Below are 55,242 nucleotides of genomic sequence, written 5' to 3' on the forward strand. Positions count from 1 at the left end.
CCGGGCCAACCCGGTGGCGAGGACCCCGAGGCGTTCCGTGTCCGCCGTCGCCGGCCCCCCGCCGTCGTGCCGTGTTGCCTGGGTGCCCATGTTCTCCCCCGCCTCCGCGTCCCGGCGGCTCGTGCGCAGGGTTCGTTGCGCCCATCCTATGCAGCGCGGCGACCGCGCGAATCATCCCCGGGGAGGATGCCGGGGGCGCATTATGACCGCTCGCGGTCACGCGACCGGCGCACCGCGCCGCGGCGTCGTTACACTGGTTATGCATGTGCCCAGCCGGGTTGGCGGTGGGCCGTCCTGTCCTCAACCCAGTGGAGTGTGCAAAACGCATGAGCCTGATTGTCCAGAAGTTCGGCGGTTCGTCGGTTTCCGATGCCGAAGGCATCAAACGCGTCGCGGCCCGGATCCTCGCCACCAAGGCGGCCGGGAACGACGTCGTCGCCGTGGTTTCGGCCATGGGCGACACCACCGATGAGCTGCTCGATCTCGCGGGGCAGCTCACCGACGCGCCCCCAGCCCGTGAAATGGACATGTTGTTGTCCGCGGGCGAACGCATTTCCATGGCCCTGCTGGCCATGTCCATCGATTCCAGCGGCGGCCAAGCCGTCTCGTTCACCGGCTCCCAGGCCGGCATGATCACCGACGCGGTGCACGGCAAGGCCCGCATCATCGACGTTTCCCCCCACCGGGTGCGCCAGGCGATCGACCGCGGCTACATCTCGATCGTCGCCGGTTTCCAGGGCATGAGCCGCGAATCGAACAACATCACCACGATGGGCCGCGGCGGATCCGACACCACCGCGGTGGCCCTCGCCGCCGCCCTCAACGCCGACGTGTGCGAGATCTACACGGACGTCGACGGCATCTACACCGCCGACCCGCGGATCGTGCACACGGCCCAGAAGATCGACACCATCTCCAGTGAGGAGATGCTGGAAATGGCCGCCTCGGGCGCCAAGATCCTGCACCTGCGCTGCGTCGAGTACGCCCGCCGCTTCGGTGTGCCGCTGCATGTGCGCTCGTCCTTCACCGACCATGAGGGGACCTGGGTGTTGCCCAGCCCCGACGACAACATCAAGATCCAAGAGGGAGAACCCATGGAACAGCCCATCATCTCCGGCGTTGCCCACGACCGTTCCGAAGCAAAGGTCACCGTGGTCGGTGTCCCCGACGTCCCGGGCTCGGCCGCTCAGATCTTCGGCGTCATCGCCGGCGCCAACGTGAACATCGACATGATCGTGCAGAACATCTCGAAGGCCGAGACCGGCAAAACCGATATCTCCTTCACCCTGCCGATCCTCGAGGGCAAGGACGCGATGACCGCCCTGGAGGCAGCGCAGGCGGAGATCGGCTTCGAGAGCATCTCCTATAACGACAAGATCGGCAAGCTCTCGCTCATCGGTGCCGGGATGCGCTCGAACCCGGGCGTCTCCTTCCGGTTCTTCGAGGCGCTGCAGCAGGCAGGGGTGAACGTCAACATGATCTCCACCTCGGAGATCCGCATCTCGATCGTCACCGACGCCGACCTGCTGGACACCGCGGTGCGCGCGGTCCACGGTGCATTCGAGCTCGACGGCGACACCGAGGCCGAGGTCCACGGCGGCACCGGCCGCTAGGCTCCGCTTCCCTGTGGAGGCCCCGTCCGGTTCCGACCGGGCGGGGCCTTCGCCGTGCGTGGGGAGAGCAGGCGGGAGGGATCCTGTGCCCCGGCATCTGGACAGCGTCGGGTTCGTGGAACACAGTGGGGAGGGTTACCGATCGCCGGCACGAGCGTTGGACAAGGAGCCCCGGATGCGCGCCAACGACCGTTCCGAAAGGGCCTGGGCCAAGGCCGCCCAACTCGCGGAAGGCGTCGAGGACCACGGCGTGGGGGCAGCCGTGCGCCGCTACTTCACCATGTGGTTGCCTGCCCTAGCGCTCGCCTCATTCGGTGTGGGCTTCATCGGCATCCGCCTGCTGAATGACGGGTCTTCCGGTCCCCTACAGGGCCTTCAGGCAGGATTCCTGTTGGTGGCGGTGGTCAGCATGATCGGCGGCTATGCCTATTGGTGGCGGCAGATCCGCCCACTCGTCCAACCGCAACGGCTACCGGTCACCCTGTGGCTGGACAAGCCGGACGCGAAGTGGGTCGTCGACCAGATTCTCGGCCGGATACCCGTGACGCCGGAACACTTGCCGGTTCTCCGGGGTGCCGCGGCTCAATTCAGGGCCAGCGGTTCGCTGACGTTGTCCACCACCGTCGGCTCCCTGTTCATGGCCGCCGCTTTCGCGATCAGCTTCCCCGGCCCGGTGATGTGGATCATGTGGTCCCTCGTCTTCCTGGTAAGTGTGGGTGTATTCGCCTATACCATCCGGACATTCCGCAGTGCCGGCCGTTTTCTCGACGCCAATGCCCTGAAGCGAAACCGCGGGGATGCTACCGCGCCGGATGCCTGATGGATCCCGACGGTATCCGGCTGTCTTCGCGCTCTCATCAGCACGCGCAAACACGGATGGACTGACCGCATTCGAGGAAGACAGCGACGTTTTCCTAGTTCCCATTCGTCCACGTCAACCGCCAGCGGGCGGGACCCGCTGCGAAGGGAGGCCCGAACATGAGGCGGTACCTGATCTCGTTCAACGACGTGGACATGAGATTCCCGACAGAGGAACTACCCGCCGTCGACGGCGCCGCGCATGCCGTGGTCGGGCCGGCCCAGGCCGCCGGTGTGTGGATCATTGGTGGCGGGATCGATAGCCACGAGGTCGGCATCGTGGGCACCGATGGGTCGGTGGACAACACACAACGCACCGGGCACACCGGCGGATTCTCGGTCATCGAGGTCGAATCCCATGCAGAAGCACTGGAGTGGGCTGCCAGGATTGCCGTTGCCTGCCGCTGCGCTCAGGAGGTCCGAGAGACCATGGACGACCCCGACGCCTAAGTGAATGCCCTGCGCGGATTGCGGGACCTGGGTTCCTCCAAGGTGCAGCACATATTTGCCACACGCATGGGCGATCGAAAGCCTGCGATGCAGTCCGTAGAGAGTGTGGAAAGCCCCTATGAGGGCATGGTTTTGCGTCTGCTTGGCACCTGCCGTGGGCCCTCCCTTTTGGTCTCCAAAGTAGAATGGTCGCTGTGATGCTTACAGGAAGGACCGGTCCGCGCCCGCAGGCTTTCCTCCTCATGCTGTGCCTGGGAGCCGTCCTGACGGGCATCATTGGCATGCATCTGTGGATGGGCGGGCATGGGGAGCACTCGGAGACCCACGGAGCCCAGACCGCGTCGGCCTCGAAGTCGCCGGCAGGGTCGGACATGGCCGGCGTTCCGAAATTCCCCGGCCTCTCGGCGGAACACCACCCCCCGGGTGATGGTTTCCCGATGCTGGGCTGCGTCGGGACCTGCGACGCCGGTGACATGGCGGTCGGCATCTGCGTGTTGTCGTTGATCGTCTTGGCGACGTTCGGCTTCCTGCTCCCCCCACGGCAGGTGCTGCGGCATTCATTGCGGCGTCGCGGCCCACCACTTCACTGGCGGGGAATCAGGTTCGTGCCCACGCCTTCGTTAACCCAACTCTGCATCAGCCGTACCTAGAACCGGTATGCGGATCAGTCGCGCCTTTCTGGCCACTGGTCGGACTTCCCCGGCTACCCGTGGGTGGCCGAGTGACCTGCAGACATCTTGGACAACGAAGGACGAAACACCATGACACGCAAGCTTTTCCTGCCCGCCATCGGCGTGGCCGCAGCAATCTCCCTGGTCGGTTGTGCCGGCAACCAGGAACCCGGGGACTCGGCTTCCAGCTCGGCATCATCGCGACAGTCCACATCGCCGACCTCGGTCAGTGAGGTGGCGGCCGAGCACAATGACGCGGACACGATGTTCGCGCAGATGATGATCCCCCACCACCAGCAGGCCGTCCAGATGAGCGGGATCATGCTGGCCAAGGACGGGATCGAACCCGAGATCACCGATCTGGCCACCGAGATCAAAGACGCCCAGGGGCCGGAGATCCAAACTATGACCGGCTGGCTCACGGCGTGGGGCGAATCCACGGAAATGGGCATGGCCGGACACGGCATGGAGGGAATGATGACCGATGAGCAACTCAATGAGCTCCGGTCGGCGCAGGGCGCCGACGCAGCGCGGATGTTCCTGCAAGCGATGATCGAGCACCACCAGGGTGCCGTCGGCATGGCCGAGGACGAGATCGCCGATGGCCAGAACCCCCAGGCCATCGCCTTGGCCCAGCAGATCATCAAGACGCAGCAGGCCGAGATCAAGGAAATGCAGGACCTGCTCTCCGGCCTTTAGGCCACCACAGCCCTGCGTCCCAGTCGGTGTGGGGCCGGTACCGTCCGGTCCCACATCGGCCCATTCCCGCGCACCCGAGAACTCCCGAAGGAACCGGCATGTCCCCTCATTTTCCCCAGCCCCTCCTGCCCCGCCGCCGAACCTCAGCCGCTGCCGTCCTGGCAGCGGGCGCATTGCTTCTCTCTGCCTGTTCTCCCGCGTCCACCCTGGACGATCCTGTGCCTGCGGCAGCCGCCGCCGACTACCCCTCCAGCCACATCCACGGCATGGACGTCAACGCTGAAACGGGCAGGATCCTACTTGCCACCCACGACGGCCTGTATGACGTCTCCAAGAAGCCCGCCACCAAGATCGGTCCGAACATCGACCTCATGGGCTTCACCGCCGGCGCCAACGGGACCCTCTACGCCTCGGGCCACCCCGGCCCCGGGGTGGACCTACCCAACCCCGTGGGCCTAATCGAACCCACCAATGAGGGCAAGACGTGGACGCCGCTATCGCGCACCGGCCAGTCGGACTTCCATGCCCTGGCAGCCACCCACGAGGCCATCATCGGGTTCGATGGACAACTGCTCGTCAACGAAGGTGGCAGCTCATGGACCCCGGCCGAGGACCAGATACCGGCCTACCACCTCTCGGCCACCACGGACGGCCACGTTGCCCTGGCCACGACCGAGGACGGTTTGAGGCGCTCGGTCGACCACGGCAAGTCCTGGAACCCCGTGCCCGGAGCACCACTGTTGATGCTGACCGCCGTATCCGGCTCCAATGCGGCGGGAATCGCCCCCGACGGAACCGTGTATTCCAGCATGGACGCCGGCTTCACCTGGCGGAAGCAGGGCCACACCACCGGAGAGGCGGCCGCCATCGACGTGACCACCAGCGAAAGCGAGCCCCAGGTCTGGATCGCCTCTCCCACCGGTGTCCAGGTTTCCCGCGACATGGGCCGGTCGTTCACCGCCATCAAGGCCCAGACGGGCAAGGAGTGACAAATCGACCGGTCAAGTCCGCGCCACCACACGGGCGTGCACGGCTCGGGACGGACGCAGCCAAATGGCCTTGTTTTGTCCGAGGATCAGCCGGGCGAGCCTCGGAGGGGTCTTCACCGAGACGGTGAAATCCGCGGCCCTGCCCGGCGCTCAAGCGGCCGAGGGATCTACCAAGGGGCTCGAACCGGGCATCACGCTGGCTACGCATCGACCTCCACCGTGACCCAAGGGAAACCGTTTCGTAACCAATTCGTGACTTTTACACTTATTTCTTGTAAATTCGTATGCGTGCCGGGCTTCCGATGGGCCCGGTACACCCGCGTGGATTGCCGAGCACTGCCACCACTGCGGGTTCCGTTCACGCAAAGTCTGGCAGTGGCGGGGGAACCAATATCGGGTCCGCAAGGATCCTTGGGGTTAAGCGCGTCGCACTGAATCATCAGCGCGGACGCCGGGTGGCTCCCACCCGAACCCGACAGCTCACCCCGCAGGCATTGGGAGAGGTATTCACTACATGACCAAGAGCCAAGCCCTGGGCCGCCACCGCGCCACGCCCGTCCGCACGAACCCGTTGGGGTCGATCTCCAAGGCCGTGTCCTCAAACTCCGGCTCCGTCGGCCGCCAGGCGGCAGTCATCGCCGCCGCGTCCGGCCTCGTGCTGACCCTCGGCCTTCCGGCCGAGGCCGCGCCTGCCGCCCGCGCCGCAGATAAGGCCCCCGTCACCGACGTGCAGCGTGCATCGGTGACCACCCCGGCAGCCGTGACCGTGCCCGCCGCGAAGCCGGAGTCGAAGGGCTCGCAGATCAAGGTCTCCGTCGCCGACATCTCCTCGACGTCCGGTGCCGCCTACCGCGAGGCACAGCGCCAGGCCGCCGCCGAGCGCGAAGCCGCCCAGCAGGCGGCCGCCGCCGAGCGCGAAGCCGCCCAGCAGGCAGCCGCCGCCGAGCGTGAAGCCGCCCAGGAGGCCTCCGCCGACCGCCAAGTCGCCGCGTCCTCGCAGAGCAGCAGCTCGCGGGATACCGCCAGCGCCAGCTCCTCCTCTTCCGACTCGAGCGTGACGACCGCTTCCGCCGGCACCGTGACCAAGAAGGCCGAACCGGCTTCCGCTCCCAGCGCAGGGCTGTCCGGCATCGCCGCAACGGCCATGCAGTACAAGGGATCGCCCTACGTTTTCGGTGGGAGCTCCCCTAGCGGCTGGGATTGCTCGGGCTTCGTGCAGTACGTCTACGGTCAGCACGGCATCAGCCTGCCCCACAACACGTCGGCCATTCGCGGCAGCGGCAAGTTCGTCAGCACCTCGAACCCCAAGCCGGGCGACCTTGTCTACCAGAATGGTGGAAGCCATGTCGGCATCTACATCGGTGGCGGCAAGATCATCGGTGCCCAAAATCCCTCGGTCGGGACCGTGATACGGCCTGCGGACAGCCCCTACGGCCCCCTCATGGGCTACTACACCTACGTAGGCTAGCCGCGACGATATGTGGGCTCCATCCGTGCCGGATGGGGCCCGCACGTCCTTAAGGATGTGGATCTGTGACGACCAAAAGATGAATTATCCTGGCCGGCTCGGAGCACCATGGCGAAATCGCGTGGCGAGTCGTTGGAGTGGGCTGCCGGGATTGCCGCCGCCTGCCTTTGCTCAGGAGTTCCGGGCACCCATGGACGACCCGGACGCCTGATCGTGCGGCTTCCCCGATGGCAGTCCACCAGCGCTACGACGACGGAGCGGTACTGACGTAACCGCGGTCCTTGTCCACCACGTTGTTCAGTGGCTCGCCGGCGATGTAGGCGTCGAGGTTGGCCAGGAACTGGTCGGCCAGCTCGTCCCGCCAGCCATGGACATCGCCGCTCATGTGGGCGGAGATGTGCACGTTCTCCATCTCCCAGAACGGGTGGTCGACGGGCATCGGCTCGACGGCAACGACGTCGAGCGAGGCGGCGGCGATCTGGCCATCCCGGAGCGCCTCGATGAGCGCCGGTTCATCGACCAGGGAACCGCGGCCGATGTTGACCAGGTGGGCGCTCGGCTTCATGGCCGCCAGCACCTGCGCGTTCAAGATCCCGCGGGTGGCCTCGGTCAGCGGCGCGGCCAGCACCACATGGTCTGCGTCTCCCACCCGGGCGGCGAGCTCGTCGCTGGGAAAGACGGTGCCGAAGTCGGGATCCGCTTCCCGCGGTGTGCGCCCGGCACCCTGGACCTGCATGCCGACGGCCCGCAGCAACCGGGCGGTGGCCCGGCCGATCCCGCCGGTCCCGACCACGATCGCGCGTGAACCGGCCGTGCGCGTCAGCTCGCGGTGCTGCCAGGTGCCCCGGCGCTGCAACGCCTCGCTGCGGTGCAGCTGCTTGTCGTGCGCGAGCACCGAGGCCAGCACGAACTCGGCGATGGGCTGGGAAAACGTCCCATGCGCGTTGGTGAGCACCACCGGGGCCTCGCGCAATCCGTCGAAGAGCATCGCATCCACACCGGCCGCGGCCACGTGCACCCACTCCAGCGCATCGGCGGCATGCCAGGCATCGCGAAGTGCCGAGGAGAAGAAGTCCCACAACAGGAGGGTGCCGGCGCCCTGCAACGCCTCGGCCAGGGTGTCGGCATGGGCGACGACGACGTCGGCGCGCTCGCGGATGGCGTCCAGGTTGTAGGGTTCGGGCACGCCGGGTGCGGTGAGCAGGGCCAGTCGCGGGCGGTTCATTTCGGTGTGTTTCACGTCATCAACGCTACAGTTCAAAAAGATTGTTGACAATCTACCGATCGGGCCACCACGATGAACACATGACGACTTTGAGCCCCCTGTTGAAGCAAGCGACCCCCGTGGTCGTCGACCACGCCCTCGGATCCTGGATCTACGGAACCGACGGAGCCGAATACCTGGATTTCACCACCGGCATCGGGGTGACCAGCACCGGCCACTGCCACCCGCGCGTCGTCGCCGCCGCGCAGGAACAGTGCGGCAAGATCATCCACGCCCAGAACACGACCGTGATGCACCAGCCGCTGCTGGAACTGACCGACAAGCTCGGTGAGAAGCTGCCGTCCGGGCTGGACTCCGTCTTCTACGCCAACTCCGGCTCCGAGGCCGTCGAGGCCTCCATCCGCCTGGCCCGCATGGCCACCGGACGACCGAACATCGTGGTCTTCCAGGGCGGCTTCCACGGCCGCACCGTCGCCGCGGCGTCCTTGACCACCGCCGGCACCCGTTTCTCCGCCGGTTTCTCCCCGCTGATGGCCGGCGTCCACATGTCCGCCTTCCCGTACGCCTACCGCTACGGCTGGGATGAGGACACCGCCATCGACTTCGCCCTGCAGGAACTGGACTACCTGCTGACCACGCGCACCGCCCCGAACGACACCGCCGCCTTCCTCATCGAACCGGCCCTGGGCGACGGCGGCTACCTGCCCACCCCGCCGCGCTTCCTCGAGGGGCTGCGCGAACGCGCCACACGGCACGACATCCTGCTGATCATCGACGAGGTCCAGGCCGGCGTCGGACGCACCGGCAAGTTCTGGGGCCACCAGCACTCCACCGCCACCCCCGACATCCTCATCACCGCCAAGGGCATCGCCTCCGGCTTCCCGATCTCCGCCATCGCCGCCTCCACCGAGCTGATGTCCAAGGGCTGGCCCGGCTCCCAGGGCGGGACCTACGGCGGCAATGCCGTCTCCGCCGCCGCCGGCGTGGCCACCCTGGCCGTCGTCGACGACGAGGGACTCGTGGAGAACTCCCGGGTGCGCGGCGACCAGCTGCAGGCCGGGCTGAAGCAGATCCAGTCCCGCTTCCCGTTCATCGGCGACGTCCGCGGCTGGGGCCTGATGCAGGGCATCGAGTTCACCACCGGCGACGGCCAGCCCGACGCCACCACCGCGGCCGCCATCCAACAGGAGACCACCGGCCACGGTCTGCTGACGCTCACCTGCGGCCCGCAGGGCAACGTCGTGCGACTGATCCCCGCGCTCGTGGTCACGGCCGACGAGATCGACCTCGGGCTCCAGCGCTTCGAGGCCGCCGTCTCCGCAGTGTCCGAACGCACCTTCGCCAAGGCCTAGAAAGCAGCACATGACCCAGACAGCGGCACCGGCCACCACCGACACCGTGGCCGGGCTCCTCGACGCGGCGGGCATTGACTTCGATGTCTCCGAGCACCGCCGGGCGGAATACTCCTACGATGCCTCCAACTACCGGGTGCGGCCGCTCGGCGTGGTGTTCCCGAACAACGCGGCGGACGTGGAAGCCACCCTGCGTGCCTGCCACGCCACCGGCACCCCGGTGACCGGACGCGGCGGCGGCACCTCCATGGGCGGCAACGCCGTCGGCCCCGGCGTGGTCCTGGACTTTTCCCGGCACATGAACGCCATCCTCACCCTCGACGAGGACGAACTCTGGGTCGACGTCGAGCCCGGCATGGTGCTGGCCACGCTCTCCCGCGAGATCGAGGCCCGCACCGCCGGTCGGCTCACGTTCGCCCCCGACCCGTCCTCGAAGACCCGCGCCACCGTCGGCGGGGCCATCGGCAACGACGCCTGCGGGAACCACTCGGTGCGCTACGGCCGCACCAGCGACCACGTCATCGAGTTCGACCTCGTCACCTCCGACGGGACCGCCCTGACGGCCACCGCCACCGGGATCCGTGCCACCGACGGGAACGACGACGGCGCGGTGCGCCGGGCCGCGGAGCTGACCACGGCGATGGAGAGGCTGGCGCAGGACAACCTGGCCGGTTTCCGCACCGACCTGGGCCGGATCCAGCGCCAGGTCTCCGGCTACCACCTGGAGCACCTGCTGCCAGAGAAGGGCTTCAACATCGCCCGGGCCCTGGTGGGGTCCGAGGGGACCTGCGCCGTCGTCGTGCGTGCCCGCATGGCACTGGTGCACAAGCCGGCGAGCGCGCTGCTGCTGTGCATCGGCTACCCGGACGTCGTGGAGGCGGCCCGGGACATCGAGACCATCCTCGGGTTCTCCCCCGCGGCCGTGGAGGGGATCGACGACGCCATCGTCGCGACCATGAGGGCCCGCCGCGGCGAGGACTCCGTCATCGGGCTGCCCGACGGCCAGGCCTGGCTGTACATCGACCTCGACGGCGACAACCCGGACGACGTCCAGGCCCAGGCCGACGAGTTGCTGGGCCGGCTGCGCTCCATCGGGCGCATGGTCGACGGGCGGGTCGTCCCCGACGCCACCGAACGCGCGTCGCTGTGGCGGGTGCGCGAGGACGGGGCGGGCCTGTCCTCCCGGCTGCACACCGGCGGGGAGTCCTGGCCCGGGTGGGAGGATTCCGCCGTCGCCCCCGAACGCCTGGCCGACTACCTCGCGGACTTCCGCGACCTGCTGGCCGAACACGGCCTGCAGGGCGTGATGTACGGACACTTCGGGGCCGGCTGCATGCACGTGCGCATCACCTACGACCTGCGCAGCGCCGCCGGACGGGCCGTATTCCGCGAGTTCACCGCCGACGCCGCCCGGCTGGTCGTCGCCCACGGCGGCTCGCTGTCCGGCGAACACGGCGACGGACGGGCCCGCTCGGAGTTCCTGCCGCTGATGTACTCGCGCGACATGCTCGCCGCCTTCGAGGCCTTCCGGGCGAACTGGGATCCGACGGGGCTGCTGAACCCCGGGGTGATAACCAGCCCGGACGCATTCGACGAGCACCTGCTGCTGAACGGGGTGCCCGAGCGCGAATGGCGCACCAGCTTCGACCTCTCCCCCGCCTCCGGTCCAGATGCCGTCCACGGCGTGGACCCGTTCGTCCACGCGGTGCAGGGCTGCATCGGGGTCGGCAAATGCCGCACCGACACCGGCGGGGTGATGTGCCCCAGCTACCGGGCCACCGGCGACGAGAAGGACTCCACCCGCGGCCGCGCCCGCGTGCTGCAGGAGATGGTCCGCACCGCGGCCACCGTCGAGGAGGGCTGGAAGTCCGAGGCCGTCCGCGAGGTGCTGGACCTCTGCCTGTCCTGCAAGGCGTGCGCCACCGACTGCCCGACCGGCGTGGACATGGCCACCTACAAGTCCGAATTCTTCTCCCACTACTACGAGGGGCGGATGCGCCCGCTCTCGCACTTCTCGCTGGGTTGGCTGCCCCGCTGGCTCAAGGTCACCGGGCGGATCACCCCGCTGGTCAACGCGGTCATGGGTTCCCCGCTGGGCAAGCTCGTCTCCGCAGTCGGCGGGCTGACGACGCGCCGCGCGCTGCCCCGGTTCGCGTCAGCCACCGCCTGGCGCCGCGAGGTCGACGCCGCCCTGGCCAACGCGCCGCGCACGCGCATCGGCCCGCCCCGGACCCTGTCCGCCGGTGCAGCGGTGCCGCGCGTCGTCGCCACCGGGCACGACGGCGGTGCCTCCGAGGGCACGCAGGCCACCACCGGTGCGGTGCTGTTCGTGGACACGTTCACGAAGGGCTTCCGCCCGGAGGTCGCCGGGGCCGCGGCCCGCGTGCTGGCCGACGCCGGGGAACCGGTGACGTGTTCGGCCGATGCCTGCTGCGGATTGACCTACATCTCCACCGGCCAGCTGGGTACGGCCCGCAAGCTGCTCGCCCACGCCGCCGAGGCGCTCGATGACGGCACGGACCGTCCGATCGTCGTGGTCGAGCCCAGCTGCGCGGCGGCCCTGGCCAAGGACCTGCCCGAACTCGTGCACACCGAGGCGGCCCGCCGAGTGGCGTCCCGGGTGCGCAGCTTCGCCGGGCACATCTCCGCCCTGGCGGCCGGCGGCTGGACCCCCAACCCGGCAGCTCCGGTGCCCGACTCCGTCGTCGTGCAGTCGCATTGCCACGAGTACTCCGTGTTCGGGGCCGCCACCCAGCGCAAGGCCCTGGCCGCGCTGGGGATCCCCGAGGTCATCGAGGCCACCGGCTGCTGCGGCGTCGCCGGGAACTTCGGCTTCGAGGCCAACCACTACGAGACCAGCATGAAGGTCGCCGAACAGGCGCTCGCCCCGGCGATGCGCGCCGGCAACGGCACCACCCCGGTGCTCGCCGACGGGTTTTCCTGCACCATGCAGGTCCAACAGCTCGACGGCGGCCGACGCGGCCTGCACCTGGCCGAACTGCTCGACCCCGGCCGCCCGGCCGCCACGAACCACCAGCTTTCCACCAGCAACCCGAAGGAGCACCCATGACCACGCAGACCTCCACCCCCCGGACCTCCGACGCGGCGCGCACCGCCGTCGAGGCGATCAGCACCGGCCTGTACATCGACGGCGCCTGGGTCGAATCCAGTTCAGGCGAGCGCTTCGACGTCGTGAACCCCGCCACCGAGGAGGTCATCGCCACGGTCGCCAACGGCAACGCCGAGGACGCCCGGCGCGCCATCGAGGCCGCCGGCGCCGCCCAGAAGGACTGGGCCCGCACCGCCCCGCGGGAACGCAGCGAGATCCTGCGCCGGGCCTACGACCTGATCATGGCCCGCCAGGAGGACCTCGCCCTGGTCATGACGTCCGAGATGGGCAAGCCGCTGGCCGAGGCCCGCGGCGAAGTCGCCTACGCCGCCGAGTTCTTCCGCTGGTTCTCCGAGGAGGCCGTGCGCATCGGCGGGGACCAGACGATCACCGGTGACGGCAAGAACCGGATCATGGTCACCAAGGAGCCGGTCGGCCCCTGCGTGCTGATCACCCCGTGGAACTTCCCGCTGGCCATGGGCACCCGGAAGATCGGACCCGCCATCGCCGCCGGCTGCACGATGGTCTTCAAGCCGGCCAACCTGACCCCGCTGTCCTCGCTGGCCCTGGTGGACATCCTCATCGAGGCCGGGCTGCCGGCCGGCGTGCTCAACGTGGTGTGCACCAAGAGCGCCTCCTCCGTGGTGACCCCGTGGATGGAATCCGGGATCGCCCGCAAGGTCAGCTTCACCGGGTCCACCGGCGTGGGCGTCCGGCTGCTCGAGCAGGCGGCACAGCACGTCATGCGCTCCTCCATGGAGCTCGGCGGCAACGCCCCGCTGATCGTGTTCGAGGACGCCGACCTGGACCGTGCTGTCGAGGGTGCCTTCGCCGCGAAGATGCGCAACATGGGCGAGGCCTGCACGGCGGCGAACCGGATCTTCGTCCAGTCGTCCGTGGCCGATGCCTTCGCGGAGAAGCTCGCCGCCCGGCTGGGTGCATTGACCGTGGGCGACGGTGCCGTCGACGGCACCGACGTCGGCCCGCTGGTCGAGGAGAAGGCGCTGGTCAAGGTTGGCGAGCTCGTTGACGATGCCGTGGCCAAGGGTGCCCGCGTGGTCATCGGCGGCTCCCGCCCGGAGGGCAAGGGCTACTTCTACTCCCCCACCGTGCTCACCGATGTGGACCCCTCGGCACACCTGATGACCGAGGAGATCTTCGGCCCCGTGGCGCCACTGATCCCGTTCGAGACCGAGGAGCAGGTCGTCGCGATGGCCAACGACACCCCGTGGGGACTGGCCGGCTACCTGTTCACCCGTGACCTGGACCGCGCCTTCCGCGTGGGCGATGCCCTGGAGGTCGGCATGGTCGGGTTGAACACCGGCATCGTCTCCAACCCGGCGGCACCGTTCGGCGGCATCAAGGCCTCGGGACTGGGCCGCGAGGGCGGCCGCGTGGGCATCGAGGAGTACCTCGAGACCAAGTACATGGCCATGCCACGCGCCTGACCTGTCGGCTCTTGTCAGTGACCTGAGGCACACCCTATGATTGTCAACAATCTACCAATCGCAATTGAAGGAGTCTGAATGGAACAAGAGGGCGTCGCACCACTGCTCTTCACCACCGAGGAGTACGCCGCACGATTGGCCGCGGCACGGGTGCGCATGCAGGAGCAGGGCCTCAGTGCGCTGATCGTCACCGATCCGGCGAACATCTACTACCTGACCGGGTACAACGCCTGGTCGTTCTACACGCCGCAGATGGTCTTCGTCCCGCTCGAGGGGGACATGATCCTGTTCACCCGCGAAATGGACGCCAACGGCGCCTTCCGCACGACCTGGTTGCCGCAGGAGAACATCGTCGGCTACCCGGAACGCTACGTGCACCGTCCGCATCTGCACCCCTTCGACTGGGTTGCCTATGCCCTGCGTGCCCGGTACCTCATCGCCCCGGCGACCAAGGGGTGCGTGGGCCTGGAGATGGACGCGCACTTCTTCTCCCCGAAGGGCTACCGGGCCCTGGTCAATGCCCTGCCGGAGTGGACGCTGGTCGACTGCTTCGAACTGGTCAACTGGGTCCGGGCCATCAAGTCCCCGGCCGAGATCCAGCTGATGCGCCGGGCCGCGGTGGTCACCAACCTGGCCATGCACGCCGCGGAGGATGCGATCAAGGTCGGTGCCCGCCAATGCGACGTCGCCGCGGCCATCAGCAACGCCCAGATCACGGGAACCCAGGAGTACGGCGGGGATTACACGGCCATCGTGCCGATGCTGCCCACCGGCCAATCTGCGGACACCCCGCACCTGACCTGGAACGACGAACCGCTGAAGGCGGACCAGGCCATGATCGTCGAGCTTGCCGGCGCCCACCACCGGTACCACGTGCCCATGGCCCGGACCTTCATGCCCGGGACCCCGACACCACAGCTGGCCCATCTGGCCCAGGCCACCGACCATGCCCTGGCCGCCGTGCTGGAAACCGTGCGGCCCGGCGCCCCGGTGCAGGAGCTCTCCCAGGTCTTCAACCGGACCCTGTTCGAGTACGGCTACGAGAAGGCATCGCGCATCGGCTACTCGATCGGCGTCGGCTACCCCCCGGACTGGGGCGAGCGCACCATCTCGCTCCGCAGCGAGGACCAGACGATCCTGACCGAGAACATGACCTTCCACCTGATGTGCGGCATGTGGATGGAAGGCTACGGCTACGAGGTCTCGGAGGCGATCCGCGTCACCGACACCGGGGTCGAGTGCTTCACCTCGTTCCCCCGGGGGCTTGTCCCCGTGGGTGCCGCGGGCAGGGCGGCCGCGGAGTCGACCACGCTGCTGGGCAATCCCGGCGAGCGCGCCATCCACGTCGCCCCCGGTGCCCCCGCCACGGCCCAACCGGTGGAAGAGCCACGCAGGGCCACGCCCCGCTTCGGGTTCACCACCCCGGATGAATCCACCATGACCGGGTCCATCACGATCGTGCCCCGCAACGCCGAAACCGCGGACAGCGACCCGGCCCGGCCGACGGTCCCGCCGGTGGAAACGGCCACCCCGAACACGAACCCCGAACCACCGAAGGAGACACCATGACCACCCTGAACCTGCCGCTCGCCGGCCGTGCCGCCAACCTCGTGGGCTCCGTCATCGACTCCAGCACCTCGCTGCTCGCCGCCCAGAAACACGACATCGTCCGCTTCGCGATGGGGGCGCCGGCCGACGAATTCGTCCCCGTGCAGGCCTTCACCGAGATCGCCTCCAGCGTGCACGATTCGTCCTCGTTCACCTATGGCGCCACCGAAGGCGAACCGGTGCTGCTGTCCGCCCTGGTCGACTACCTGGACACCACCGCGGAGCCGACCTCCGTGGAGCGGGTCAGCATCACCTCCGGTGGCATGCAGGGTCTGGACATCGCCTGCAAGCTGTTCGTCGATCCGGGGGATCTGGTCATCGTCGAATCCCCGACCTACACCAACGGCTCGGCCACCGCATTGAGCTACGGTGCTGACCTGCTCGAGGTGCCGATGGACGAGGACGGCATGGACGTCGACGAGCTCGAACGCCTCGTCGCCGAGGCCGGCCGCACACCCAAGGCGATCTACACGATCCCGAACTTCCAGAACCCCTCCGGCACCACCCTCTCGGCCGAACGCCGCGAACGGATCATCGCCCTGGCCCGCCGTTGGGGTGCGGTCATCATCGACGACGACCCGTACGGCCTGCTGCGCTTCGCCGGCGAGGATCTGCCCGGTTTCCGCCAGCTCAGCGGCAACGACCCGCTGGTGTTCTCGGTGCGGACCTTCTCCAAGATCCTGGCCCCGGGGCTGCGGGTGGGCTGGATCGACGCCGACCCGTCGCTGCGCCAGCTGATCATCAACGCCAAGCAGGCCATGGACACGTGCACCAACGTCCCGGCCCAGCACGTGGTCGCGGAGTTCCTGCGCCGCGGCATCCTGGACGAGCACCTCGCCGGGCTGCGCACCGAATACCGCAACCGCCGCGATGCGATGCTCGCCAGCCTGGACAGGCACCTGCCGGGCCGCGTGCGGACCACCCACCCCGACGGCGGGTTCTTCCTCTGGGTGACCCTGGTCGGCGAGGACGCCGCCGTGGACACCCGCCGGCTGTTCGAGATCGCCCTGGCCGAGGGCGTCGCCTTCATCCCCGGCCCCGCACTGTCCGCGGGCGGCCGGTTCGCCTCGGCCTTCCGGCTGTGCTTTGCCTCCACCGGCCCGGAACGCACCGATACCGGGGTGCAGCGCCTGGCCACGGCGCTGGATGCGGCCCTGGCCGAAACGCGGCAGAATGCCTCCACCGCAGCGGGCACCGGCCCGGCCTCGGGACGTGGCTGAATGGCGGCCACGGCCGCCGGGGCCACCATCGCCCCGATCGACCGCGACGAGCTGACGGCGCTGGCCATCGCCCTGGTCAACGCCGGCGGGGAAAACCCCGGGGGCACCGAGCAGGCAACGGCCGACGTGCTGGTCGCCGAGGCACGCCGCCGTGGCCTCGAGGCCTCCACCCGGGAGGTTGAACCCGGGCGGCCCAACGTCTTCATCACCCTGCCCGGTGGCGACGGCGAGGGCGTGCTCTTCCTGGGCCATTCCGACGTCGTGCCCGTCGGTGAGGGCTGGGACCGCGAACCGTTCGATGCGCACGTGGCCGACGGCCGGCTCTTCGGGCGCGGTGCCACCGACATGAAGGGCGGCCTGGCAGCGGTGCTCACCGCCATGGCCTCCCTGCACGACGCCGGTGCCAGGCTCTCCGGTCCCGTCACCCTGGCCTGCACGGTCGACGAGGAGGAGACCGGAGCCGGCATCCGGGCCGTGGTCGCCGACGGGCTGGAACACCGCTATTCCGCCTGCGTCGTCGCCGAACCGACGGACCTGGAGACCGTCATCGCCTGCCGGGGGGATTCCTACCTGGAGATCGAGGTGACGGGTCGGGCCGCCCATTCCGGGCGTCCCAGCGACGGCCGCAACGCGATCGACGCCGCCGTGCGCATCTGCAACCTGGTGACCGACGACCAGGAACGGCTCTCCGCCGATCCCGACCCGCTGCTGGGCCACGCCACCTGGAACACCGGGATGATCTCCGGCGGGCGGGGCACCTCAATGGTCGCCCCCGACGCGCACCTGTGGCTGGACCGGCGACTCATGCCCGGTGAGGACACGAAGCTGATCCGCGAGGACCTGATGGAACGGATCGGGGCGGCTGGCATCGTCGGCGACGGCATCACCGTCGCTGCGCGGACGACCATGGAAATGCCCGGATTCCGCACCCCGCCGGACCACCCCCTGGTCACCGCGGCCACGGCATCACTGGCCGCCGCCGGCGTCGAAACCCGGGTCACCGGATGGACGGCCTCCTGCGACGGGGGCTTCATCTCCCGCGACTTCGGCATCCCGACCATCGTGCTCGGCCCGGGGGAACTCAACGAGCAGGCACACCAGCCGAACGAATCGGTGCGCCTGTCGGAAATAGAGGCCGCAACGCGCGCCTATGCAATGCTGGTCACCACGCTATTGGGCCCCGACGGCGGCGCATCCCGCTCCGCACGCCACGATCCCCTTCCGGAAGGCGAACGCTCATGACCGAACAACCCGCCGCACCAGGCAGTACGAAAACCGTGGAGGACCCCAACGCCCCCGGTGCAGAACCACAGACCGCAGAGGCCAAGGGGAACCTGCGCAAGTCGATCCTCGGCTCCGCCCTGGGCAACGCCGTCGAGTGGTTCGACTACGGCGTCTACGGCTACCTGACCATCTACATGGCCACCAACTTCTTCGGGTCGGAAGAGGGCGACGGCGGGCTCGGTGTCACCCTGACCCTGGCCACGTTGGCGATCTCCTTCCTGGTCCGCCCCCTGGGCGGGCTCGTCCTGGGCCCGATGGGCGATAAGTTCGGACGGCAGAAGGTCATGGTGCTGACCGTGACCATGATGACCGCCGCGACCGGCGTCATCGGGTTGCTCCCCACCATCGACACCATCGGCTTCTTCGCCCCGGCGCTGCTGCTGCTCTGCCGCATGGTCCAGGGATTCTCCGCCGGCGGTGAGTACGGTGGAGCCGCCGTCTACATGGCCGAGAGCGCACCGGACCAACGGCGCGGCTTCCTGGGCTCATTCCTCGAGTTCGGAACCACCGTCGGGTTCATCCTGGCCGCCATCGTCTGCACGACGCTGATCACCATCGTTGGCGACGACGGCATGGCCGCCGGCTGGTGGCGCCTGCCGTTCCTGCTGACCATCCCGCTGGGCATGACGGCCCTGTATATCCGGACCCGTCTCGGCGAGCCGAAGGTCTTCTCCGAGGCGGCCAAGGACAATGAGACCACCAAGACGCCGATCCGCGACACCATCCGCGGCAACTGGCGCCAGATCCTGGTCGTCATGGGCTTCGTGGTCCTGCTCAACGTCGCGTTCTACCTGATCCTCGGCTACATGCCCACCTACCTCAGCGGGCAGCTCGGACACAGCACCGCCCAGGGCAACTGGATGCTGGTCGTGATCATGGCCCTCATGCTGCTGGTGATCCCGTTCATGGGGTCGCTCTCGGACCGTATCGGCCGCAAGACGCTGCTGCTCACGGCCGCCGGTGGCTACACGCTGCTGTCGGTTCCGGCGATGATTCTCCTGGGAATCGACAACCTGGTGGTGCAGTTCCTCGGCCTCGCAGTGCTCGGAATGCTGCTGGTCATCCTGGTTTCCTCGGTGTCCTCCACGCTCCCGGCCCTGTTCCCCACGGCCGTGCGCTACACCGGTTTCGCGATCGCCTACAACTTCTCGACCGCGTTTTTCGCCGGGCCGTCGCAGACCCTGACCAACAGCCTGATCGAGACCACCGGAAACGTGCTCGTTCCGGGCTGGTACATGGCCATCGCCGGGGCCATCGGGTTCGTCTCGATCCTGTGCATGCGTGAGACCTCGCAGGCGTCCTTGCGCGGCGAGATACTGCCCGGCGAACCGGCCTCCACCGGTTGGCCCGCCCCGAAGTGGGTCGCCGTCAACCGTGCCAAGGCGGAGGCCGGCAAGGCCATGTCGGCCTAGTCCGAGGACCAACTTCACGAGGGGAGCACGCTGCGCGTGCTCCCCTCTTCGCCGCCCACCCCCAGATCCACATCCTTGTAGATGTCCGGGGTTCCGCCGGAACGCCCGGGAAATGACGGCGGAAACCCGGTCGTCAATCGGCTGGGCATCCGGGAGCCGACCGCCGCCGTGGATAACCACGTCGGGAAGCCTGCTCAACGGCCACACTGGGACCATGCGCAGCGCGTCGCACTTCCCACCCCAGTCGCCGGACGACCTTTCACGTACAGCAGGCACGCTCCACCGGCTATCGGGGAAGCGTCTGCGCGCGGCGGACGTCGAACGGATGGCCCGTGGCCTGTGGGCGCAGGTTATCGATGGTCCACCAAGCGAGGCTGCAGTCGTCTCCGGCTTGAACCTGGGTTCATCCGCGCCGTCATTCGCCTGCGCCGGGTACTGGCGACCCACGAACCATGAGGTGAGATCCGGGCCCACCCGCATCATGGCCGCAAGCGCCACCGCCGGCTCTTTTGCCGGACCGAATCAGGAGGCCTCGTGTGCCGAGACGGCGGCGTCTCGAATGGGTTCGAGCAGCTGGGCGATGGCGCTGTCCATGTGGTCGGCGAGCGCCCCGTGCAGCTCGGGGACGTCCGCGTCGATGATGGCCTGGGCGATACGGCGGTGCTCCGCTACCCGGTCCTCCAGTGAGTATTCCGCCTGCTCCAGGGCGGCCAGGCACATCCGCGTTTCGGTGACCAGGGTGCGGTGCACGCGGGTGAGGCGTTGGCTATGGGCCAGCCGGACCATCGCTTCGTGGAAGGAGATGTCGACCTGGCTCAGTTCGGCCGGGTCGAATCCCGGCCCCAGGGCGGCCATTTTCTCGACGATCGCCATCAGCTCGGTGCCGGCTTCCCGATGCGTGTGGTCGACCTCGATGATCTTCAGTGCCGCGCCGCGCTCGACTGCGGTACGGGTGAGATAGATGTCGGCGATGTCAGCCGGCGTCGGGTCCGCCACGAACAGCCCGCGGTTGCGGATGCTGGTGAGCAGCCCCTCCTGGGTCAGCCGCTGCATCGCCTCCCGCAGCGGGCCCCGGCTAACGCCCAGACGACCGGCGAGATCCGCCTCCCCCAGCTGTGTGCCCGGAGGGAATTCACCGTTGCCGATCGCGGTGCGGATCTTGCGCGCGATGATCGAGGGGGTGGACTCCTGTTGAAGCGGCTCGAGACTCGAGGCGGCCATGGGATGATCCTCACTGGGTTCGACATTGTCCGGATGCAGACAATCCTACAACCTTGATGGCACCAGCGGCCGGGGAGGGCGTAACGATATTAGACTGGATGGACCGCCCGCCCGTCCGGGAAGCCGAGCGGTCCGGACGAGTTGAAGGGCGGTACCGGCCGATGGAGGCCCAGGATCCACTGGCATTGGAGGGGCAGGTCTGCTTTGCCCTGGCCGTCGCCTCCCGCTCGGTGATCGCCGCCTACCGGCCCGTCCTGGAACCCCTGCATCTGACGCATCCGCAGTACCTCGTGATGCTGGCCCTCTGGGAGCAGTCACCACTGTCGCTGAAGGAGGTCGGCCGACTACTGCGGCTGGACCCCGGCACATTATCGCCCCTGGCAAAACGCCTCGAGTCGTTGGGCTACATCGAGCGCCAACGCGATGCCCGCGACGGGCGCACCTTGTGCATCACGTTGACAGCGCGCGGACGCTCCCTCCGTGCCGAGGCCGAGAAGGTCCCCGGGAAGATGGCGGAGCGCTTGGGCCTGTCCCGCGAGGAACTGGTCGGATTGCACGCGACCATGACGAAGTTGATTGTCGCCACCGACCGGCTGCATTAGCATCTGCGGCGGAAGCTCCGACTCAGAAGTCGGCGGCGGCCAACCGAACCTGCTCCGGCGCTTCGGTCCCCCGCGTTTGATGGGCCCGCAGTACACGCAGGGCCCGTTCCCGCTTGAGCCGCTCCTTGGGATCCATGTGCGGCAGCTGATCGGCCGGTCCCATGACGAAGTAGCCCAGGAACTGCAGCCACCACGTCAACCGGTAGCCGAGGCTCAGGCCGGTCTTGTCCTTCACGATGGGCAGTGGCTTGTGGCTCATGGCCATCCGTCCTGTTTGGTTGGGGGCCCGCAGTGCAGACCCGGCTCGGGGATAGCCGGAAGCCCGGTTTTCCTCACCTCCATTCTACCTAGATATTTTGTGCCCCAACTAAAATTCGCCGCGAACTCCGTCACACCGGACAATGGAAGGATGCCTGCCGATCCGCTGCCCCTCGCCGAGGACGACTGGCTACCCCGCGCCGCGGCACACCGCGCCCGGGTGGAGCGATTCGCCGCCCCGTTCCTCGCGCGCCGCTCGACCGGCCGCAAGCACCCGGTCGAGGACTTCCTGTTCACCTACTACACCGAGAAACCGGGCCGGCTCCAACGCTGGAACCCGGGCACCGGCGTCGTACTCCTCGGGGAAGCGGCCACCGAACGGCTCGACTGGAAGCACCACCGCCGTGAAGGAGGCGGGGTTGCCTTCGACGCCACGGCGTTCATGGCCGAACGCCGGCGGACGGTGGAGTTCGCACACTCGATCCTGGCCGGGGCGTCGGCGAACCCCGCCCGGTTCTCGTGCTTCGGGCTACACGAGTGGGCGATGGCCTACAAGTCCGCGGAGAACGGGGTCCGCCACGACTACCTGCCGCTGCGCCTCGGGGCCGCCGGAACCGATGCCGTCGTCGAAGGCCACCGGATCCGCTGCACGCACATCGACGCCTTCCGCTTCTACACCCCACAGGCCGTGCCCCTGAATGAACTGCAGCCGACCCGCGATTCCCAGGCGGAGATGGACCAGCCCGGTTGCCTGCACGCGAACATGGACCTCTACAAGTGGGCCTACAAGCTTTCCGCCGCGGTGCCCGGCGAACTGCTGCTGGCGACGTTCGAGCTTGCCTGGGAGATCAGGACGATGGACATGCGGGCTTCACCGTACGATCTGGGGGACTGGGGCTATGCCCCGATCCGGATCGAAAGCGCGGAGGGAAAGGCCGAATACGTCGGCCTGCAAAAGGATTTCTCCGAGCGTGCCAACGTGCTGCGTGCCCGCTTGCTCGTGGTTGCCGAGGACCTGCTGGGAGCCGGCGCCAACCCCTGAGGCCGGGTCGAGTCCGCAGGCAACCACCCTCCGACCATGGACTCCTGCGGCCAAAAGTGGAAGATTCGCCCTAAGGGGGCTTGTCCCCACCGACTTCGACCGGGGGTGCACCCACCTGATGGAACCCATGACTCACCGCACGGCAAGGACCCTGCCCTTCATGGCCACGGTCGCCTTGGCCCTGCTCGCCCTGACCGGCTGCGCCGGCGGGGATCCCGGGCCAGGTCCAGGGTCCCCGACATCGTCGGGACCCGCGAGCTCCACGGACGGTACGCCGGCAGCCACCGATCCTGCGGCCGGCCCGGCCACCGGCGCCGATGCCGACCTGGCGATCACCATCACGTCAAACGGCACCGATGCCACCGACCATTACCGGCTCGTTTGCGTGAACGGGTCACCCGGGCAGGGATCCGACCACCCCCAGGGGGATGAGGCCTGCACCTTCCTCAGCGGCGCCGGAAAGTCGCTGCTGACCACCGCCCCGAAGAAGAACGTCCAGTGCACCCAGCAGTCCGCGGGTCCGCAGACGGCGATCGTCGAGGGGAAGCTGAACGGCACGTCGGTGCAGCGTGCGTTCTCCCTCACCGACGGCTGCAAGATCTCCGCGTGGAAGTCGGCCGAGGCGTTGCTGGGCCGGGGCACGGCCTCCGGCGCCCAATAGCCGGCCCGCGTTCCTACCCGTTCGCCGAGTAGCGGTGCTCCGGGCGGCCACGGCTGCCGTACCGCAAGTCCAGGCGCAACGACCCGGCTTGGGCCAGCTGGGCCAGATACCGCTGGGCGGTCGCCCGGGAGATCCCCACGGCCTGTGCCACCTGCATGACAGTTGTCTCCCCGGCGTCGGCGACGGCTGCCAGCACGGCGGCCTCGGTTGCCGCACCGGACGTGGCGGCGGCCGGCTCGTCGGCCACGAGCAGGGCGCGCTGGCTGCGGTCGATGCCCGCCTGGTCCAGGTACTCCCCCGCGTCGAGCTGGCGCCGGTACCGGGCATAGCCGCGCAATTTAGCGGTGAGGACCTTGGGGTCAAAGGGTTTGAGCAGGTAGGCCAGGGCACCGCGGCGGAACGCGGTCGCCACCGTCGGGGCCTCGGCGGCGGCACTGAGCACGAACGCATCGACGTCCAGGCCCTGGAGCAGGTCAAGCCCCGAGCCCTGCGGCAGGTAGATGTCGAGCAGCAGCAGATCCGGCCGGTGCTCGGCCACGGCCTTGGGCACCATCCGGGCATCATGCACTGGCGGCAGCGCGATGAAGCCGGGAACTGCGTCCACATAGCCGGCGTGCAAGGTGGCGACGTGGAAATCATCGTCCACGATGAGCACTTTCAGGTCCTTCTGTCCGTCGCTCATGGGGTTCCCTTCCCTGGTGGGGGTCCCGCCGGCAGGTGCGGGGCGTTGTCGTCCAGCACCCCGGGCAGCCGCGCGGCGAAGACCGCCCCGGCCCCGGGTTCTCCGCCGCCGGGATCGGCGATCCACAGGTCACCGCCGATGAGCCGGGCCAGCCGCCGGGCCAGGGCCAGCCCGACCCCGTGACCGTGGGCCTCGGCGTCGTCCTTGGCCCGCGTCGTGGTGCCCTCGGCGAAGACGTCGAGGCCGGGGACCACACCGGCACCGGAATCGGCGACCGCCAGGTGCAGGGCCGCGCCCTCGCTGAGGAGGTCGACCTCCACCCAGCGGGGCGCCTGCGGCGCGGTGACCGCCGCCTCGAGGGCGTTGTCCACGAGATTGCCCAGGATCGCGGTGACGTCCTGGGCCTCGGCGAGCGTTCCGAACAGGGCGGTGGCCTCCCCGACGCGCAGGGCGACACCCCGTTCGTGGGCCTGTACCCCCTTGGCTCCGATGAAGGCCCGCAGGTAGGGGTCGGTGACCGCCGCGATGTTGGCGACCGGTTCGCGGACCGGCCCGGAATCGATGATCTCCCCGACGTAGCTGCCGGCGCGTTCGACCTCCCCGTGCGCCAGCAGGCCGGAGATGGTGTGCAGGCGGTTGGCGAACTCGTGGCGTTGGGCGCGCAGCGCGCCGGCCATGGTCTCGACGGCGTTGAGCCGGCTGCCCAGCTCCTCCAAGGTCGTCAGGTCACGCAACATCACCACCTGGCCCACGCTCGACCCGTCGCGCACGACCTCGTGGACGCGGGCACGCACGACCCGCTCGGGCAGTTCGAGCCGGACCGGGGCCCCGGCACCCTCGGCGCCCCCGCGCACCGCGTCAACGGCCTCGATGAGCCGTGCGGGCAAGCCGGCGTCGGCATAGGGCAGGCCCACAATGTCGCCGGCATCGGAGCGCCGCGGCAGTTCGAGCATTTGCCGGGCCGATTTGTTGCGCACGCTGATCCGCCCATCGGAGCCGATGCCGATCACCCCGTCGTCGACGCCGTAGAGCACGGCATCCTGGTCGCGCACCAGCTGGGCCATCTCCTCCGGTTCCAGCCCCAGGGTGACCCGGCGGAGCCAGCGGACCAGGGTCGCCGCGGCGAACCCACCCAGGACCAGGGCGGCCACCCCGACCAGCAGGACCGAGACGACCGCCTGCCGCACCTGCCCGGCCACGGTGGACACGGCGACGCCGACGCTCACCTCGCCGACCACCGTCCCGGAGTCGTCGAAGACCGGGACCTTCGCCCGGACGGATTCGCCGAGGGTCCCGTGCTCGCGGGCGACGAATTCCTGCCCGCCCAACGCCTTCGGTTCGGTGCTCACCCGGCGTCCCAGCTCGGCGGGGTTGGGATGCGAGAGCCGGATCCCGCGGTCGTTGGTGACCACCACGAACAGGGCACCGCTGCGCTTCCGGGCGGCCTCGGCGTCGTGCTGGATCGGTCCGTCGGCCAGCAGCTGGGGGTCCGGGGACTGCTGACCGTCATACCCGGCCACCGCGTGACGCAGGGAGGTATCGGCGGCCAGTGTCCGCCCGATGCCCAGGGCCTGCTGTTGGGCCTGGTCGTTGACGCGTTCAACGGTCAGGAACGCGATGGCGCCCACGCTGAGCAGCACGGTCCCCGCGACGACGGCGAAGACCAGCGCCATCATCCGCGCGGTGAAGGTGCCGGCAACGGCGCGTTCTGGGCTCACCCCACCAGTGTAGGAGCGTTCTGAGCACAATGCGCGTTATTAGCCCAATGGGCAGATCCCCGGGCAATAAGCACAAACGGACGTTCCGCCCGTCACATCCGTAGCGTGGTCTGGCACACACCGTGGTGCGCCGCACCACATCCCGCAGATTTCGGAAGACCCGGAACCTCGCCGCTGAGGAGAATCCATGCTTGTCATACTCGGGTTCCTGATGGTCGCCACCTTCATGGCGCTCATCATGACCAAACGCCTGACGCCGCTGTTGGCGCTGATCATCGTCCCCACCGTCTTCGGCCTCTTCGCCGGTGCCGGCCTGGGGATCGGCGACATGGTGATGGACGCCGTGAAGGACATGTCCTCCACCGCCGCCCTGCTGATGTTCGCCATCATCTACTTCGGCCTGATGATCGACGTCGGCCTGTTCGACAAACTGGTCACCCTCATTGTGAGGGTCGCCGGGCACGATCCCGCCAAGGTCGTCGTGGGCACCATGATCCTCACCGCCCTCATCTCGCTGGACGGCGACGGTTCCACCACGTTCATCGTGGTCACCGCGGCACTGCTGCCGGTCTACCAGCGCCTGGGCCTGAGCCCGGTGGTGCTGACCTGCGTGGCCGGCCTGACCAACGGCACGCTGAACATCGTCCCGTGGGGCGGGCCGACCGCCCGCGCCGCCGCGGCCCTGCATGTGGACGCCTCGGACATCTTCCTGCCCATGCTGCCCTCGCTGGGCATCGGCCTGCTCGTCGTGTTCATCTTCGCCGTCATGCTCGGCCGCTCCGAGCGCCGTCGCCTGGCCATCGCCGACCCCGAGCGCTGGGGCCGTGGCGCCTCCGGCTCCACCCGCCGCGGCGGTTCACCGGCTGGCAGCGGCACTGCCACGAAGAACGACGGCGGAAAGCTCGCCCTGCTCGAACGCGCCGAGGCCGCTTCCTCCTCCGAAACCGTGGCCGGAGGCCTGGCCGACACCGCACTGGACCCGAACCGCCCGACCCTGCGCCCCAAGCTGTTCTGGTTCAACCTGGCCCTGACGGTGGCCATCATGGTCCTGCTCGTCGTGGACGTCGTCCCGCTGCCGTACCTGTTCATGGTCGGCGGAGCCATCGCCCTGGTCGTGAACTTCCCCAAGATCTCCGACCAGGCCAAGATGGTCGCCTCTCACTCCTCGTCGGTCATCGCCGTCGTCTCGATGGTCCTGGCCGCCGCCGTGTTGACCGGTGTCCTTTCCGGCACCGGCATGGTCGATGCCATGTCCGCCTGGCTGGTTGACGTGATCCCCGCGAGCATGGGCCCCTACATGGCCGTGATCACTGGGCTGATCAGCATCCCGGCCACGTTCTTCATGAGCAACGACGCCTTCTACTTCGGCATCCTGCCCGTGCTCACCGAGGCCGGCGCCCACTTCGGGATCCCCGCGGTGGACATGGCCCGGGCCTCCATCACCGGCCAGCCGGTGCACATGCAGTCCCCATTGGTCCCGGCCATCCTGCTGCTGGTCTCACTGGCCGGCGTGGATCTGGGTGACCACCACAAGAAGGTCCTGTGGCGGGCCCTCGTCGTCGCCCTGGTCATGCTCGCCGTCGGCGTCATCGTCGGCGCCATCACCATCGGCTAGGCACCCGGGACAACCGAGAGGAACACCATGACCGATTTCTACAGCACCACCACCCCCATCGCGCCGCGCGAGTTCGTGGTCGCCGAGTCGGCGGACGTCGACGCCGCCGGAGCCGCGATCGTCGTGGCCTGCCTACCGGGTAATTCCGGCCAGGCGGTGCTCGAGGAGGCAGTGCGCGAATCCGTCTACCGCGGTTCACGATCCACCCCGGCAGCCTTGCACGTGGTCAGCTACCACTCGGATGCCGCGGCCACCCCGGGCCAGGCCGAACGGGCCGAGGCCGACGCCATCGGCACCCAGCTGGCCGAGGCGGGCATCGAATACCGGGTCTACCGGGCCGGGACCGAACCGGTGGACCAGCTCCTGGGACTCATCGAGTCCACGGGGGCCGAGCTGGTGGCCATCTCGGTGCGCCGGCGCTCCCCGATGATGAAGTTGTTCCTGGGCTCGGTGGCCCAGCAGCTCATCCTCGACGCACCCTGCCCGGTGCTCACCGTGAAATAGCGCGCGGCGCCCAACTCCCCAGGGCACGACGACGGGGCACACCCGGTCCCGCATCCTCCTCGGCGATGGCCGGCGGCATGGCACCAGCCATGTCGCCGGCCATCGCCTTTTTGCCTACAAGGGAAAGGCCTCAAGTATGCCTATCGGCGAGAACCACGTCGTTGCACTGCGCGGACTTCCATTTCCGGTACGGCTCGGACCATGAACCGGTCAAAGTGGGGAACCGTGAATTTGGCGTACCCATGCTCCGGTGTGTACAAGAGACCCAAATTGATGAGCTCGGCACGAGTTGGGGCGACTTGCGTGGACTCCCGGCCCATGACGGCCGCGACGTCCGATGCCTTCTGCGCTGCCGGGCCCAACAGCGCCATCGCCCGCAACCGGCGGACGTCGATGCCGCCGGCGCCGAGATCCTCAAGGCCTGACTTCAGCCGTTCGGAGCTATGGCCGTCCGCCAGCAGAGCGGAATCTCGCCGGAACTACCCGGCTCAGAGCTCCAGGCACGGCCAGCGGGTGGGCCTGGTTGTCGATCCGTCTCGCCCCGCAACCCCCGCAGCGGACGTAGAGCAGTAGTCCGGCGGACGTCGGATGGCTCGACTCCACCACCCACCCGTGTTCATGCCGGTCGTTCGGCGCCACTGCTTCCTGCGATTCAACTACTGCGCGTGCTCTCATGGAACCACCATGATGTAATGCCCTTATGCATCTCAACCCTTACGGAGAGTACGCGGTTCTACTGGCGGCCTCGCTAGCCAACGACTGGCCGGCAGACCGCCAGGGCATCGACGATCGGATGCGCGCATTCGGCATGACCATGGCCTTCCCCAAGGCCCCTGCGGATCATCGGCGCACCCGACAGGTGATCGATGACTGGCTGCTGGTCGTCGACGCACCCAACGGTCAGGAGCGGGCAGTGCTACTGAACACGCAGATGGAGAGGACCTCGGCCTACCCCCGCCTGACGGATCACGACGACGAAGGATGGCACCTGCACTACCGCGATACCGGCCAGTCCCTGCCCGATGCGCTCCGTGCCGTCGTCAGTGTCGGCACCGCGTTGCATCTCACGACGCGCGGCATGCACCGCCTGGCACGCTGCGAGGCGGCCCCCTGCCTCGCCGTCGTGGTCGACACCACGCGCAACGGACGGCAACGGTACTGCTCGGTGCGTTGCGCCAATCGGGCGGCCGTCCGCCGACATCGCGCCCACCGAGCTTCCCCCTGAGCGCCAGCACGCCCCGTTCTTCGACGACGTCGCCGAGTACATCGCGTTTGGGCGGGCATCACCGCAGGTCATGAAAGAATGGGGCAGGAGGAACCCCACCCATGGAATTCATGATCCTGGTCGTCGGCCTGCTATTCGGCACCGTCATCGTTGCAGGCATCGGCGAGCGGATCCGGCTGCCCTATCCAGTTCTCATGCTGATCTTCTCCGCAGGCGTTGCCTACCTGCCCTTCATCCCGGAAATCCACATCAACCCGGAGATGATCCTTCCGCTCTTCCTGCCTCCGCTGCTCTACGCGGTGGCCCAGCGTTCCTCTTGGGCGGTGTTTCGCAACCGCTGGCGCTCGCTGGTCCTGCTGGCAGTTCTCCTGGTCGCCGTCACCGTCGGCGTCGTCGCCGGAGTCACCTGGCTCATCTTCCCCGGCATCGGGGTCCCCGCGGTGATCGCCCTCGGGGCAGTGGTCGCCCCACCGGACCCCGTGGCCGTTGAATCGGTCGCCGGAAGGGTCAAGATGCCCCGCCGGCTGACCACCGTCCTACAGACCGAGGGCCTGTTCAATGACGCGATCGCCATCGTCATCTTCCAAGCCGCCGTCGCAGCGGCCACCAGCGGCGGTGCCGTCGGCTGGGACCTCGTCCCCCGCTTCCTCCTCGGCGCCGCGGGCGCCGTCCTCCTCGGGCTGGCGATGGCCTGGGTGGTCGGCACGCTGAACCGCTTCGTCCCCAACATGGTGGCCCGCTCCGCCGCGACCCTGGTTGCGCCCTTCGCCGTCTACCTGCTGGCCGAGGAAATCCACTGTTCCGGTGTCGTCGCCGTCGTGGTCACCGCACTGGAACTCGGACGCCGCGCCCGCCCGCAGGACTCCGAGGAGCGCATCACCCGCCAGGCCTTCTGGGACGTCGTCGAACTGCTGACCACCGGCGTCGCGTTCGGGCTCGTGGGCATCGAGATGCGCTACGTCTTCGAGGACGAGGGTGCCGGCATCTTGGACTTCGTGCCGGGAATCATCGCCGTCTGCGCCGCCGTGCTCCTCGTGCGCTTCCTGTGGATGATGGGCATATACAAGATCGGCGGCACGGAACACAACAGCGTCCCGGGTTCGTTGAAGGAAGTCCTCGTGCTGACGTGGTGCGGGATGCGCGGCTTAGCGACCCTGGCCCTGGCGCTCGCACTGCCCTCGACGATGGACTCCGGCGAACCGCTGCCGGGCCGCAACTTCATCATCTCCTGCGCTTGCGCCGTCCTGCTGGTGACCTTGGTCGGCCCCGGACTGACACTGCCAGCGCTGATGCGCCACCTCAAGTTGCCGAACAACCACACTGCGGAAGAGCGCAAGGAACGCGAACTGGCACGCCGCGCCCAACGGGTGGCCCTGGAGACGATGCGCCGCTCCGCGGCCACCAAGTCATTGCCACCCGAGCGCCAGAAGGCACTGGCACGCCGCATGTCCAGCCTGCACGAGCTGTTGGAACGGGACTTCCAGGACGATCCCGAAAAGATGCTCAAGGTCAAGAAAACCCTGGCCATCATGGACGGGGTGCAGCGCGAAGCACTCGACGCCGCGCGACGCGAGGTTCTGGCCATGCGCCGCGAACCGGGCATGGACCCTGAGGCCGTGGACCGGGTGCTGCGGCGCCTGGACCTGCGCACCGTCACCCTCGACGGCTAAGGCCTACAGCGCGCCGACTTCTGGTGGGGTTCGACGCGTTCCTTCCTCTGTGAGACGAAGGGTGTTGTTGCCTCCGGCCTGTCGAGCCGGTTTTTTCAGGCACCGTGTATTCTCTCGAGCATGTGGGCACCGGCCGAATTGACACCTTCCATCTGGGACTGGATTGGACGCTTCATCCCCGGGGTTCAATCGAGTATCAAGTCCGTCGGAGGCGGCTACGGAATCGGGATCCGCGGCCGCATTGACGGCCATGACGAGAGCGCGTTTCTCAAAGCGACGCCGGTGACCGCCGGGGCCGTGGAAGACGACCGCATCGAAGCGATGGTCCTGCGGACGTTGATTCCTCAAATTGGTGCACCGACTCTCGTGGGGACTACGGAACGGGATGGTTGGCATGTGACATTGACGGAGTTCATCGACGGCAGTTCTCCTGATGAACCGTGGACCTCAGGGCCCCTAGCGATTGCTTTGAACCATGTCGCGAAGATGCACGGGCTCCTTGACCTCGCGCCCGTGCCGGAAGTACCGACCGTCGTCGATCGGATGCACGGCCGTGCGACTATTTGGTCGCGGCTTCATGCCGGTGGAAGCGCACCCTTGATGAGCCAAGAGTTGACTTACTGGGAACGGGGCCACCTTGCGCGACTAGCAGCGGCAGAACATGCCTTTCCTGAACTGGTCAAGGAGGCCCACTTGGTCCACTTTGACCTTCGGCACGACAACCTCCTCCTGTCCACGCCTGACGAAGTACGAGTTGTCGATTGGGGCAGGGCAAGCGCCGGGCCCGACTGGGTCGACGTTGTCTGCATGCTCCTCGAATCCAAGGTGGACGCCCCAGCCCTACAACCGTTGTTCGAAGCTGCCACGCGAAACTTCACACCGGACCCCAATGCCGTCGATGCGTTCCTTGCCACTCTCGCAAGCTACTGGCACCAAACCACGACCAAGCGCGTCATGGCTTCCGCCGACTTAACGCGGAGACAGCGTAGGTCCCTGTTAGCTACCGAAGGATGGCTCGCCGAGCGCCGGGGCTAACCGCCATCACCTCAGAATCTGTCGCTGGCCGCCACGCGAGATATTGCGCACCGCGTCCCCCGCCTACGAATGCCGCGTGGACATAGCAGAGTCGACCACATCCTACTTTTCCGGTTTTGTGCACTAGTATGAGAACTATGAGTGAGGCTAGTGTTCCGGAATTCTTCGAGAATCGATCCTACTTTTCTACATTTGACAGCGCCCCTGCTTTGTCATTTCTGGGCGTTGATGCGGAGACTTTGATGGACTCGGTACGCTCTGGGGTCTCGGGCGCACAGAACATAACAAATTTCCATCCCGTGACTGCACGAGGTTGGACTCAATGGTCCGAATCCGTCGCCCGGTTGCGCAATGAGCTGGATGACCGCGGTTGGACTGGCTCCAACCCGCAGAATTCTCCCCGCATCACCTCCCCGGACGGGAGAACTTCGATCATGGTTGCTGGCGGCGACGACGCCACCGGCAGATCACATGAACTGATACCTAGAACGGCCCGACGACGCGGTCCGGCAACACACGCGGCAGTTCGTAGCAACGACCAATTGGCCTTTGACATCGAGCTCAAGCTGCCGATGGATTGGCACCAACAGGAGCCGTTCGTCTGGATACTTCTCTATCACTGGTCAGAGAATGAGCCGATCCTGAGGTCAGAACTCTCCCTTCCCACCAGGCCCAATCCAGCTGGCATCATTACCGAATGGCGGACCCGCATCCTCCTTCCCGAGCAAAAGTTGGATGACTTCGAATTTCCACTACGTCCAGGTGGCCCCTCGGGCGAAGTCGACTTCCGGATTGAAGAAATCTCTTGACGTTAGAACCGAGTCGGATCACCTTGGCAAGATTGCGCGCCGGTTTGAGCAAGACAGAACTGGCTTCGCGTCTGGCTGCGACTCCGCGCACCGTCGCAAACTACGAAGCTCATGGCGCCCCGGATCGGGCGGATCAGAGTCTCGCTCGCGCCATGGGCTGCACACCCGCATACTTGCACCTGCCTGCCACCGCATTATTGGAAGAGGAGCGGGTCTTCTTCCGTGCGCGACGTCGTACAAGCGCAGCACAGAAACATGCCGCAACATCCGCGGGGCACACGGGCGTCGAGCTCTATGACGTCATCACAGAACACTTCAGGTTGCCTCCCCTGACCGTGCCGGAATTCCGGGCCATGTCACCAGCGGAGGCTGCCCAACAGTTACGGGCGGAATGGAGTCTGGGGGTCGATCAGCTCCCGAATCTCATTCACCTCGCAGAGTCTCACGGGATCAGGGTTCTGAGTCTGCCGCGCGGCACGGTTGAAGTTGACGCCTTTAGCCTGTGGGAAGGCGGTCATCCATACGTGTTTCTCTCGACCATGAAAACCGCCGAACGCTCGCGGTTCGACCTCGCACACGAGATCGGGCATCTCGTGCTTCACGGAGGCCTCAACGCATCCGCAGCAGGAGAACGGGATGCCGAAAAGGAGGCCGACACCTTCGCTTCGGCGTTGCTGCTTCCGCGGATCATGCTCCGATCGAAAGTGGGCCGTGAACCATCCGTCGACGCTCTTCTCACGATGAAGGAACGGCTGGGGGTCTCCGCCATGGCACTGGCCTATGCGCTTCATGACGCGAGCCTCATGTCGGAGTGGGCCTACCGCCAAACGTGTGTGGAACTGACCAAACGCGACTACCGCCATGACGAGCCCGGAGGCATGCAACGGGAGTTCTCGCGCGTCTTCGGAGTCGTGCTCCCGGCATTTCGCGAGAAGCATGGCTGGGAAACCGAAGACATCGCCAAGCTGCTCGGCATAACTGCCGAAGAACTGCACGGGCTGACATTTGGACAAGCCATAGCGCCAGTAGGTTCGGATTCCGGTCCTCAAAGAGCGCGTCGTCGCGGTACGGCGCACCTATCAGTTGTGAGCTGAAACCGACCCGCTGGCCGGTCACCCGTTCAGCGTCGGGCCGCCTAGCGCACGGCTAACGCCTACAGCGCGTCGACGTAGTACCAGCGCCCGCCCTCCCGAACGAAGCTGCTGCGCTCGCGCTGGACGCCGCGTTCGCGACCCTGGCGGTAGTGGGCGGCGAACTCGACGATCCCGGTGTCGTCGAACGGGCCGCCATCGACGGTGTCCACGATGTCCAGCCGCCGCCAGACCATGTCGGGGTCGAGCTCGAGCGATTCCGGTCGGGTCGAGGGGTGCCAGCTGTCCAGCAGGTAGTCGACGTCCCCGACGACGAAGGCGCTGTAGCGCGAGCGCATGTGGGCCTGTGCCGTCACAGCACCGGGACCTCCTGCGGCGCGGTCGGCGTGGACCTTCCCACAGCAGTCCCCGAAGACCTCACCGGAGAGACAGGGGCAGCTTGCACCGCCGTCGTACTCCGGAATGGATCCGGCGCTCATTCGCCGCCGGTCCGGTGGTGCCGGTGGTGGACGGCGGGCTCGGCTGCGGGCTCGGCCACGAGGGTTGCGGCGCGGTCGTCCGCGCGCTTGCGCAGCACCATCCTGACCATCCCGAACGCCATGCCGAGGCCGAGGACGAAGGGCAGGACCGACTTCGAGGCGGCCCCTGTTCCGGGGGTTTGCTTCTGCTGTGCCATGGACCCAGCGTAGGCGTGCGCAGCTGCCCGGGACAGGGCCCGGTGGGGTGCGTCACGCCGGGGCGGCACGGCGGGCAAACCCGGTAGACTGGCAGGGCAAGCTCGCGGAGCGCCTCCATCCCGGCGTGAGACGGCACCTCCGCAGGCGTTCCCATCCCCCTCGCGCACAGGAGACCCCCGGATGCCCCGCATCGTTGTTGATGTCATGCCCAAGCCAGAAATCCTCGACCCCCAGGGCAAGGCCATCGTCGGCGCATTGCCCCGCTTGGGCTTCGACGCCTTCTCCGGCGTCCGCCAGGGCAAGCGCTTCGAACTGACCGTCGACGGCGAGGTGACCGAGGAGATCCTGGCCCAGGCCCGCACCGCCGCCGAGACCCTGCTGTCCAACCCGGTGATCGAGGACGTCGTCAACGTCGAGGTCGTCGCCGAGGCATGAGCAGTAACGAGATTCCCCTGATCGGCGACTACAGCACGCCGGACACCGCACTCAGTGGCGCCCGCATCGGCGTCGTCTCCTTCCCCGGCACCCTGGACGACCGCGACGCAGCCCGCGCGGTCCGCCTGGCCGGCGCCGAGCCGGTGGCCCTGTGGCACGCCGACGACTCGCTGGGCGACGTCGACGCCGTGGTCATCCCCGGCGGGTTCTCCTACGGCGACTACCTGCGCGCCGGCGCCATAGCCCGGTTCGCCCCGATGATGTCCCGCATCGTCGACGCCGCGAACTCCGACGCCAGGCTCCCCGTGCTGGGCATCTGCAACGGCTTCCAGATCCTCACCGAGGCCCACCTGCTGCCCGGCTCGATGATCAAGAACGACCACCTGAAGTTCATCTGCCGCGACCAGGTGCTGCGCGTGGAGAACAACGAGACCGCCTGGACCAACCAGTACGGGATCGGCCAGGAAATCACCGTCGTGCTGAAGAACCAGGACGGCCAGTACGTCGCCGACGAGAAGACCCTCGACGCCCTCGAGGCCGAGGGCCAGGTGGCCCTGCGCTACGTCGGCTGGAACCCCAACGGCTCGCGCCGCGACATCGCCGGCATCACCAACGCGGCGGGCAACGTCGTCGGGCTCATGCCCCACCCCGAACACGCGGTCGAGGCCGGCTACGGCCCGACCACCGACGCCGGCACCCACACCGGAACCGACGGCCTGGGCTTCTTCGCCTCCGTCCTGAGCACCCTCGTGGGAGGCACCAAATGAGCCAGCAGTTCAACATCGACACCGTCGACAACGCCGCAGCCACCCCGGACACCGAGCTGCCCTGGGCCGAGCTGGGCCTGAAGCAGAACGAGTACGACGACGTCGTGAAGGTCCTCGGGCGCCGCCCGACCGCCGCCGAAATCGCCATGTACTCGGTCATGTGGTCCGAGCACTGCTCCTACAAGTCCTCCAAGAACCACCTGCGCCAGTTCGGCGAGAAGGTCACCGAGGAGATGAAGAAGGACATGCTGGTGGGCATCGGCGAGAACGCCGGCGTCACCAACCTCGGCGACGGCTGGGCCGTGACCTTCAAGATCGAATCGCACAACTCGCCGTCGTTCGTCGAGCCCTTCCAGGGTGCGGCCACCGGAATCGGCGGGATCGTACGGGACATCATCTCCATGGGCGCCCGCCCGGTCGCGGTGATGGACCCGCTGCGCTTCGGTGCCATCGACCACCCGGACACCGCACGCGTCATGCACGGCGCGGTCGCCGGCATCGGCGCCTACGGCAACTCGCTGGGCCTGCCGAACATCGGCGGCGAAATGGTTTTCGACTCCGTCTACCAGGGCAACCCGCTGGTCAACGCACTGGCCGTGGGCGTCATGCGCCACGAGGACATCCGCCTGGCCAGCGCCTCCGGGAAGGGCAACAAGGTGGTCCTCTTCGGTGCCCGCACCGGCGGCGACGGCATCGGCGGGGCCTCCGTGCTGGCCTCCGAGTCGTTCGACGCCACCAAGCCCTCCAAGCGCCCCGCAGTCCAGGTCGGCGACCCGTTCGCCGAGAAGGTGCTCATCGAGTGCTGCCTGGAGCTGTTCAAGGGTTCGCTGGTCGAGGGTATCCAGGACCTCGGCGCCGCCGGCATCTCCTGCGCGACGAGCGAGCTGGCGTCCAACGGCGACGGCGGCATGCAGGTGGAGCTGACGAGCGTGCTGCTGCGCGATCCGACCCTGACCCCGGGCGAGATCCTGATGTCCGAGTCGCAGGAACGCATGATGGCCGTCGTCTCCCCCGAGAACGCCGAGGCGTTCGAGGCCGTCATGGACAAGTGGGCGGTGGAGTACTCCTGGCTCGGCGAGGTCACCGACTCGGGCCGCCTGGTCATCACCTGGGACGGCGAGGTCATCGTCGACGTGGACCCGCGCACCGTCGCCCACGACGGGCCGGTCTACGACCGCCCGTACGCCCGCCCGGACTGGCAGGACGCCCTGCAGGCCGACACCTTCAAGGCCTCCCCGGCCGGCGTCAACCTGCCCTCGCTCGGCGAGGAGCTCAAGGCCGCCGTACTGGAACTGGTCGCCTCCCCGAACATGTGCGACAAGTCCTGGATCACCAACCAGTACGACCGCTACGTCGGCGGCAACACCGCCCTGGCGACCCCCGACGACGCCGGTGTCATCCGCGTCGACGAGGAGACCGGCCTCGGCGTCGCCCTGGCCACCGACGCCAACGGCCGCTACACCTATCTGGACCCGTACCACGGTGCCCAGCTGGCCCTGACCGAGGCATTCCGCAACGTCTCCACCACCGGCGCCATCCCGATGGCCGTCTCCGACTGCCTGAATTTCGGCTCCCCCGAGGATCCGGACGTGATGTGGCAGCTCGCCGAGTCCATCCGCGGGCTCTCCGACGCCTGCATGGAGCTCGGCATCCCCGTCACCGGTGGCAACGTCTCTCTCTACAATCAGACCGGCACCACCCCGATCCACCCCTCCCCGGTGGTCGCGGTGCTCGGCAAGTTCGACGACGTCGCCCGCCGCACGCCCTCGGGCTGGCACTCCAGCGCCGACGGGCAGGCCCTGTACCTGCTGGGTACGACGGCGGATGAGCTCGATGGCTCCGAGTTCGCCAACCTGCGGGGCCACCTGGGCGGGCTGCCGCCGAAGGTCGACCTGGCCGCGGAGAAGCTGCTCGGCGAACTGCTGGTCAACGCCTCGCGCGACGGCATGATCGACTCGGCCCACGACCTCTCCGAGGGTGGCCTCGCGGCCGGGCTGGTGGAGATGTCGCTGCGCTACGGCGTCGGCGCCCGGGTCGCGCTGGAGGACCTGTGCGAACGTGACGGCGTCGACGTGTTCACCGCCCTGTTCTCCGAGTCGCAGGCCCGCGCCGTCGTCGCCGTGCCACGCTCCGAGGAGGTCCGCTTCAACGACATGACCAGCGCCCGCGGCTTCCCCGTGGTCCGCCTGGGCATCGTCGACGCGGCCTCGGATTCGCTCGAGGTACAAGGCCAGTTCACCGCGAGCATCGCCGAACTGCGCGAGGCCCACGAGGGCACCCTGCCGAAGTACTTCTAACACCCACCGGCCCCACGGCCGCTGGCAGGTCGGACGGCGTCGGAACCCCCGGGTTCCGACGCCGTCGTCGTCGCTAGGATTCCCCGAAGAAGCCGCCCAGCTCCGCGGTCAACGCCTCCGGGGCGTCCTCGGCCATGTGGTGCCCGGAGTCGACGCCCTGGCCGCGGGCGCCCACAGCCCATCCCCGCCAGATCTCCAGCGGGTCCCCGTGCAGCTGCTCCAGGTCGTCGCGCAGCGACCACAACAACAGCAGCGGGACCTCGATTTTCCGTCCGGCGGCCCGGTCGGCCTCCTCGTGCCGGCGGTCGATCGTCAGCCCGGCCCGGTAGTCCTCCAGCATGGCCCGCACAACCTCCGGATTGCGGGTCGCGGCCCGCCACTCCTCGAAGTTCTCCCGTCCCATCCGATCCGGGTCGCCGTGGCACCAGGCGTCTGGGTCGGCGTTGATGATCCGCTCGGGAATGTCGGGTTGGGCGTAGAAGAACCAATGCCACCAGGCAGTGGCGAAGGCCGCGTCGGTCCGTTCGAGGTGCTCCACGATGGGCAGGCAATCCAACAGGGCCAGCCGGTTCAGCCGGCGCGGGTGGTCCATGGCCATGCGGTACGCAACATAGCTGCCCCGGTCGTGCCCGGCGACGGAGAATCGGCCGATGCCCAACGCGTCCATCACGGCCACCAGGTCGCGGCCCATGGCGCGTTTCGACGCCGGTGCATGATCCGGGGCCGGGGCTGGCCCGCGTGAGGCACCATACCCGCGCAGGTCGGGCACCACGACGCGGAACCCCAGCTCCACCAGGGCCGGGGCGACCCGGTGCCAGGTTGCCCCGGTCCGCGGGTGCCCATGCAGCAACAAGATCGCCCGGCCGCGTCCGGCATGGCGCACATGGATGACTGCCTCGCCCACGGCGAGGTCCTCGACCGCGAACCCCTCTAACATCCCCCCGTCCCCCTTCCCTGCGGTGCTGCGGTGGTGCGCCGCTGGCGGCTAGGACTCTTGCGGCTGTTTCTTGGGCTTATCGAACGCGATCAGCTTGTGCGTCCCATCGCAGAAGGGCTTGATCGCCGAACGCCCGCACCGGCACAGCGCGACGGTTCCCCGGTCGTTGTCGATTTCCGCGCCGGTGCCGTCCGTGAGGCTGAAGTCCCCCCGCACCAGCAGCGGGCCCTGCGGGCAGACTGTAATCGAGGCGCCGTCAGACTCCATGTTGGGTTCCTTCCGTGTCCAGGGGGATGCGCAGCGAGCTGCGCCCCTGTTCCCAGGCCCCGAGCTGCCACGCACCCAACAGGCCATCCACCAGGCACACGGCTGCGGCACCGAAGAAGACCTGCCCCCGTGTTGCGGGGTCTGCTTCGATGAGCCCGCCGGCCATGTCGCGTCCGGCGATCTGCTCGTGCACGGCGTCGGCTTCGACGTGTTCGTCGAAATAGCCGGCGACATCGTCGCCGAATCCAAGCCGGCGCAGGCCACGGGAGTACTTGGAACTGGGCAGCGACGAGGTCATCTCATAAATGGCCAGATGTCCCAGCACCGCACCGCGCAGCCGACGATGCAACCCGAACAGGGACATCAGGTTCACCGACGCCAGGCTGATGGCCGGTACGTGCTCGATGTGGGCACCGAAGCGGTGGTCCAGCCCCAGCCCGGCCAGCGTCCGGGCAAAAAGCTCGGAGTGCATCCGACCCGGTCGACCGTTGCCGTACTCATCCATTTGGATTTCCACCAGCGCGGACTTGGCCCGTCCTTCCAGCCGCGGGATGGCCCACGTATGCGGGTCCGCTTCCTTGAGCTGGTAGACGGATTTGTGGGCCATCACTTCGCGCACCTGGTCCGTGGTGGCGTGGCGGAGGACGAAATCGGCGACTGACGGGCCATCGCCGCCCTCGGCCATGGCGAACAGTGCGTCGGAGACCTCCTGGGCGGTCATCGCCGTCGCGTCCACCCGATCGACGGCCGCGCGCAGGCGATCCTCGAACACCCGCTCGAGTTCGGCCCGGGCACGCAGCAGCTCCGGGTCCCATTCCCAGGCGTCGTCCACCCCGTCGAAGCCGCGGTAATGCAGCTCGTAGAAGACGAAGAGCGCGAGCTGGAGGTCCTCGTCGAATAGCACGTCGGGCGTCTGCACGGCCGCCAGTGACGCAGCCTCCACCAGCCGTTGCCGGGAGGCAGCCGGGTCCGTTCCGGCGAGTAGCCCACACAGCAGGCCACTGACGGGGCCGCGCTGTTGCGGAACGGGCATCTGCCGGGCGCCCGGAGCACGGGCAGCGGTCAGGGGATCGACGTCGGCGGCGTCTTCCGCCGTGGTTACTGTCGGGGCGGACATCTGGGACCTCCATCGTTCGGCCGGGACCCGGCCCCATCGGGAGCCGTGACAATAAGCCTACGGTTGAGCGCGAAGCCGAACTAGCGTTGGTGTACCCGGCACCGCGAGGAGGTTTCAGATGCGCTTTGGTATCGAAGAGGAGTTCTTCGTCGTCGACCCCGCCACAGGTCATCCAGCGGAGTTGGCCACCGCCGACCGGGAGGACCTGCTGCGGGTCACCGGCGGTGGGAGCGTGACGTCCCCCGAATGGCTGCAGAGCCAGTTCGAAAGCGCCACCCCCATCTGCGAGACCGGCACCGAGGCGCTGGCCTCCCTGGCCGGTTACCGGTCCGCCCTGGGGGCCGCCGCCGCATCGCTCGGGCTATCCGCTGCGGCCCTGGCCACCCCTGCGGATATCCGTCCCGGGCCGGCGTCGATGAGTCCGGGGGCGCGGTACCGGGTCTTCAGCGACCTCCTCCCCGCCCTCGCCGCCGACCAGTACCTGTGCGGCCTGCACGTCCATGTGGAAATCCCCTCTCGGGAGGCAGGGGTCCAGGTCCTGAACTACCTGCGCCGCTGGCTGCCGGTGCTGACCGCGCTGGGCACCAACTCGCCGCTCTGGCGCGGCCGGGACACCGGGTTCGCCGGCTGGCGGACCATCCACTACCGCAAGTGGATCTTCCAGGGGGTGCCGCCGCATTTCGCCAACGCGGCGGACTACGAGGCCCGGCTCCAGCGCCTGCTGGCCCTGCCGGCCGTGCCCGACGCCGGCATCATCGGATGGGCCGCACGCCTGTCCGAGCACTACCCCACCGTGGAGGTCCGGGCGCTCGACTCCCAATTGCGGGCCGACGAATCGGTGCTCTTCGCGCTCCTGGTCCGCGCCCTGGCCGAGGAAGCGTTGAAGATGCCCGCCGCCCCGGACGACATCGCGCCCGAACTCGCCGACGCCGCCATCTGGCACGCCGCCAAATACGGTTCCACCGGCGACCTCGTCACCCTGCCCGGCGGGGCCACCGAACCGATCGAATCGGTGGTGCGGGACCTCCTGGATGTCACCCTGCCGCATCTGCACGTCTCCGGTGATGCCGGTTTTGTGGTCGACGGCCTGGAGATCCTGCTCGCCGAAGGCAATGGTGCCGTCCGCCAGCGTCGCGTCTTCGAGCAGGCGGGTCCGGCCGCCGTGGCCGGCCTCGCTGCCGCGGAGCTCACTGCCGGACGTCCAGCCCGTCCGGCTGCGGATGGCGCGGTCCCACCCGGCTAGGGGATCCGACCACCGCGCTGCCGCGCCGGTGGCACAAAGGGTTGTCGGGCCCCGGCCCTCTCCGATAGGTTTCGAGCGAACCCACATCGGAGGTATCGGTATGGACGCCGAGATCACTTTGCACGTCGATGGACACGAGCGGACACTCACCGTGGACACCCGGACCACCCTGCTGGACGCCCTGCGCGACCGGCTGGGGAACACCTCGCCGAAGAAGGGATGCGACCACGGCCAATGCGGTGCCTGTACCGTCCTGGTCGAAGGCCGGCGGATCAATGCCTGCCTCGCCCTGGCCGTCGCGCACGACGGCGCCACCCTGACCACCGCGGCCGGCCTCGCCGACGAAGCGGACCTGCATCCCCTGCAGCGCGCGTTCCTGGACCAGGACGGATTCCAATGCGGCTACTGCACGCCCGGGCAGATCTGCTCGGCCGTGGGCATGCTGCAGGAGGCCAACGCGGGACACCCCAGCGCCGTCAGCACCGGCGACGGCCCGACGGGCGCGCCGCTGGACGACGAGGAGATCCGCGAGCGGATGAGCGGCAACCTGTGCCGTTGCGGGGCCTACGTGAACATCGTCGCCGCGATCAACCAGGCCCAGGAAGCCGAACCCCAGATCGGGCAGGAATCATGAAGCCCTTCGAGTTCGAACGCGCCACGGACCAGGACGCAGCGGTCGCCGCGGCCACCGCCCAACCCGGTACCCGCTACCTGGCCGGCGGCACCAACCTGGTGGACCACCTGAAACTGGGCATCGAAGCCGCCGACCGGCTCATCGACATCACCCACCTGCCCCTGGACGGGATCCAGGACCTGCCCGATGGCGGTCTCCGGATCGGTGCGATGGTGCGCAACAGCGACCTCGCCGCCCACCCCGGGGTCCGCAGCCGCTACCCGGTCCTATCCCAGGCGCTGCTCTCCGGCGCCTCCGGCCAGCTGCGCAATGCGGCGACCACCGGCGGGAACCTGCTCCAGCGCACCCGCTGCGTCTACTTCCAGGACGCCACCACGCCCTGCAACAAGCGCGAACCCGGCAGCGGCTGCTCCGCCCTAGGCGGCTACACGCGCTACCACGCGATCCTCGGCGCATCGGAGAACTGCCTGGCGGTGAACCCCTCGGACATGTCGGTCGCCCTCGCGGCCCTGGACGCCCGCGTCACCGTGCTCGGGACCGACGGCGAGCGCAGCATCCCGGTCACCGGCTTCCACCGGCTCCCCGGCGACCAGCCCGACCGCGACACCGTCCTGGAACACGGCGAGCTGATCACCGCCGTCGAGCTCCCCGCCCTGCCGGCCGGCACCCGCTCGGCCTACGGCAAGGTGCGCGACCGCGCCTCCTACGCCTTCGCCCTGGTCTCCGTCGCCGCCGTCGTCGATTTCGAGGACGATGGCGGAGCGGGCACCTCCGCGGGACCGCCCACCTTCGGCACGGTGCGCCTCGCCCTCGGCGGGGTGGCGCACAAACCCTGGCGGGCCACCATCGCGGAGGACGCCCTGCACGGCGCACCGGCGACCGAGGAGAACATCCGCCAGGCGCTCGAAGCCGAGCTCGCACAGGCCGTGCCGCTGCATGACAATGCCTTCAAGATCCCCATGGCCCGCAACACGGCCACCGCGGTGTTGCTTGGACTCGCCACCGGCGGCGGCACCGAGACCCCCACACCCCAGAACGGGGAGCAGCCATGACCGCCCAGCACACCGGAACCGCCGGCCAAGACCTCGAACGCATCGCTGGCGTGGCGAAGGTCCGCGGGCTGGCGCCCTACGCGTACGAGCACGTGGTGGAGAACCCGCTCTACCTGCACCCCGTGCAGGCAACCATCTCGCGGGGACGGATCGAGACCATGGACACCACCGCGGCGCAGGCGTCCCCCGGGGTCGTCGCCGTGCTGACCCATCTGGATGCCCCTCGCCTGGCGAGCACCGACGACGCCGAACTGGCGGTCCTGCAGTCCCCGGCCGTCGGTTTCCGGGGCCAGTTCATCGGCGCGGTGCTGGCCGAGACCCCGGAGGCCGCCCGCGAGGCGGCGGCCCTGGTGGAGGTCGGGTATACGGAGGAGCCGCACGAGGCGGAACTACGTGCGGACCGGGATGACCTCTATGCCCCCGAACAGGTCAACGCCGGCTTCCCCACCGACACCCGCGAGGGCGACCCGGAGGCGGCCATCGCCGGGGCGGACGTCGTCGTGGACCAGACCTACACGACCCCCTTCGAGCACAACAACCCGATGGAGCCGCACACCACCGTGGCCCAATGGGTGGGCGACAAGCTGGTGCTGCACGACTCCACCCAGGGCGTCCACCCGGTCCGACGGACCCTGGCTCCCGTTTTCGGGATCGCCCCGGAGAAGATCAGGGTCATCGCGCCGAACGTCGGCGGTGGGTTCGGGTCCAAGGGTGTCCCGCACGCCCACGTGGTCCTGACGGCCATGGCCGCCCAGCGCAGCGACGGCCGCCCGGTCAAGTACGCCCTGACCCGCCAGCAGATGTTCTTCCTCGCCGGCTACCGCACCCCCACCATCCAGCATGTACGCCTCGGTGCCGACGCCTCCGGCCGGTTGTCCGGCATCATCCACGACGTCATCGAGCAGACCTCGCGGATCAAGGAATTCGCCGAGCAGACCGCGGTCCCCGCTCGCATGATGTATGCCGCCGAGCACCGCGCCACCAGCCACCGGGTCGCCAAGCTCGATGTCCCGGTCCCGTCCTGGATGCGCGCGCCGGGCGAGTGCCCCGGAATGTTCGGCCCCGAGGTCGCGATGGACGAACTCGCGGAAGCCTGCGGGCTCGATCCGATCGAGCTGCGCGTGCTCAATGAACCGGACATCGACCCCGAATCGGGCAAGCCCTTCGCCAGCCGGCACCTCGTCGAGTGCCTGCGCGAGGGGGCCCGCCGGTTCGGGTGGGCGGACCGGGACCCGCGGCCCGGGTCGCGGCTGCTCGATGGCTGGTACACCGGAACGGGCGTCGCCAGCGCCACCTACCCGGCACGCCGCCAGACCGGGAACACCGCCCGCATCCGCCACGTCGACGCAGGCCGGTACACCGTCCAGATCGGTGCCGTGGACATCGGCACCGGGGCCTGGACGGCCCTGACCCAGATCGCTGCGGAGGCGCTGGAGTGCAACGCGGCCGACATCGACCTGCAGATCGGCGACACGGAGTTCCCCGTCGCGACGGTCGCCGGCGGCTCCACCGGCACCACCAGCTGGGGAGCGGCGATCATCGCCGCCGCGCAGGCGTTCCGCGACCAACACGGCGACCAGCCCGCCGTCGGAGCGCAGGCCGAGGGCGAGGCCGGGGAGAACCCGGCGGCCCAGGAGTACGCACTGCATTCCTTCGGTGCCCAGTTCGCCGAAGTGCAGGTCCACGCCGATACCGGCGAAATCCGCGCCTCCCGCATGCTCGGGGTCTTCTCCGCGGGCCGGATCATCAACCCGCGGACCGCACGCTCCCAGTTCCTCGGCGGCATGACCATGGGCCTGGGCATGGCGCTGCACGAGAACAGCGTCATGGACCCCCGCTTCGGGATGATCGTCAACCACGACTTCGCGGAGTACCACATCCCCACGAACGCCGACGTCCGCGACATGGAGGCCGTCTGGCTCGACGAGGTCGACGAGCACGCCGGAAAGCTCGGCGCCCGCGGCATCGGGGAGATCGGCATCGTGGGGGCCGCGGCGGCCATCGCCAATGCCGCCTACCACGCCACCGGGATCCGAGTCCGGGACCTCCCGCTGACGGCGGACAAGTTCCTGGCCTGAGGCCCGGCACGCCAGCGGCCTCAATGGATCGGGCTGGCCACCTGGCTGAGGGGTCCTGGTGCGTCCTTGCCGTGCCGTGCGGCGATGATCTCCGCGACGATGGACACCGCGACCTCCTGCGCGGTGGAGGCACCGACGTCGAGCCCGATCGGCGAGCGCAACCGCGCGAGCTGTTCGGCCGTGACCCCGGCGTCCCGGAGCGCCGCGCGGCGTTGGCGGTCGCTGAGGCGCGAGCCCATGGCACCCACGTAGGCGACCCCCAGCGACAGGGCCGCGCGCAGGACAGGGATGTCGAACTTCGGGTCGTGGGTCAGCACGCACACCACGGTGCGCGGATCGATCGTGCCGTCGGCCTGGGCATCCTCGAGGTAGGCGTGGGGCCACTGCACGACGACCTCGTCCGCCTGCGGGTAGGCGGCTGCGTCGGCGAAGGCCTCACGGGCGTCGCACAGCGTGGTCCGGTAGCCCAACGGTTTCGCCGCCTCGATCAGCGCGGCCGCGAAGTCGTTGGCGCCGAAGACCAGCAGCTGCGGAGCCGGCAACCGGCTCTCGACGAACAATTCGGCTGGCCGCCCCTGCATCACCTGGCCGGCGGGCGCCACCCGGATCACCCCGGTATGTCCCGCGCGGATCAGGGGCTCGAGTTGGGCCACCGCACTGCGCGCCATCCCCTCGTCTCCCAGCAGCGACACCAGTTCCGACCTCAGGGAGGCAGCGGCGAAGCCGACCGGGTCCGCGACCAGCAGGGGGTTGCCCCCGGCCCGGTCGATGCGCCGCACCAGCGCCCGGCCGTCCGCGGGGTGGGCAGCTGCCTCGGTGTGGGCAAAGGTGCCCCGCTGCCGTCCTTCGACCGGGGCGCCCGGAACCGAGGGGTAGAACGGCTCGATGAGCACGTCAAGGCTCCCACCACACATCAGACCCACCGCGAACGCGTCCTCGTCGCTGTATCCGAAGTGCTCCCGCCGCGGGACGCCGGCCTCGATGGCCTCCACACACGCCTCGAAAACGGCACCCTCGACACAGCCGCCGGAAAGGCTGCCGCGCACCTCCCCGCCCGCACTGACCAGCATGGAGGTGCCCACCGGGCGGGGCACCGATCCCGAGGCGCCGACGATCGTCGCCACGGCGCACGCCTGCGGCGCCCGGGAGCTGCCCAGGTAGGCCTCAAGATCGGGCAACAGGTCGAGCATCAGCCCTCCCGCCAGTGACTGTCCGGCAGATACGATCCGGCCTGCGGACCCATCTGCAGCATCCTGCCGTCCACGGCCTTGCGCCGGCCCTCGTATCCCCTGTCCAGGAACGGCTCATTGGCCCCGGCGCCGGAGTTGTTCACGAAGACGTCGACGCTGCCGAGTCGGCTGGCGAGCGCGTCGATCACGTCGCCGCACCCCGGGAGGTCCGTGATGTCCAACTGCACGACGGCGGCCCGTTGCCCCGGTGCCTTGACCTCCTCCGCGGTGGCCTCGACGGCGGTGGCCCGCCCGATGCCCGAATCGGAACCGGTGACGATGGCTGTGCGGGGAGTGAACTCGTTCATGGTCCCAGTCTGTCGCGATGCCGGCGAGCCGTCACGCCTTCGGGGGACGGGTCCGCGCCAAGGGGTATCAGCCGCGGCCGCCCGCGGCCAGCCGTGCCGCCGCGCGGAGGTAACCCCGGGTCACGTGCTCCTGGGTGCGTCGGGTCACGGGTGAGGCCGCACGCATCAGCACGTTCGCCGGCAGGGAGTACGCGAAGACCTCGAACCAGACGGAACCGTCGGCCTCCAGCACGGCGGTGAACGATTCCTCGCCCTTCACGGGATGGCCCCGCAGGGTTCCATAGCCGAAGCCGGCACGCCGTGGGGCCACGCCCTCCGGCTCCACCGACCACAGGACCCGGCACGGCGCGGGGACCCGGACTGGTCCGACGCCCATCCCGCTGACCACCCGGATGCCGGGTGCTGCCCGGGCGGTGTCACCCGGCACCGTCAGTCCGGCGCCTCGGTGCAGGTCCCAGTCCAGAATGCCGTCGGCGACCCGCCGGAAGGCGTGCTCGCCGGACCCGACGCGGACCCGTCGCCGCACGGTCCGGTAACCGGCCGGGGCATGCCCGGGCTTCGTGAGTCCGTGCTCGGCATAGGTCAGGTCGGCGGGTTGCCCAATCCGGGCCAGCCGACGCAGGGCGGCCATCTCGCTTGGCTCGTGCTTGCCCAGCGTTTTTCCGACGACGGCCAGCGTGGCCCGGGCGCCGGTCCGCGCGGGGAGGGGCAACCGCCGTCCTCCCGGCAAGTCGATCCCGGGCTTCGCGAGCCCCAATAATTCCCGGTAGCGAGCCGGGAGGGAATCGACGACCGACGCGAAGACCAGCCGATAGCCCGGCAGCAGCAACGGGTCCAGAGGCGGATTCTTCAGGAAGGACACCACTTCGACAGCCCGGGGCCCACCCGCGAGCTGACCCGCGTCGTCGTAGGCCTGCAGTTGTGACCGCAGTTCGGCCTCGGTGCGCGGCGGGTGGGGAACGCCCATGAGCTCGCCCGCTCGCGACCATTGGCCGACGTAGGCATCAGCTCCGCCGAGGCGAGCGGGCAGGGGACCGTTCAAGGCCTCGAAGGACCGCAGGAACGCGTCGGTGAAGGCGAGGTGAACCCACGCGGCGAGATCAGGATCATTGGCTGCGTAGCGCCGCTCCTCACCGCCTCCAGCGACATAACTGCCCGTCACGGGGACATGCAGGTGCCGGACATGATCGCAAGCAGCTCGCGCCGCGGCAGTATCACCATAGGTGACGGTGAAGATCCACCGGATCGTCCCCGCAAGCCGTCCGAGCGGGTCCTCGCGGTAGTTCGAATGCTCCATCACGCCGGCCAGCGCCCCGGGATGGAGAGCCTGGACCAGCAGTGCACGGATGCCAGCGGCGATCGGCGTCATGCCGCCATGGATCTTCCACACGGGCGAATCGGGCGCGAAATATCCGGCGTCCTCGCCTTCGTCCAAGGCGTCTTCCCAGGCGGGCACGCCTTCGGTCTGTCCGGCAAAGGTCAGTCGAAGCCGGTCCCTGAGGGGCGCGATGACATCCATGACGCCGAGCCTACGCCGAACAGATGTCTCCGCTCGCTCCGCCCTGGGCACTTCCCCGTTCCAGTGGATAAGGCCATGACGCACCAAGGGCCATCGCCAGCGCGCGGCCTGTCACCCTACGCGGCTAGGGCCTCAAGAGCACATACTTCAGTTCGTGCCCCAGTGCCTGCGAAATGTAGCCGTAGTCCTTGTCGCAGCTCACGATCGTCGCCGCATGGAGGAGTGCATAGGACGCGATCAAGATGTCCATGGAACCCGCAGCTCTCACGAGCCCGTTTCCCCACAGAGCGGACTGCAGCCGCAACACATCCTCGACACCAGGATCCCGTTCCGGCTGCTTGAGCTTGGTCATGCGGGCGCGGAAGACGTCGTGTTCGACTTTGTTCTGCGCCATGAAGCAGTACTCGAGCGACGCTGGAGGACACGTCATGATGATCCCGCTGCGGGATATCCGTTCGATGTAGTTGGTTACCTCGGTGCTCGAGCCCACGTGAGACCACGCGCTGGCATCGACAATGTACAGCGGAAGGGTTGAAAAGGGCGGCTCCATCTAGCGCTGGACAGGCTCGCCATAGTCGGTGACCTGCGCCGAACGTTGTTCCTCGGTGAGCGGGTTCGCCTTCATTTCCTCGAGCACCGTCTGTTGGTGGCGAAGCGCGATGACTATTTCCAGCGACTTGTCGATGGCTTCGCGCGCCGAACTAACCGACAGGATCTGCTTCGCTTCTTCGATCTTGGACTTGTCCACGTCAACCGATGTGATGGCCACGACCCACTCCCTTCCAGATCCGCGTCTTTATATAGACCAGTATATAACGGTTCGTTCCGCGCCCGCCAGACGTGGCGTGGGAATTGATCCTGACCGCCCCAGCAGGGAGACCCGACTCGGCACATGCTCAGGCCGTACCGGAGGTCCCCGGCCGGCGGTGCAGCAAGAGGGCGACGACGATCCCCATGACGAACCAGACCAGGCCCACGATCAGCGCCAGGTGGGTGGCCGACGCCAGTACGACCACCAGCAACACCGCACCCACGGCCGGAATCACGCCATGCGGGAACCACGTCCCGCGCACGGCGGCCCTCTGCCGCACGAGGTAGTAGCCGATCACCGAGATGTGCAGCAGGATGAATGCCGTTAGCGCCCCGACGTTGACGATCGAGCCGAGGATGTCGAGCCCGTCGGCCCGCGTCGCGGCCCACACCGCAACGACGATGTTGCCGCCAGCGGTGATCAGGATACTGCGCGTGGGTACCCCGGTCCGCTCCGACACCCGTGCCAACGCATGCGGCAGGCGGCGTTCGCGGGCCATGTCCATGATGATGCGGCTGCCGGCCCCTTGGCCGACCATGGCGGCGAACGCGGCGCCGGCTGCCTTGGACAGCGCGAGCAGCCAGTGCAGCCATTCGCCGATGCTCTCCTGGACTGCGGTGTAGTAGGCCGCGCCCTCCAGCGACGGGTCGGCGGCCAGCTCGGCGGGCGTCGTCGTCGACAACAGCGCCCCCACGTAGGTCTGCGCCACGAAGAGCACACCCGCAAAGAGCAGGCAGATCAACGTGGCCCGCCCGACCAGCCGCACGGCGCCCTTGGTCTCCTCCGCGAAAGTGGCCAGCGCATCAAACCCCAGGAAGGACAGGACCGCCACCGACACGGCGGCCAGCACCGCGGCGAGGGAGAACCCGCCAACACCGGTGAACGGGCTGAGCCACGGTCGCTCCGCACCTTGCGTGGCCAGCACGTAAACCCCGCACACCAGCACGATCAGCAGAACGGCGACTTCCAGGAGCACGACGGCGGTGATCACCTTGGAGGCCACCTTCACCCCGGCCAGGTTCAGGGCCGTGGTGGCCATGACGGCGACGGTGACGAACACCCAGATCGGGATGGCCGGGAACAGTGAGTTAAGGGCGATCCCGGTGAACATGTAGGCCACCGAGGGGATGAGCAGATAGTCCAGCAGGATCATCCAGCCCGACACATATCCGGCGCGGGGCCCGATGCCCTCGCTGGCGTAGGCGAACACCGATCCGGCGCGGGGGATCTCCCGCGACATTCGCATGTAGCTGGAGGCAGTAAACGCCATAACCAGCGTGGCGACGACGTAGACCGTGGCCACCGCTCCCCCGGACTTGGCGTCCAGGGTGCCGAAGATCCCAACCGCCGCGGCCGGACCTATGAAGACCAGGCCGAAGAAGACCAGTTGGCCCAGGGAGATGCTGCGCTTCAGCGAACCATCAGTCGGGGCAGGGGTCGACGCGTTGGAGGTCATGGGGCCATTGTGTCGCAGGTGATCACACGCTTCGACGGATCCGTTGCCCGACCCGCCAGCACTTGTCCTCCGCGAGGACCCACTAGCAGGTCGATCACCGTCGGATTCGCCACCAGAACACGTCGTAGAGCCTGTGATTCAGGATGTAATTTACCTTGTGAAATACATGGGGCACGGGGAGGATGGGACTATGACCACCGCCCCGTTCGTCCCTCATACCGGCATTACCGCGTATCGGAATTCACGAACGTGGCCGATTTCGCAGGTCGTCGGTGAATTGCGCGAGATTCTTGGTGCCCGGCTCGTGGCATACCTCGGGGGCGTCAAGGAAACCCGAGCAGTACGTGAATGGGCGGATGGCGTTCGCGAACCCCAATCCGAAGGAGTGCGGCTGCGTCTGCGGGACGCATACCAGATCGCGGCCTTGCTATCGGAAAGGGAGGCCCCCGCGGTAGTGCAGACGTGGTTCATGGGGATGAATCCACAGCTCTCAGATCGTTCACCAGCTCGGTTGCTTCGGGATGGCGCATCTGAACAGTCAGCCGCAGAGGTCCTCGCGGCAGCACGCAGCTTTATCGCCTAGGAATCCATCATGGCGCTCAAGATCGTTCGACCCCCACGTGCGACGGTCTGGAGAATCGGATACCAGCCCGACCCACTAGCATGGGCCGACTGGAGTTACGCCACATATGGGCGCTTCCAGGGCCGATGGGACGACCCCGACGGGCGGTTCAGGACACTCTATTTTGGGGATACTCTCCTCAATTGCCTTGTTGAGTTGCTCGCACATGCACGCAGGGATAAGTACCTAGCTGAAGAACTCGCTGGAATAGACGAGGATCCCGAAGACGCGAAACACTATCGCACGATTGAGCCTGGAAAAGTCGACCGGGCCTGGTTACTCCCGCGATGTGCGGCCGAGGCCACCCTGACCGGCCGGCATTGCGATGTTACGGACAAGGAGACGATCGCGGCCCTCCATCCGCACTTCATCCGCAAGACCCTGGAGGCTGGCCACTACGACTTCGATGCCGCACTGCTGAAGAACGGCGAGGCTAGATCGCTGACACAAGCGGTCGCCGCCTACCTTTTCCTGCAAGACGACGTGGATGGAGTTCGATTCACGTCGCGGCATGGTGAAGACATGGGGCTTTGGTCGGTCTTTGAACAAGCCGAAACGGATTCCCCCACCAGTCCCTACGTTTTGAGAGTCGGGGTGTCGGCTCTCACCGAGGACATGCCTGAGGTCGGGCAGGCATTCGAAGTACTCGGACTTCAGTGGAACGAATAGACGGTACGCGACCGGCAGTGGATCTCCAATCGCCATTCGGGGAGTCCAGATTCAATCCGGCAGTGGCATCATGAGCACATGAGCGAAAACGAGAACCCCAGCCTGCGTTCCATCGAACTGTCCCGGACATCGACTGGCCACTACACCGCCCGAAATGCCGCCGGCGCCGAGCTCGCCTTCGGGCAGGGCGAAGGACTACTCTCCCCCGTTGAACTGCTGTTGGCCGCCATTGCCGGGTGCTCAGCCATCGACGTGGACGTCGCAACCTCGCGCAGCGCCGAACCGACGAATTTTGCGGTCACCGCCTCGGGTGACAAGGTCGTCGAGGAAAGCGGCGCGAACCGCATGGAAAATCTGAATCTTGCGTTCAACCTTGCCTTCAACGACGATGCTGACGGCCGGAAGGCCGCCAGCATGGTGGAGCGCCTCGTCGCCCTGTCGCATGACAAGTACTGCACGGTCTCACGTACCGTCGAGCACGGGACGCCCGTCACCAGCAGCGTCGCTGTCACGACTGGAGGGAAAGGCTAGGCGTCGACCTGGAGTTCGCCCATCCGGTCCCAGCCTTCGCCTTCGATCTGGCGGCTGACGATCTGCGGGGTTTCGGCGAGGGTCGGGCGCATGGCCTCCAAGCCGGCGGCGAAGTGGTCGCTGCGCACATGCGCCTCGCCTGAGCCGTCCTTGAACGCCTCGACAAGCACGAACTCGTTATCGGCCTCGACGCTGCGCGACCACTCGAACCAGAGGTTCCCCTCTTCGGCACGGGTGGCCTCGGTGAAGGGTCGGTTGACCTCGATGAACGAGTCGACGAATTCGGGCTTGACCTTGTACTTCACGACGATGAAAATCATGGATCTACCCTATCCCCGGGCCAGCCCCTTCCAGCCAAGCCGTGCGCGGTCGGCCCTGGGCAGGGCTTCGACGACCAGGTCGTAGGAGTCCTCGATGAGGTCGCGCGCCATCGCGTCGTCGACCGACCCGGAGCAGAGCACGGTATTCCAGTGCCTTTTGCTCATGTGGTAGCCCGGGGTGATCTCCGAATGGACCGAGCGCAGCTGGTCGGCCAGGTCGGGTTCGCACTTCAGGTTCGCGCGCGCCGGATCGGACCCGCCCCAGAGCAGGGCGAACATCTTGGCCGGACTGCCCGGCCGCCCAGCGACCTTGAACACGGTCGCGTCGGGGCCGAAGGGATGGTCCTCGAAGGCGCCCGCCAACTCGAGGCAGGCGGCGCGGAACGATTCGTGATCCATACCCGGCATCCTACGCGTGGCGACGCCGGCACCCGAGGGGGCACCGGCGTCGACCAGGATCCTGTGGTGTGTGCTGGCGGTTTACTTGACGGCGCCCATGGACAGGCCGCGGACCAGCTGCTTCTGCGCCAGCCAGCCGGCGAGGACAACGGGCAGTGACGCCAGGACCGAGGCTGCGGAGAGCTGGGCGAGGAACAGGCCCTCACTGGTCATCTGCGACATGAGGAACACCGGCACCGTGGCGGCCTTCGCGGCGGTGAGGTTCAGGGCGAAGAAGAACTCGTTCCAGGAGAAGATCACGCAGATCAGCGCGGTGGCCGCGATGCCCGGGGTGACCATGGGAATCAGCACCGAACGCAGCGTCTTGATCAGCCCGGCACCGTCCATGGAGGCGGCCTCGAGCACTTCGCCGGGGACCTCCTGGAAGAACGAACGCATCATCCACACCGCGATCGGCAGGTTCATCGCCGTGTAGAGGATGATCAGTGTCCAGATGCTGTCCAGTGCGCGCAGCTGGCCGGAGATGACGTAGATAGGCATGATCACGGCGACGACGGGGAGCATCTTGGTGGAAATGAAGAAGAACAGCACGTCGTTGGTCTTCTTCACCGGCCGGATGCTCAGTGCGTACGACGCCGGGATGGCCAGGACGATGACCAGCAGGGTCGAGACGCCGGTCGCGATCAGCGAGTTCAGGAAGTACGGCCCGGCATCGGAGGAGATGACCGCCTTGTACTGGTCCAGGGTCGGCTCGAAGAAGAAGGCCGGCGGGTTGGAGGCCGCGACGTTCTCCTGCTTGAAGGACGTCATGACCATCCAGGCGATCGGCGCGAAGAAGACCAGTGCAAGGATCCAGGTGACGGTGGTCAAGACGCCGCCGCTGATGACTCCCTTGCGCCGGGGCTTCACGATGTCGCCGCGCCCCGTCGTCGTCCCTTCGCGTTGGGGGTCGAGGGTCGTGGTGCTCATGCCTGCTCCTTGTCGTCGAAGCTGCGGAAGATCACGCGCAGCGCGAAGGTGGCGATGATGATGGTCGCGATGACCACGATGACGCCCATGGCGGCGGCCTGGCCGATGTCGAAGCCCAGGAACGCCCGCTGGTAGATGTAGAAGGGGAGGTTCGCGCTGGCGGTTCCGGGCCCGCCGGCGGTCATCAGGTAGATCTGGTCGAAGGTGTTCACCACGTAGATGGAACCGAGCAGTACCGCCAGTTCTATGTAGCGGCGCAGCTGGGGCAGGGTGACCAGGGTGAAGGTCTTCCACCAGCCGGCCCCGTCGAGTGAGGCGGCCTCGAGCACGTCCTTGGGCTGGGCCTGCAGCCCGGCGAGGATCAGCAGCATCATGAACGGCGTCCACTGCCACACCAGGGCGATGATGACCGAGAGCAGCGGAGCCGATGAGGTGAAGTTGATCGGATCGATCCCGACGAGGCCGATCACCCAGTTGACCATGCCGTAGCTGGGGTTGAGCATCGAGACGCTCCAGAGCATCGAGGAGGCGACCGGCATGATGAGGAACGGGGTGATCAGCAGCGTGCGGACGATGCCGCGGCCCAGGAACTCCCGGTCCAGCAGGACCGCGAAGAGCGTCCCGAGGACCAGTGCGACGGCGACGCAGCACAACGTGATGAGGATCGAGTTGAGTGCCGCGACGCGGAAGGTCGAATCCGAGAAGATGTCGATGAAGTTCTGCAGGCCCACGAAGATGTTGCCGTCGGGACGCAGCAGGTTCCAGGACCTCAGCGAATACCAGATGGTCAGCAGGAACGGCAGCTGTGTCACCACGATGGTGAAGATCAGCGCGGGCAACAGGGGTAACCGGCGGCTCCATCCATCGCGTCGCCGGGCTCGGCGCAGTTCGGCCTCGTCCGGGCCGGAGCCGGAGCCGGTGGCCCCACGCCGTCGCGTTTCGGTCATCGTGCTCATGGCCTAGCCTTCCTTCTGGTAGGTCCGGGCCACGGTGGCCGCGAAATCCTGTGATTGCCGCAGCGCGTCCTCCACGCTTTGGCTGCCGGCGATGGCGGCGGAGATCTGCTGGGCCACCCGGGTGCCGAGGTCCTGGAACTCGGGGATGCCGACGAATTGAAGTCCCGTGTAGGGAACGGGGTTGACCATGGACTTTTCCTGGGTGGCGTTGCCCATGGCCTTCAGCGTCGGGTCGGCGTAGTCCTTGGCGACCTTCGCGTATTCGGGGATCTCGTAGGTGGATTTCCGGCTGCCCGGCGGCAGGCGTTCCCAACCGACGGAATTTCCCACCAGCTTCAGGTAGTCCTTGTTGGTCATCCAGGCGACGAAGTCCCAGGCCGCCTGCTTGTTCTTGCTGGTCTCCGGGATGG

At 67.9% G+C, this 55,242-nt stretch carries 56 protein-coding genes and 1 riboswitch (2 of these 57 cut by a window edge); of the genes, 34 read left to right on the forward strand and 22 right to left on the reverse strand.

What is annotated here, in order from left to right; genetic code table 11:
• A protein-coding gene (locus AC1MEQ_RS09835) for an ABC transporter ATP-binding protein (RefSeq protein WP_479790271.1) crosses the window boundary here: on the reverse strand, positions 1-90 show its 5' end (the start). It extends 912 nt beyond the left edge of the window; the window shows 90 of its 1,002 coding nt (coding positions 1-90); the start codon lies at positions 88-90; its stop codon lies off the left edge, out of view.
• Between the two features lie 236 nt (positions 91-326).
• Between AC1MEQ_RS09835 and AC1MEQ_RS09840 the strand changes: the two genes are divergently transcribed.
• From AC1MEQ_RS09840 to AC1MEQ_RS09870, 7 genes are all read left to right on the forward strand, one after another.
• Positions 327-1,613 (forward strand): aspartate kinase, encoded by a 1,287-nt coding sequence (locus AC1MEQ_RS09840; RefSeq protein WP_479790273.1) that lies wholly within the window; start codon positions 327-329, stop codon positions 1,611-1,613.
• Positions 1,614-1,788: 175 nt separating this feature from the next.
• On the forward strand, positions 1,789-2,433 hold the full coding sequence (locus tag AC1MEQ_RS09845; protein ID WP_479790275.1) for a hypothetical protein: 645 nt from the start codon (positions 1,789-1,791) through the stop codon (positions 2,431-2,433).
• A gap of 158 nt (positions 2,434-2,591) precedes the next feature.
• On the forward strand, positions 2,592-2,921 hold the full coding sequence (locus AC1MEQ_RS09850; protein WP_479790276.1) for a YciI family protein: 330 nt from the start codon (positions 2,592-2,594) through the stop codon (positions 2,919-2,921).
• Positions 2,922-3,118: 197 nt separating this feature from the next.
• Entirely contained in the window at positions 3,119-3,571 is a 453-nt protein-coding gene (locus AC1MEQ_RS09855) for a hypothetical protein (protein ID WP_479790277.1), read from the forward strand.
• Positions 3,572-3,682: 111 nt separating this feature from the next.
• On the forward strand, positions 3,683-4,291 hold the full coding sequence (locus AC1MEQ_RS09860) for a DUF305 domain-containing protein (protein WP_479790278.1): 609 nt from the start codon (positions 3,683-3,685) through the stop codon (positions 4,289-4,291).
• A 218-nt stretch (positions 4,292-4,509) separates the two neighbouring features.
• Positions 4,510-5,280, forward strand: a complete 771-nt coding sequence (locus tag AC1MEQ_RS09865) for a F510_1955 family glycosylhydrolase (RefSeq protein WP_479790280.1) — start codon at positions 4,510-4,512, stop codon at positions 5,278-5,280.
• Positions 5,281-5,624: 344 nt separating this feature from the next.
• Positions 5,625-5,788, forward strand: a riboswitch (cyclic di-AMP (ydaO/yuaA leader).
• Between the two features lie 6 nt (positions 5,789-5,794).
• Positions 5,795-6,748, forward strand: coding sequence for a C40 family peptidase (locus tag AC1MEQ_RS09870; protein ID WP_479790282.1), 954 nt, complete (start codon positions 5,795-5,797; stop codon positions 6,746-6,748).
• A gap of 244 nt (positions 6,749-6,992) precedes the next feature.
• On the opposite strand, the gene AC1MEQ_RS09875 is transcribed toward AC1MEQ_RS09870, so the two are convergent.
• Positions 6,993-7,973, reverse strand: coding sequence for a D-2-hydroxyacid dehydrogenase (locus AC1MEQ_RS09875; RefSeq protein WP_479796105.1), 981 nt, complete (start codon positions 7,971-7,973; stop codon positions 6,993-6,995).
• Between the two features lie 80 nt (positions 7,974-8,053).
• Between AC1MEQ_RS09875 and AC1MEQ_RS09880 the strand changes: the two genes are divergently transcribed.
• From AC1MEQ_RS09880 to AC1MEQ_RS09910, 7 genes are all read left to right on the forward strand, one after another.
• Positions 8,054-9,325 (forward strand): aspartate aminotransferase family protein, encoded by a 1,272-nt coding sequence (locus AC1MEQ_RS09880; RefSeq protein WP_479790283.1) that lies wholly within the window; start codon positions 8,054-8,056, stop codon positions 9,323-9,325.
• Between the two features lie 10 nt (positions 9,326-9,335).
• Entirely contained in the window at positions 9,336-12,395 is a 3,060-nt protein-coding gene (locus tag AC1MEQ_RS09885; RefSeq protein ID WP_479790285.1) for an FAD-binding and (Fe-S)-binding domain-containing protein, read from the forward strand.
• Positions 12,392-13,882, forward strand: a complete 1,491-nt coding sequence (locus tag AC1MEQ_RS09890; protein ID WP_479790286.1) for an NAD-dependent succinate-semialdehyde dehydrogenase — start codon at positions 12,392-12,394, stop codon at positions 13,880-13,882. The genes AC1MEQ_RS09885 and AC1MEQ_RS09890 overlap by 4 nt, the downstream gene beginning before the upstream one ends.
• A gap of 78 nt (positions 13,883-13,960) precedes the next feature.
• Complete coding sequence (locus AC1MEQ_RS09895) at positions 13,961-15,451, forward strand: M24 family metallopeptidase (protein WP_479790288.1); 1,491 nt, start codon at positions 13,961-13,963, stop codon at positions 15,449-15,451.
• Positions 15,448-16,710, forward strand: a complete 1,263-nt coding sequence (locus tag AC1MEQ_RS09900; RefSeq protein ID WP_479790290.1) for an aminotransferase-like domain-containing protein — start codon at positions 15,448-15,450, stop codon at positions 16,708-16,710. The genes AC1MEQ_RS09895 and AC1MEQ_RS09900 overlap by 4 nt, the downstream gene beginning before the upstream one ends.
• Complete coding sequence (locus tag AC1MEQ_RS09905) at positions 16,711-17,952, forward strand: M20 family metallopeptidase (RefSeq protein WP_479790292.1); 1,242 nt, start codon at positions 16,711-16,713, stop codon at positions 17,950-17,952.
• Positions 17,949-19,406, forward strand: coding sequence for an MFS transporter (locus tag AC1MEQ_RS09910; protein ID WP_479790294.1), 1,458 nt, complete (start codon positions 17,949-17,951; stop codon positions 19,404-19,406). Before AC1MEQ_RS09905 ends, AC1MEQ_RS09910 begins: the two co-directional genes overlap by 4 nt.
• A 522-nt stretch (positions 19,407-19,928) precedes the next feature.
• On the opposite strand, the gene AC1MEQ_RS09915 is transcribed toward AC1MEQ_RS09910, so the two are convergent.
• Positions 19,929-20,627, reverse strand: coding sequence for a GntR family transcriptional regulator (locus AC1MEQ_RS09915; RefSeq protein ID WP_479790296.1), 699 nt, complete (start codon positions 20,625-20,627; stop codon positions 19,929-19,931).
• Between the two features lie 161 nt (positions 20,628-20,788).
• Between AC1MEQ_RS09915 and AC1MEQ_RS09920 the strand changes: the two genes are divergently transcribed.
• Positions 20,789-21,229: a MarR family winged helix-turn-helix transcriptional regulator gene (locus AC1MEQ_RS09920; RefSeq protein ID WP_479796106.1), complete on the forward strand. Its 441-nt coding sequence runs from the start codon at positions 20,789-20,791 to the stop codon at positions 21,227-21,229.
• A gap of 22 nt (positions 21,230-21,251) precedes the next feature.
• Here the strand turns inward: AC1MEQ_RS09920 and AC1MEQ_RS09925 are convergent, their stop codons facing one another.
• Positions 21,252-21,488: a hypothetical protein gene (locus AC1MEQ_RS09925; RefSeq protein ID WP_479790298.1), complete on the reverse strand. Its 237-nt coding sequence runs from the start codon at positions 21,486-21,488 to the stop codon at positions 21,252-21,254.
• 150 nt (positions 21,489-21,638) lie between these two features.
• On the opposite strand from AC1MEQ_RS09925, the gene AC1MEQ_RS09930 reads away from it, so the two are divergent.
• Both AC1MEQ_RS09930 and AC1MEQ_RS09935 read left to right on the forward strand, forming a co-directional pair.
• Positions 21,639-22,529, forward strand: coding sequence for a 3-methyladenine DNA glycosylase (locus tag AC1MEQ_RS09930; RefSeq protein ID WP_479790300.1), 891 nt, complete (start codon positions 21,639-21,641; stop codon positions 22,527-22,529).
• A 127-nt stretch (positions 22,530-22,656) separates the two neighbouring features.
• The gene (locus tag AC1MEQ_RS09935; protein WP_479790302.1) at positions 22,657-23,190 is read left to right on the forward strand and encodes a serine protease inhibitor; all 534 of its coding nucleotides are present in this window, start codon (positions 22,657-22,659) and stop codon (positions 23,188-23,190) included.
• Positions 23,191-23,203: 13 nt separating this feature from the next.
• Here the strand turns inward: AC1MEQ_RS09935 and AC1MEQ_RS09940 are convergent, their stop codons facing one another.
• A complete protein-coding gene (locus AC1MEQ_RS09940; RefSeq protein WP_479790304.1) occupies positions 23,204-23,872 on the reverse strand; it encodes a response regulator in 669 nt (222 codons plus the stop codon).
• Positions 23,869-25,590, reverse strand: coding sequence for an ATP-binding protein (locus AC1MEQ_RS09945; protein WP_479790306.1), 1,722 nt, complete (start codon positions 25,588-25,590; stop codon positions 23,869-23,871). The genes AC1MEQ_RS09940 and AC1MEQ_RS09945 overlap by 4 nt, the downstream gene beginning before the upstream one ends.
• 187 nt (positions 25,591-25,777) lie before the next feature.
• Between AC1MEQ_RS09945 and AC1MEQ_RS09950 the strand changes: the two genes are divergently transcribed.
• The 7 genes from AC1MEQ_RS09950 (at position 25,778) to AC1MEQ_RS09980 (ending at position 33,542) form a co-directional block, all read left to right on the forward strand.
• Positions 25,778-27,205, forward strand: coding sequence for a CitMHS family transporter (locus AC1MEQ_RS09950; RefSeq protein WP_479790308.1), 1,428 nt, complete (start codon positions 25,778-25,780; stop codon positions 27,203-27,205).
• Between the two features lie 27 nt (positions 27,206-27,232).
• A complete protein-coding gene (locus AC1MEQ_RS09955; RefSeq protein WP_479790310.1) occupies positions 27,233-27,709 on the forward strand; it encodes a universal stress protein in 477 nt (158 codons plus the stop codon).
• Positions 27,710-28,409: 700 nt separating this feature from the next.
• Positions 28,410-28,934: a CGNR zinc finger domain-containing protein gene (locus AC1MEQ_RS09960; RefSeq protein WP_479790312.1), complete on the forward strand. Its 525-nt coding sequence runs from the start codon at positions 28,410-28,412 to the stop codon at positions 28,932-28,934.
• A 101-nt stretch (positions 28,935-29,035) separates the two neighbouring features.
• Positions 29,036-30,604 carry a Na+/H+ antiporter gene (locus AC1MEQ_RS09965; protein WP_479790314.1) on the forward strand — a complete coding sequence of 523 codons (1,569 nt, stop codon included), beginning with the start codon at positions 29,036-29,038 and terminating at the stop codon, positions 30,602-30,604.
• Between the two features lie 120 nt (positions 30,605-30,724).
• Entirely contained in the window at positions 30,725-31,639 is a 915-nt protein-coding gene (locus AC1MEQ_RS09970; protein ID WP_479790317.1) for an aminoglycoside phosphotransferase family protein, read from the forward strand.
• Positions 31,640-31,776: 137 nt separating this feature from the next.
• Complete coding sequence (locus AC1MEQ_RS09975; RefSeq protein WP_479790318.1) at positions 31,777-32,448, forward strand: hypothetical protein; 672 nt, start codon at positions 31,777-31,779, stop codon at positions 32,446-32,448.
• 44 nt (positions 32,449-32,492) lie between these two features.
• Positions 32,493-33,542, forward strand: a complete 1,050-nt coding sequence (locus AC1MEQ_RS09980; protein ID WP_479790320.1) for an ImmA/IrrE family metallo-endopeptidase — start codon at positions 32,493-32,495, stop codon at positions 33,540-33,542.
• 59 nt (positions 33,543-33,601) lie between these two features.
• Here the strand turns inward: AC1MEQ_RS09980 and AC1MEQ_RS09985 are convergent, their stop codons facing one another.
• Together AC1MEQ_RS09985 and AC1MEQ_RS09990 are read right to left on the reverse strand one after the other, a co-directional pair.
• Entirely contained in the window at positions 33,602-34,018 is a 417-nt protein-coding gene (locus AC1MEQ_RS09985; RefSeq protein WP_479790322.1) for a YchJ family protein, read from the reverse strand.
• The gene (locus AC1MEQ_RS09990) at positions 34,015-34,215 is read right to left on the reverse strand and encodes a hypothetical protein (protein ID WP_479790324.1); all 201 of its coding nucleotides are present in this window, start codon (positions 34,213-34,215) and stop codon (positions 34,015-34,017) included. Before AC1MEQ_RS09990 ends, AC1MEQ_RS09985 begins: the two co-directional genes overlap by 4 nt.
• A gap of 181 nt (positions 34,216-34,396) precedes the next feature.
• On the opposite strand from AC1MEQ_RS09990, the gene purS reads away from it, so the two are divergent.
• From purS to purL, 3 genes are read left to right on the forward strand one after another with little or no spacing between them, the layout of a single operon-like run.
• Positions 34,397-34,651: a phosphoribosylformylglycinamidine synthase subunit PurS gene (purS, locus tag AC1MEQ_RS09995; protein ID WP_372698940.1), complete on the forward strand. Its 255-nt coding sequence runs from the start codon at positions 34,397-34,399 to the stop codon at positions 34,649-34,651.
• The gene (purQ, locus tag AC1MEQ_RS10000; RefSeq protein WP_479790326.1) at positions 34,648-35,418 is read left to right on the forward strand and encodes a phosphoribosylformylglycinamidine synthase subunit PurQ; all 771 of its coding nucleotides are present in this window, start codon (positions 34,648-34,650) and stop codon (positions 35,416-35,418) included. The genes purS and purQ overlap by 4 nt, the downstream gene beginning before the upstream one ends.
• Complete coding sequence (purL, locus tag AC1MEQ_RS10005) at positions 35,415-37,715, forward strand: phosphoribosylformylglycinamidine synthase subunit PurL (protein ID WP_479790328.1); 2,301 nt, start codon at positions 35,415-35,417, stop codon at positions 37,713-37,715. Before purQ ends, purL begins: the two co-directional genes overlap by 4 nt.
• 73 nt (positions 37,716-37,788) lie before the next feature.
• Here purL and AC1MEQ_RS10010 read toward each other — a convergent pair whose 3' ends face one another.
• From AC1MEQ_RS10010 to AC1MEQ_RS10020, 3 genes are read right to left on the reverse strand one after another with little or no spacing between them, the layout of a single operon-like run.
• Entirely contained in the window at positions 37,789-38,652 is an 864-nt protein-coding gene (locus AC1MEQ_RS10010) for an alpha/beta fold hydrolase (RefSeq protein WP_479790330.1), read from the reverse strand.
• A gap of 48 nt (positions 38,653-38,700) precedes the next feature.
• Positions 38,701-38,919, reverse strand: a complete 219-nt coding sequence (locus AC1MEQ_RS10015; protein WP_479790332.1) for a CDGSH iron-sulfur domain-containing protein — start codon at positions 38,917-38,919, stop codon at positions 38,701-38,703.
• Positions 38,909-40,036 (reverse strand): iron-containing redox enzyme family protein, encoded by a 1,128-nt coding sequence (locus AC1MEQ_RS10020; protein ID WP_479790334.1) that lies wholly within the window; start codon positions 40,034-40,036, stop codon positions 38,909-38,911. The genes AC1MEQ_RS10015 and AC1MEQ_RS10020 overlap by 11 nt, the downstream gene beginning before the upstream one ends.
• Positions 40,037-40,154: 118 nt before the next feature.
• Here AC1MEQ_RS10020 and AC1MEQ_RS10025 point away from each other — a divergent pair, with 118 nt between their 5' ends.
• The 4 genes from AC1MEQ_RS10025 (at position 40,155) to AC1MEQ_RS10040 (ending at position 45,043) form a co-directional block, all read left to right on the forward strand.
• The gene (locus AC1MEQ_RS10025) at positions 40,155-41,279 is read left to right on the forward strand and encodes a carboxylate-amine ligase (protein WP_479790336.1); all 1,125 of its coding nucleotides are present in this window, start codon (positions 40,155-40,157) and stop codon (positions 41,277-41,279) included.
• Positions 41,280-41,379: 100 nt separating this feature from the next.
• Complete coding sequence (locus tag AC1MEQ_RS10030) at positions 41,380-41,913, forward strand: 2Fe-2S iron-sulfur cluster-binding protein (protein ID WP_479790337.1); 534 nt, start codon at positions 41,380-41,382, stop codon at positions 41,911-41,913.
• Positions 41,910-42,965, forward strand: coding sequence for an FAD binding domain-containing protein (locus tag AC1MEQ_RS10035; protein ID WP_479790339.1), 1,056 nt, complete (start codon positions 41,910-41,912; stop codon positions 42,963-42,965). The genes AC1MEQ_RS10030 and AC1MEQ_RS10035 overlap by 4 nt, the downstream gene beginning before the upstream one ends.
• Entirely contained in the window at positions 42,962-45,043 is a 2,082-nt protein-coding gene (locus tag AC1MEQ_RS10040; RefSeq protein WP_479790341.1) for a xanthine dehydrogenase family protein molybdopterin-binding subunit, read from the forward strand. The genes AC1MEQ_RS10035 and AC1MEQ_RS10040 overlap by 4 nt, the downstream gene beginning before the upstream one ends.
• Positions 45,044-45,063: 20 nt before the next feature.
• Here AC1MEQ_RS10040 and AC1MEQ_RS10045 read toward each other — a convergent pair whose 3' ends face one another.
• From AC1MEQ_RS10045 to AC1MEQ_RS10070, 6 genes are all read right to left on the reverse strand, one after another.
• Positions 45,064-46,233, reverse strand: a complete 1,170-nt coding sequence (locus AC1MEQ_RS10045; protein WP_479790343.1) for an XdhC family protein — start codon at positions 46,231-46,233, stop codon at positions 45,064-45,066.
• Positions 46,233-46,580, reverse strand: coding sequence for an SDR family NAD(P)-dependent oxidoreductase (locus AC1MEQ_RS10050; RefSeq protein ID WP_479790345.1), 348 nt, complete (start codon positions 46,578-46,580; stop codon positions 46,233-46,235). The genes AC1MEQ_RS10045 and AC1MEQ_RS10050 overlap by 1 nt, the downstream gene beginning before the upstream one ends.
• A 67-nt stretch (positions 46,581-46,647) precedes the next feature.
• Positions 46,648-48,099 carry a DUF1990 family protein gene (locus AC1MEQ_RS10055; RefSeq protein ID WP_479790347.1) on the reverse strand — a complete coding sequence of 484 codons (1,452 nt, stop codon included), beginning with the start codon at positions 48,097-48,099 and terminating at the stop codon, positions 46,648-46,650.
• 124 nt (positions 48,100-48,223) lie between these two features.
• Entirely contained in the window at positions 48,224-48,649 is a 426-nt protein-coding gene (locus AC1MEQ_RS10060) for a PIN domain-containing protein (protein WP_479790348.1), read from the reverse strand.
• Positions 48,650-48,868: a hypothetical protein gene (locus AC1MEQ_RS10065; protein ID WP_479790350.1), complete on the reverse strand. Its 219-nt coding sequence runs from the start codon at positions 48,866-48,868 to the stop codon at positions 48,650-48,652.
• Positions 48,869-48,995: 127 nt separating this feature from the next.
• Positions 48,996-50,366: an APC family permease gene (locus tag AC1MEQ_RS10070; protein WP_479790352.1), complete on the reverse strand. Its 1,371-nt coding sequence runs from the start codon at positions 50,364-50,366 to the stop codon at positions 48,996-48,998.
• Positions 50,367-50,556: 190 nt separating this feature from the next.
• Here AC1MEQ_RS10070 and AC1MEQ_RS10075 point away from each other — a divergent pair, with 190 nt between their 5' ends.
• The 3 genes from AC1MEQ_RS10075 to AC1MEQ_RS10085 all read left to right on the forward strand — a co-directional run bounded on the left by AC1MEQ_RS10075 (position 50,557) and on the right by AC1MEQ_RS10085 (position 52,188).
• Complete coding sequence (locus AC1MEQ_RS10075) at positions 50,557-50,949, forward strand: hypothetical protein (RefSeq protein ID WP_479790354.1); 393 nt, start codon at positions 50,557-50,559, stop codon at positions 50,947-50,949.
• A 9-nt stretch (positions 50,950-50,958) separates the two neighbouring features.
• Positions 50,959-51,657: an RES family NAD+ phosphorylase gene (locus AC1MEQ_RS10080; RefSeq protein WP_479790356.1), complete on the forward strand. Its 699-nt coding sequence runs from the start codon at positions 50,959-50,961 to the stop codon at positions 51,655-51,657.
• A gap of 78 nt (positions 51,658-51,735) precedes the next feature.
• A complete protein-coding gene (locus tag AC1MEQ_RS10085) occupies positions 51,736-52,188 on the forward strand; it encodes an OsmC family protein (protein WP_479790358.1) in 453 nt (150 codons plus the stop codon).
• On the opposite strand, the gene AC1MEQ_RS10090 is transcribed toward AC1MEQ_RS10085, so the two are convergent.
• From AC1MEQ_RS10090 to AC1MEQ_RS10110, 5 genes are all read right to left on the reverse strand, one after another.
• Entirely contained in the window at positions 52,185-52,508 is a 324-nt protein-coding gene (locus AC1MEQ_RS10090; RefSeq protein ID WP_479790360.1) for a putative quinol monooxygenase, read from the reverse strand. The two genes, AC1MEQ_RS10085 and AC1MEQ_RS10090, sit on opposite strands and share 4 nt — an antisense overlap.
• A 9-nt stretch (positions 52,509-52,517) precedes the next feature.
• Positions 52,518-52,907 (reverse strand): MmcQ/YjbR family DNA-binding protein, encoded by a 390-nt coding sequence (locus AC1MEQ_RS10095; protein ID WP_479790362.1) that lies wholly within the window; start codon positions 52,905-52,907, stop codon positions 52,518-52,520.
• A gap of 81 nt (positions 52,908-52,988) precedes the next feature.
• Complete coding sequence (locus AC1MEQ_RS10100; RefSeq protein WP_479790364.1) at positions 52,989-53,876, reverse strand: carbohydrate ABC transporter permease; 888 nt, start codon at positions 53,874-53,876, stop codon at positions 52,989-52,991.
• Complete coding sequence (locus AC1MEQ_RS10105) at positions 53,873-54,832, reverse strand: carbohydrate ABC transporter permease (protein WP_479790367.1); 960 nt, start codon at positions 54,830-54,832, stop codon at positions 53,873-53,875. Before AC1MEQ_RS10105 ends, AC1MEQ_RS10100 begins: the two co-directional genes overlap by 4 nt.
• A 3-nt stretch (positions 54,833-54,835) precedes the next feature.
• Positions 54,836-55,242: the 3' end of an ABC transporter substrate-binding protein gene (locus AC1MEQ_RS10110; RefSeq protein ID WP_479790369.1), read on the reverse strand. 961 nt of this gene lie beyond the right edge of the window; the window shows 407 of its 1,368 coding nt (coding positions 962-1,368); the start codon falls outside the window, past its right edge; the stop codon is at positions 54,836-54,838.

This window comes from Arthrobacter sp. ASL1, from assembly GCF_056680475.1.

Excerpts from the sequence above, each read along its gene's own strand:
- AC1MEQ_RS09940 (WP_479790304.1), bottom strand. The coding sequence starts at position 23,872 with ATGAGCGACGGACAGAAGGACCTGAAAGTGCTCATCGTGGACGATGAT.
- AC1MEQ_RS09880 (WP_479790283.1), top strand. The coding sequence starts at position 8,054 with ATGACGACTTTGAGCCCCCTGTTGAAGCAAGCGACCCCCGTGGTCGTC.
- AC1MEQ_RS09990 (WP_479790324.1), bottom strand. The coding sequence starts at position 34,215 with ATGGCACAGCAGAAGCAAACCCCCGGAACAGGGGCCGCCTCGAAGTCG.
- AC1MEQ_RS10015 (WP_479790332.1), bottom strand. The coding sequence starts at position 38,919 with ATGGAGTCTGACGGCGCCTCGATTACAGTCTGCCCGCAGGGCCCGCTG.
- AC1MEQ_RS10105 (WP_479790367.1), bottom strand. The coding sequence starts at position 54,832 with ATGAGCACGATGACCGAAACGCGACGGCGTGGGGCCACCGGCTCCGGC.
- AC1MEQ_RS09920 (WP_479796106.1), top strand. The coding sequence starts at position 20,789 with ATGGAGGCCCAGGATCCACTGGCATTGGAGGGGCAGGTCTGCTTTGCC.
- AC1MEQ_RS10025 (WP_479790336.1), top strand. The coding sequence starts at position 40,155 with ATGCGCTTTGGTATCGAAGAGGAGTTCTTCGTCGTCGACCCCGCCACA.
- purS (WP_372698940.1), top strand. The coding sequence starts at position 34,397 with ATGCCCCGCATCGTTGTTGATGTCATGCCCAAGCCAGAAATCCTCGAC.
- AC1MEQ_RS09935 (WP_479790302.1), top strand. The coding sequence starts at position 22,657 with ATGACTCACCGCACGGCAAGGACCCTGCCCTTCATGGCCACGGTCGCC.
- AC1MEQ_RS10060 (WP_479790348.1), bottom strand. The coding sequence starts at position 48,649 with ATGGAGCCGCCCTTTTCAACCCTTCCGCTGTACATTGTCGATGCCAGC.
- AC1MEQ_RS10040 (WP_479790341.1), top strand. The coding sequence starts at position 42,962 with ATGACCGCCCAGCACACCGGAACCGCCGGCCAAGACCTCGAACGCATC.
- AC1MEQ_RS09930 (WP_479790300.1), top strand. The coding sequence starts at position 21,639 with ATGCCTGCCGATCCGCTGCCCCTCGCCGAGGACGACTGGCTACCCCGC.
- AC1MEQ_RS10100 (WP_479790364.1), bottom strand. The coding sequence starts at position 53,876 with ATGAGCACCACGACCCTCGACCCCCAACGCGAAGGGACGACGACGGGG.
- AC1MEQ_RS09840 (WP_479790273.1), top strand. The coding sequence starts at position 327 with ATGAGCCTGATTGTCCAGAAGTTCGGCGGTTCGTCGGTTTCCGATGCC.
- AC1MEQ_RS09915 (WP_479790296.1), bottom strand. The coding sequence starts at position 20,627 with ATGGCCGCCTCGAGTCTCGAGCCGCTTCAACAGGAGTCCACCCCCTCG.
- purQ (WP_479790326.1), top strand. The coding sequence starts at position 34,648 with ATGAGCAGTAACGAGATTCCCCTGATCGGCGACTACAGCACGCCGGAC.
- AC1MEQ_RS09885 (WP_479790285.1), top strand. The coding sequence starts at position 9,336 with ATGACCCAGACAGCGGCACCGGCCACCACCGACACCGTGGCCGGGCTC.
- AC1MEQ_RS10085 (WP_479790358.1), top strand. The coding sequence starts at position 51,736 with ATGAGCGAAAACGAGAACCCCAGCCTGCGTTCCATCGAACTGTCCCGG.
- AC1MEQ_RS10045 (WP_479790343.1), bottom strand. The coding sequence starts at position 46,233 with ATGCTCGACCTGTTGCCCGATCTTGAGGCCTACCTGGGCAGCTCCCGG.
- AC1MEQ_RS09965 (WP_479790314.1), top strand. The coding sequence starts at position 29,036 with ATGGAATTCATGATCCTGGTCGTCGGCCTGCTATTCGGCACCGTCATC.
- AC1MEQ_RS10020 (WP_479790334.1), bottom strand. The coding sequence starts at position 40,036 with ATGTCCGCCCCGACAGTAACCACGGCGGAAGACGCCGCCGACGTCGAT.
- AC1MEQ_RS09910 (WP_479790294.1), top strand. The coding sequence starts at position 17,949 with ATGACCGAACAACCCGCCGCACCAGGCAGTACGAAAACCGTGGAGGAC.
- AC1MEQ_RS10090 (WP_479790360.1), bottom strand. The coding sequence starts at position 52,508 with ATGATTTTCATCGTCGTGAAGTACAAGGTCAAGCCCGAATTCGTCGAC.
- AC1MEQ_RS09860 (WP_479790278.1), top strand. The coding sequence starts at position 3,683 with ATGACACGCAAGCTTTTCCTGCCCGCCATCGGCGTGGCCGCAGCAATC.
- AC1MEQ_RS09905 (WP_479790292.1), top strand. The coding sequence starts at position 16,711 with ATGGCGGCCACGGCCGCCGGGGCCACCATCGCCCCGATCGACCGCGAC.
- AC1MEQ_RS09855 (WP_479790277.1), top strand. The coding sequence starts at position 3,119 with ATGCTTACAGGAAGGACCGGTCCGCGCCCGCAGGCTTTCCTCCTCATG.
- AC1MEQ_RS10030 (WP_479790337.1), top strand. The coding sequence starts at position 41,380 with ATGGACGCCGAGATCACTTTGCACGTCGATGGACACGAGCGGACACTC.
- AC1MEQ_RS09925 (WP_479790298.1), bottom strand. The coding sequence starts at position 21,488 with ATGAGCCACAAGCCACTGCCCATCGTGAAGGACAAGACCGGCCTGAGC.
- AC1MEQ_RS09975 (WP_479790318.1), top strand. The coding sequence starts at position 31,777 with ATGAGTGAGGCTAGTGTTCCGGAATTCTTCGAGAATCGATCCTACTTT.
- AC1MEQ_RS09900 (WP_479790290.1), top strand. The coding sequence starts at position 15,448 with ATGACCACCCTGAACCTGCCGCTCGCCGGCCGTGCCGCCAACCTCGTG.
- AC1MEQ_RS09875 (WP_479796105.1), bottom strand. The coding sequence starts at position 7,973 with ATGAACCGCCCGCGACTGGCCCTGCTCACCGCACCCGGCGTGCCCGAA.
- AC1MEQ_RS09960 (WP_479790312.1), top strand. The coding sequence starts at position 28,410 with ATGCATCTCAACCCTTACGGAGAGTACGCGGTTCTACTGGCGGCCTCG.
- AC1MEQ_RS09950 (WP_479790308.1), top strand. The coding sequence starts at position 25,778 with ATGCTTGTCATACTCGGGTTCCTGATGGTCGCCACCTTCATGGCGCTC.
- AC1MEQ_RS09955 (WP_479790310.1), top strand. The coding sequence starts at position 27,233 with ATGACCGATTTCTACAGCACCACCACCCCCATCGCGCCGCGCGAGTTC.
- AC1MEQ_RS10035 (WP_479790339.1), top strand. The coding sequence starts at position 41,910 with ATGAAGCCCTTCGAGTTCGAACGCGCCACGGACCAGGACGCAGCGGTC.
- AC1MEQ_RS10075 (WP_479790354.1), top strand. The coding sequence starts at position 50,557 with ATGACCACCGCCCCGTTCGTCCCTCATACCGGCATTACCGCGTATCGG.
- AC1MEQ_RS09895 (WP_479790288.1), top strand. The coding sequence starts at position 13,961 with ATGGAACAAGAGGGCGTCGCACCACTGCTCTTCACCACCGAGGAGTAC.
- AC1MEQ_RS09985 (WP_479790322.1), bottom strand. The coding sequence starts at position 34,018 with ATGAGCGCCGGATCCATTCCGGAGTACGACGGCGGTGCAAGCTGCCCC.
- AC1MEQ_RS09870 (WP_479790282.1), top strand. The coding sequence starts at position 5,795 with ATGACCAAGAGCCAAGCCCTGGGCCGCCACCGCGCCACGCCCGTCCGC.
- AC1MEQ_RS09890 (WP_479790286.1), top strand. The coding sequence starts at position 12,392 with ATGACCACGCAGACCTCCACCCCCCGGACCTCCGACGCGGCGCGCACC.
- AC1MEQ_RS09850 (WP_479790276.1), top strand. The coding sequence starts at position 2,592 with ATGAGGCGGTACCTGATCTCGTTCAACGACGTGGACATGAGATTCCCG.
- AC1MEQ_RS10055 (WP_479790347.1), bottom strand. The coding sequence starts at position 48,099 with ATGGATGTCATCGCGCCCCTCAGGGACCGGCTTCGACTGACCTTTGCC.
- AC1MEQ_RS10080 (WP_479790356.1), top strand. The coding sequence starts at position 50,959 with ATGGCGCTCAAGATCGTTCGACCCCCACGTGCGACGGTCTGGAGAATC.
- AC1MEQ_RS10070 (WP_479790352.1), bottom strand. The coding sequence starts at position 50,366 with ATGACCTCCAACGCGTCGACCCCTGCCCCGACTGATGGTTCGCTGAAG.
- purL (WP_479790328.1), top strand. The coding sequence starts at position 35,415 with ATGAGCCAGCAGTTCAACATCGACACCGTCGACAACGCCGCAGCCACC.
- AC1MEQ_RS10050 (WP_479790345.1), bottom strand. The coding sequence starts at position 46,580 with ATGAACGAGTTCACTCCCCGCACAGCCATCGTCACCGGTTCCGATTCG.
- AC1MEQ_RS10095 (WP_479790362.1), bottom strand. The coding sequence starts at position 52,907 with ATGGATCACGAATCGTTCCGCGCCGCCTGCCTCGAGTTGGCGGGCGCC.
- AC1MEQ_RS10010 (WP_479790330.1), bottom strand. The coding sequence starts at position 38,652 with ATGTTAGAGGGGTTCGCGGTCGAGGACCTCGCCGTGGGCGAGGCAGTC.
- AC1MEQ_RS09970 (WP_479790317.1), top strand. The coding sequence starts at position 30,725 with ATGTGGGCACCGGCCGAATTGACACCTTCCATCTGGGACTGGATTGGA.
- AC1MEQ_RS09845 (WP_479790275.1), top strand. The coding sequence starts at position 1,789 with ATGCGCGCCAACGACCGTTCCGAAAGGGCCTGGGCCAAGGCCGCCCAA.